The 57,671-nt window shown below is 65.8% G+C and carries 46 protein-coding genes (1 of these 46 running past the window's edge); 17 read left to right on the top strand and 29 right to left on the bottom strand.

Features of this window, described 5'->3' with window-relative positions; all coding sequences use genetic code 11:
* The first annotated feature begins 103 nt into the window (after positions 1-103).
* On the top strand, positions 104-1,411 hold the full coding sequence (locus ABV408_RS08485) for an NAD(P)/FAD-dependent oxidoreductase (RefSeq protein WP_405049941.1): 1,308 nt from the start codon (positions 104-106) through the stop codon (positions 1,409-1,411).
* Positions 1,412-1,716: 305 nt separating this feature from the next.
* On the opposite strand, the gene ABV408_RS08480 is transcribed toward ABV408_RS08485, so the two are convergent.
* From ABV408_RS08480 to ABV408_RS08470, 3 genes are all read right to left on the bottom strand, one after another.
* Positions 1,717-3,465 carry a methyl-accepting chemotaxis protein gene (locus ABV408_RS08480; protein WP_353981966.1) on the bottom strand — a complete coding sequence of 583 codons (1,749 nt, stop codon included), beginning with the start codon at positions 3,463-3,465 and terminating at the stop codon, positions 1,717-1,719.
* 299 nt (positions 3,466-3,764) lie between these two features.
* Positions 3,765-4,466 (bottom strand): DnaA regulatory inactivator Hda, encoded by a 702-nt coding sequence (gene hda / locus ABV408_RS08475; RefSeq protein WP_353981965.1) that lies wholly within the window; start codon positions 4,464-4,466, stop codon positions 3,765-3,767.
* Positions 4,466-5,560, bottom strand: coding sequence for an AI-2E family transporter (locus ABV408_RS08470; RefSeq protein WP_353981964.1), 1,095 nt, complete (start codon positions 5,558-5,560; stop codon positions 4,466-4,468). The genes hda and ABV408_RS08470 overlap by 1 nt, the downstream gene beginning before the upstream one ends.
* Positions 5,561-5,697: 137 nt before the next feature.
* On the opposite strand from ABV408_RS08470, the gene purM reads away from it, so the two are divergent.
* The 5 genes from purM to ABV408_RS08445 all read left to right on the top strand — a co-directional run bounded on the left by purM (position 5,698) and on the right by ABV408_RS08445 (position 11,955).
* Positions 5,698-6,792, top strand: coding sequence for a phosphoribosylformylglycinamidine cyclo-ligase (gene purM, locus ABV408_RS08465; protein WP_353981963.1), 1,095 nt, complete (start codon positions 5,698-5,700; stop codon positions 6,790-6,792).
* Positions 6,789-7,535: a phosphoribosylglycinamide formyltransferase gene (purN, locus tag ABV408_RS08460; protein ID WP_353981962.1), complete on the top strand. Its 747-nt coding sequence runs from the start codon at positions 6,789-6,791 to the stop codon at positions 7,533-7,535. Before purM ends, purN begins: the two co-directional genes overlap by 4 nt.
* A gap of 231 nt (positions 7,536-7,766) precedes the next feature.
* Positions 7,767-8,549, top strand: a complete 783-nt coding sequence (locus ABV408_RS08455) for an efflux RND transporter periplasmic adaptor subunit (RefSeq protein WP_353981961.1) — start codon at positions 7,767-7,769, stop codon at positions 8,547-8,549.
* Positions 8,546-9,862 (top strand): HlyD family efflux transporter periplasmic adaptor subunit, encoded by a 1,317-nt coding sequence (locus tag ABV408_RS08450; protein WP_353981960.1) that lies wholly within the window; start codon positions 8,546-8,548, stop codon positions 9,860-9,862. Before ABV408_RS08455 ends, ABV408_RS08450 begins: the two co-directional genes overlap by 4 nt.
* Entirely contained in the window at positions 9,862-11,955 is a 2,094-nt protein-coding gene (locus ABV408_RS08445; protein ID WP_353981959.1) for a biotin/lipoyl-binding protein, read from the top strand. Before ABV408_RS08450 ends, ABV408_RS08445 begins: the two co-directional genes overlap by 1 nt.
* A gap of 7 nt (positions 11,956-11,962) precedes the next feature.
* Here the strand turns inward: ABV408_RS08445 and ABV408_RS08440 are convergent, their stop codons facing one another.
* Positions 11,963-12,454 (bottom strand): GNAT family N-acetyltransferase, encoded by a 492-nt coding sequence (locus ABV408_RS08440; protein WP_353981958.1) that lies wholly within the window; start codon positions 12,452-12,454, stop codon positions 11,963-11,965.
* Positions 12,455-12,523: 69 nt separating this feature from the next.
* Here ABV408_RS08440 and ABV408_RS08435 point away from each other — a divergent pair, with 69 nt between their 5' ends.
* Positions 12,524-12,826, top strand: coding sequence for a DUF6916 family protein (locus tag ABV408_RS08435; protein WP_353981957.1), 303 nt, complete (start codon positions 12,524-12,526; stop codon positions 12,824-12,826).
* A gap of 19 nt (positions 12,827-12,845) precedes the next feature.
* On the opposite strand, the gene ABV408_RS08430 is transcribed toward ABV408_RS08435, so the two are convergent.
* Together ABV408_RS08430 and ABV408_RS08425 are read right to left on the bottom strand one after the other, a co-directional pair.
* Entirely contained in the window at positions 12,846-13,415 is a 570-nt protein-coding gene (locus ABV408_RS08430) for a tail fiber protein (protein ID WP_353981956.1), read from the bottom strand.
* A 19-nt stretch (positions 13,416-13,434) separates the two neighbouring features.
* Positions 13,435-14,028, bottom strand: a complete 594-nt coding sequence (locus tag ABV408_RS08425) for a tail fiber protein (RefSeq protein ID WP_353981955.1) — start codon at positions 14,026-14,028, stop codon at positions 13,435-13,437.
* 282 nt (positions 14,029-14,310) lie between these two features.
* Here ABV408_RS08425 and ABV408_RS08420 point away from each other — a divergent pair, with 282 nt between their 5' ends.
* The 3 genes from ABV408_RS08420 to ABV408_RS08410 all read left to right on the top strand — a co-directional run bounded on the left by ABV408_RS08420 (position 14,311) and on the right by ABV408_RS08410 (position 26,177).
* Positions 14,311-23,382, top strand: coding sequence for an Ig-like domain-containing protein (locus ABV408_RS08420; protein WP_353981954.1), 9,072 nt, complete (start codon positions 14,311-14,313; stop codon positions 23,380-23,382).
* Positions 23,383-23,433: 51 nt separating this feature from the next.
* Entirely contained in the window at positions 23,434-24,918 is a 1,485-nt protein-coding gene (locus ABV408_RS08415; protein WP_353981953.1) for a TolC family protein, read from the top strand.
* A gap of 161 nt (positions 24,919-25,079) precedes the next feature.
* On the top strand, positions 25,080-26,177 hold the full coding sequence (locus tag ABV408_RS08410) for an aldo/keto reductase (protein WP_353981952.1): 1,098 nt from the start codon (positions 25,080-25,082) through the stop codon (positions 26,175-26,177).
* A 121-nt stretch (positions 26,178-26,298) separates the two neighbouring features.
* Here the strand turns inward: ABV408_RS08410 and dcd are convergent, their stop codons facing one another.
* From dcd to ABV408_RS08355, 11 genes are all read right to left on the bottom strand, one after another.
* Positions 26,299-26,865, bottom strand: a complete 567-nt coding sequence (gene dcd, locus ABV408_RS08405; RefSeq protein WP_353981951.1) for a dCTP deaminase — start codon at positions 26,863-26,865, stop codon at positions 26,299-26,301.
* Between the two features lie 158 nt (positions 26,866-27,023).
* The gene (gene apbC, locus ABV408_RS08400; RefSeq protein ID WP_207034589.1) at positions 27,024-27,827 is read right to left on the bottom strand and encodes an iron-sulfur cluster carrier protein ApbC; all 804 of its coding nucleotides are present in this window, start codon (positions 27,825-27,827) and stop codon (positions 27,024-27,026) included.
* A 138-nt stretch (positions 27,828-27,965) separates the two neighbouring features.
* The gene (locus tag ABV408_RS08395; RefSeq protein WP_207034591.1) at positions 27,966-28,418 is read right to left on the bottom strand and encodes a TerB family tellurite resistance protein; all 453 of its coding nucleotides are present in this window, start codon (positions 28,416-28,418) and stop codon (positions 27,966-27,968) included.
* A gap of 263 nt (positions 28,419-28,681) precedes the next feature.
* Positions 28,682-29,197 (bottom strand): S-ribosylhomocysteine lyase, encoded by a 516-nt coding sequence (gene luxS, locus ABV408_RS08390; protein ID WP_353981950.1) that lies wholly within the window; start codon positions 29,195-29,197, stop codon positions 28,682-28,684.
* Between the two features lie 107 nt (positions 29,198-29,304).
* Positions 29,305-30,033 (bottom strand): glutathione S-transferase, encoded by a 729-nt coding sequence (locus tag ABV408_RS08385; protein WP_353981949.1) that lies wholly within the window; start codon positions 30,031-30,033, stop codon positions 29,305-29,307.
* Between the two features lie 201 nt (positions 30,034-30,234).
* Positions 30,235-30,504, bottom strand: coding sequence for a hypothetical protein (locus ABV408_RS08380; RefSeq protein ID WP_207034593.1), 270 nt, complete (start codon positions 30,502-30,504; stop codon positions 30,235-30,237).
* Between the two features lie 143 nt (positions 30,505-30,647).
* Complete coding sequence (locus ABV408_RS08375) at positions 30,648-31,469, bottom strand: arginase family protein (RefSeq protein WP_353981948.1); 822 nt, start codon at positions 31,467-31,469, stop codon at positions 30,648-30,650.
* 30 nt (positions 31,470-31,499) lie between these two features.
* A complete protein-coding gene (locus tag ABV408_RS08370; protein ID WP_353981947.1) occupies positions 31,500-33,884 on the bottom strand; it encodes a DNA polymerase II in 2,385 nt (794 codons plus the stop codon).
* Positions 33,885-33,897: 13 nt separating this feature from the next.
* Entirely contained in the window at positions 33,898-34,827 is a 930-nt protein-coding gene (locus ABV408_RS08365; protein ID WP_353981946.1) for an AEC family transporter, read from the bottom strand.
* A gap of 81 nt (positions 34,828-34,908) precedes the next feature.
* Complete coding sequence (locus tag ABV408_RS08360) at positions 34,909-35,967, bottom strand: glycosyltransferase family 2 protein (protein ID WP_353981945.1); 1,059 nt, start codon at positions 35,965-35,967, stop codon at positions 34,909-34,911.
* Between the two features lie 157 nt (positions 35,968-36,124).
* Entirely contained in the window at positions 36,125-36,553 is a 429-nt protein-coding gene (locus ABV408_RS08355; RefSeq protein WP_353981944.1) for a DoxX family protein, read from the bottom strand.
* 215 nt (positions 36,554-36,768) lie between these two features.
* Between ABV408_RS08355 and metG the strand changes: the two genes are divergently transcribed.
* The 3 genes from metG (at position 36,769) to nth (ending at position 40,655) form a co-directional block, all read left to right on the top strand.
* Positions 36,769-38,844, top strand: a complete 2,076-nt coding sequence (gene metG, locus ABV408_RS08350) for a methionine--tRNA ligase (RefSeq protein WP_353981943.1) — start codon at positions 36,769-36,771, stop codon at positions 38,842-38,844.
* A 150-nt stretch (positions 38,845-38,994) separates the two neighbouring features.
* Positions 38,995-39,963, top strand: a complete 969-nt coding sequence (locus ABV408_RS08345; protein WP_353981942.1) for an RnfABCDGE type electron transport complex subunit B — start codon at positions 38,995-38,997, stop codon at positions 39,961-39,963.
* A 53-nt stretch (positions 39,964-40,016) separates the two neighbouring features.
* A complete protein-coding gene (nth, locus tag ABV408_RS08340) occupies positions 40,017-40,655 on the top strand; it encodes an endonuclease III (protein ID WP_285952287.1) in 639 nt (212 codons plus the stop codon).
* Positions 40,656-40,688: 33 nt separating this feature from the next.
* Here the strand turns inward: nth and ABV408_RS08335 are convergent, their stop codons facing one another.
* The 5 genes from ABV408_RS08335 to ABV408_RS08315 all read right to left on the bottom strand — a co-directional run bounded on the left by ABV408_RS08335 (position 40,689) and on the right by ABV408_RS08315 (position 45,123).
* Positions 40,689-41,393: a DUF1161 domain-containing protein gene (locus tag ABV408_RS08335; protein ID WP_353981941.1), complete on the bottom strand. Its 705-nt coding sequence runs from the start codon at positions 41,391-41,393 to the stop codon at positions 40,689-40,691.
* A gap of 109 nt (positions 41,394-41,502) precedes the next feature.
* The gene (locus ABV408_RS08330; protein WP_353981940.1) at positions 41,503-42,165 is read right to left on the bottom strand and encodes a glutathione S-transferase; all 663 of its coding nucleotides are present in this window, start codon (positions 42,163-42,165) and stop codon (positions 41,503-41,505) included.
* A 93-nt stretch (positions 42,166-42,258) separates the two neighbouring features.
* Positions 42,259-43,311 carry a DUF3524 domain-containing protein gene (locus ABV408_RS08325; protein ID WP_353981939.1) on the bottom strand — a complete coding sequence of 351 codons (1,053 nt, stop codon included), beginning with the start codon at positions 43,309-43,311 and terminating at the stop codon, positions 42,259-42,261.
* Between the two features lie 231 nt (positions 43,312-43,542).
* Positions 43,543-43,851: an HlyU family transcriptional regulator gene (locus ABV408_RS08320; RefSeq protein WP_285952284.1), complete on the bottom strand. Its 309-nt coding sequence runs from the start codon at positions 43,849-43,851 to the stop codon at positions 43,543-43,545.
* Between the two features lie 51 nt (positions 43,852-43,902).
* On the bottom strand, positions 43,903-45,123 hold the full coding sequence (locus ABV408_RS08315; RefSeq protein ID WP_353981938.1) for an argininosuccinate synthase: 1,221 nt from the start codon (positions 45,121-45,123) through the stop codon (positions 43,903-43,905).
* A gap of 317 nt (positions 45,124-45,440) precedes the next feature.
* Here ABV408_RS08315 and rnt point away from each other — a divergent pair, with 317 nt between their 5' ends.
* Positions 45,441-46,106, top strand: a complete 666-nt coding sequence (rnt, locus tag ABV408_RS08310; RefSeq protein ID WP_110676820.1) for a ribonuclease T — start codon at positions 45,441-45,443, stop codon at positions 46,104-46,106.
* Positions 46,107-46,243: 137 nt separating this feature from the next.
* Here the strand turns inward: rnt and grxD are convergent, their stop codons facing one another.
* Entirely contained in the window at positions 46,244-46,588 is a 345-nt protein-coding gene (grxD, locus tag ABV408_RS08305; protein WP_035471998.1) for a Grx4 family monothiol glutaredoxin, read from the bottom strand.
* Between the two features lie 216 nt (positions 46,589-46,804).
* Positions 46,805-47,143 carry a hypothetical protein gene (locus ABV408_RS08300; RefSeq protein WP_353981937.1) on the bottom strand — a complete coding sequence of 113 codons (339 nt, stop codon included), beginning with the start codon at positions 47,141-47,143 and terminating at the stop codon, positions 46,805-46,807.
* Positions 47,144-47,184: 41 nt separating this feature from the next.
* On the opposite strand from ABV408_RS08300, the gene argF reads away from it, so the two are divergent.
* Positions 47,185-48,102 carry an ornithine carbamoyltransferase gene (gene argF / locus ABV408_RS08295; RefSeq protein ID WP_285952281.1) on the top strand — a complete coding sequence of 306 codons (918 nt, stop codon included), beginning with the start codon at positions 47,185-47,187 and terminating at the stop codon, positions 48,100-48,102.
* A gap of 127 nt (positions 48,103-48,229) precedes the next feature.
* Here argF and ABV408_RS08290 read toward each other — a convergent pair whose 3' ends face one another.
* The 3 genes from ABV408_RS08290 to ABV408_RS08280 form a co-directional block, all read right to left on the bottom strand.
* On the bottom strand, positions 48,230-48,901 hold the full coding sequence (locus tag ABV408_RS08290) for a VTT domain-containing protein (RefSeq protein ID WP_353981936.1): 672 nt from the start codon (positions 48,899-48,901) through the stop codon (positions 48,230-48,232).
* A gap of 141 nt (positions 48,902-49,042) precedes the next feature.
* Entirely contained in the window at positions 49,043-50,539 is a 1,497-nt protein-coding gene (trpE, locus tag ABV408_RS08285) for an anthranilate synthase component I (protein ID WP_353982213.1), read from the bottom strand.
* 220 nt (positions 50,540-50,759) lie between these two features.
* Entirely contained in the window at positions 50,760-51,425 is a 666-nt protein-coding gene (locus tag ABV408_RS08280; protein WP_353981935.1) for a phosphoglycolate phosphatase, read from the bottom strand.
* A 286-nt stretch (positions 51,426-51,711) separates the two neighbouring features.
* Here ABV408_RS08280 and ABV408_RS08275 point away from each other — a divergent pair, with 286 nt between their 5' ends.
* Positions 51,712-53,010, top strand: coding sequence for an NAD(P)/FAD-dependent oxidoreductase (locus ABV408_RS08275; protein WP_353981934.1), 1,299 nt, complete (start codon positions 51,712-51,714; stop codon positions 53,008-53,010).
* A 28-nt stretch (positions 53,011-53,038) separates the two neighbouring features.
* Here ABV408_RS08275 and ABV408_RS08270 read toward each other — a convergent pair whose 3' ends face one another.
* Together ABV408_RS08270 and ABV408_RS08265 are read right to left on the bottom strand one after the other, a co-directional pair.
* Complete coding sequence (locus ABV408_RS08270) at positions 53,039-55,396, bottom strand: ATP-dependent DNA helicase (RefSeq protein ID WP_353981933.1); 2,358 nt, start codon at positions 55,394-55,396, stop codon at positions 53,039-53,041.
* Entirely contained in the window at positions 55,393-57,153 is a 1,761-nt protein-coding gene (locus tag ABV408_RS08265) for a VRR-NUC domain-containing protein (protein ID WP_353981932.1), read from the bottom strand. Before ABV408_RS08265 ends, ABV408_RS08270 begins: the two co-directional genes overlap by 4 nt.
* A 301-nt stretch (positions 57,154-57,454) precedes the next feature.
* Here ABV408_RS08265 and ABV408_RS08260 point away from each other — a divergent pair, with 301 nt between their 5' ends.
* Positions 57,455-57,671, top strand: partial view of a dihydroxyacetone kinase subunit DhaK gene (locus ABV408_RS08260; RefSeq protein WP_353981931.1) — the start only. Its footprint extends 1,427 nt past the window's final position; only the first 217 of its 1,644 coding nucleotides appear in the window; it begins with the start codon at positions 57,455-57,457; the stop codon falls past the right edge of the window.

Genomic DNA, 57,671 nt, shown 5'->3' with positions numbered 1-57,671 from the left:
TATGCCGGCGCGGTCGTGTTTGCGCCAGGTGCCGGTTGAGCCGCGTGACGGGACCGGCTACCCTCTTGGCATCCGTCGAATAAATTCAACACGCGAGCCCGCCATCGTGCCTCAAGCCTCTGCTGCGACCTTCCCCGAGCGTCACGTCGACTCCTACTACGCCGCCTCGGCCAACCCGGCACCGGAACGTCCGCCGCTGCGCGGCGAGGTCGACGCCGATGTGTGCGTGATCGGCGGCGGCTTCACCGGTATCTCCTCGGCGCTGCACCTGGCCGAGCGCGGACTGCGCGTGGTAGTACTGGAGGCGACGCGCATCGGCTTCGGCGCTTCGGGGCGCAACGGCGGGCAGATCGTCAACAGCTACAGCCGTGACATGGACGTGATCGAGGCCAAGTACGGCCAGACCACTGCCCAGGCGCTGGGCAGCATGGCGTTCGAGGGCAACAAGATCATCCGCTCGCGTATCGCCGACTACGCTATTCGCTGCGATCTCAAGGAGGGCAACCTGTTCGCCGCCTGCAGCGACAAGCAGATGCAGGGGCTGGTCGAGCACAAGGCGCTGTGGGAGCGCTACGGGCACCGCCAGCTCGAACTGCTCGATGCTCAGGGCTACCGTCGCGAGATCGGCTCCGAGCGCTACGTGGGCGCGCTCTTCGACCACTCCGGGGGGCACCTGCACCCGCTCAACCTGGTACTTGGCGAGGCGGCGGCGTTCGAATCGCTAAGCGGTGTGATATACGAGCATTCGCCGGTGATCGAGATCCGCCACGGCGATCCGGTGGTGATCCGCACCGCCCAGGGGCAGGTTCGCGCCGAACGCGTGATCGTCGCCGGTAACGCCTATCTCAATGGTCTACTGCCGGAGCTCGAGGGCAAGAGCATGCCCTGCGGCACCCAAGTGCTGGCCACCGCGCCGCTGGATGCCGACACCGCCCGCGAGCTACTGCCCAACGATGCCTGCGTCGAGGACTGCAACTATCTGCTCGACTACTACCGCCTCTCGGCCGACAACCGGCTCATCTACGGAGGTGGCGTGACCTACGGGGGCCACGATCCGGCGAGCATCGAAGCGGTCATTCGGCCCAATCTGGAGAAGACCTTTCCCCAGCTCAAGGGGGTGAAGGTCGATTACACCTGGAGCGGCAATTTCCTGCTGACGCTCAATCGCCTGCCGCAGTTCGGCCGCATCAACCACAACGTCTATTACGCTCAGGGCTACTCCGGGCACGGCGTGACCTGTACCCATCTGGCCGGGCGCCTGATGGCGGAGGCGCTGAGCGGCGAACTCGAGCGCTTCGACGCCTTCGCCGATCTGCCGCACACCCCCTTCCCCGGCGGTCGCCTCTTCCGCGTACCGCTGACCGCCCTCGGCGCCTGGTACTACCGGATGCGTGACCAGCTCGGCTGGTGAAACTCTCGACTCGGCAGTCATGCCGCCAGCGCCGTAGCGATCGATCGCGGGTCGACATGCCGGCCTGACTCGGCGCCGAGAGTCAGACCAGATTCACAGCCCCGGCAGGCACACGAAAGGGGCGGCCACTGGCCGCCCCTTGAGCTAGGTTTTGTGCGAAAACTACCTGCGCTCGGCAATACGGCGTTAAAAATCGGCTCAAAATGCTCATTTACACCCCGTAAACTCCGCGTTTTCGCCGATTTTTGCCTTGTCTTGCCTTCGCTCGCTGACTTTTCGTACAGAACCTAAGATCTACCCCCGGATCAGAATGTCTGCCACGCCTCTTCGTCTTGGGGAGTGCGCTTGGCCGTTAGCGCTGCCGGCTGCGCGCTAGCGGGTTTCGGCCTGGGATCGGGCGCCGAGGTCTTGCCCGTGTCGGCGTCTTCGCCGAGCACGAAGGTATCGACCAGACCGCGCAGGCGCTCGGCTTCCTGCTGCAGATCGGCCGCCGCAGTCGCCGACTGCTGCACCATCGCGGCGTTCTGCTGCGTCATCGCATCCATCTCCGCCACCGCCGTATTGATCTGGCCGATGCCACTGTTCTGCTCCTTGGCGCCGGCACTGATCTCACCGATCACGTCCGCGACGCGATTCACGCTGTCGACGATCTCGCGCATGGTGGTCCCGGCCCGGTTGACCAGCTCGCTGCCGCTGCGGGTATGCTCGGCGGACTGCGTGATCAACTCACGAATACTCTTCGACGCCTCCGCCGAGCGCCCCGCCAGTGAGCGTACCTCGCTGGCCACCACCGCGAAGCCGCGCCCGTGCTCGCCAGCGCGAGCGGCCTCCACGGAGGCATTCAGCGCCAGAATATTGGTCTGGAAGGCGATGGAATCGATCAGACCGATGATCTCTTCGATCTGCGCCGCCGACTGGGTGATTTCGGTCATCCGCGCCTCGACCTGGGCCATCGCTTTTTCGCCCTCCTGGGCCACATCGCTGGTCGACTGCACCAGCTGACTCGCCTGGGTGGCCGAGTCGGTGGCATGTGCCACCGTGGTGGTGATCTCCTCCATCGACGCGGAGGTCTGCTGCAGGCTGGCCGCCGACTGCTCGGTGCGCGATGCCAGCTCGCCGCTGGCATCGGCGATCTGGGACGACGTCGCGTGAACGCTACGGGTACTCGAACGCACGTCACGCAGTGTTTCCTGCATGCGCCCGACGAAAGCGTTGAACTGGGTCGCAAGTTGGCCCACCTCGTCGCGGCTGTCGACGGCCAAACGGCGGGTCAGATCGCCCTGGCCACTGGCGATATCCCCCATCGCCTCCGCGGTGCGCCGGATCGGGCCGAGCAGCCGCCGCACCAGCACGCTGGCGACCAGCGCCGCCAGCAGCATGCCCCCGCCACCCAGCAGCAGCGAGCGCCACAGCATGGCGTGGCGATTGCTCGCCGCCTTGGCCTCTGCCGCCGCCATCGCCTGATCGATGGAGGTGGCGTAGATGCCGGCACCGATCATCCAGTTCCAGCCGTCGATGCTCTCGGCGTAGGAGTACTTGCGCTCGACCTTACCGGTGCCGGGATTGGGCCACAGATAGCTGTAGCGGCCCCCGCCCTGCTGAGCGACCCGGATCAGGTCGGCGATGACATGGTTACCATCTGCGTCCGTCACCCCGAGCATATTGGTCCCCTCTTTCTTGGTGTCGGGGGCAAACACCAGATTGGTGCCATCGAAGGTGTAGGCAAAAATGTAGTTGGTGCCATCGAAGGAGAGCCCGCGCAGCAGATCGCGCGCCTTGGCCTGGGCGGCCTGAGGGTCGCTGCCGGCGTTCTCGACCAGCGGCGTGATGGCGGATTTGGCCAGATCGACGATGCCTTTGACCGCCTTGACCTGACTGTCGATCAACAATCGCCGCTGCTCGGCCAGCTCTCGACGACTCTCATTGAGGTTGGAAACGATATTGACGCTCACCAGCGCCACGATGATCACAAACAGCGGTATCAGCGTCAGCGCCACGATCTTGGTCTGCAGGCTGAGCGCGCGTCTGGCGCGCAAAACGGAGGGTGCCTTCATGCGTACGCTCTCGGTTGTTGGCGTTATCGAGTGAGATCCAGCGACGCGCAATCCTCCCGGCCAGAATCCGATACCTCGCCGCTAACCACACGCCAACACGATCCAGCCCGGCAGAATGACGCGCTCACCAAGACCGATATCGGTAGTGATTTGTTTAACTTGAGTCAACTTTGGTAGTGAAGCGAAGCATTATGTGCGGCGACACCCCGCGAGCCGGGCTGTCGGGAGAGCGTCCCGCAGACCGCCTCGGTGAGTGGCAGGCCATCAGCGCGGACGTATGTCTAACAAGCAGCCAGTCGCTACCACTCCAGCGCTTGCTTGACGAAGGGGATGGTGAGCTTGCGTTTGGCGGAGAGCGAGGCGCGATCCAGCCGCGCCAGAACCTCGGAGAGCTGATCGAGCTGGCGCGGGCCGCGATGCAGGATATAACGCGCGACCTCGTCGGGCAGCTGCATGCCGCGCACCCGCGCGCGCAGTTGCAGCGCCCCCAGCCGCTGGGCGTCATCCAGCGGCTGGACATGAAAGACCATGCCCCAGGTCATGCGCGAGGCCAGGTCCGGCAGCTTGATATCGAGCTGGCGCGGCGAGCGGTCGGCGGCGATCACCAGCCGCTTGCCGGCGTCGCGCAGGCGGTTGAAGCCATGGAACAGCGCCTCCTCCCAGCGCTTGCGTCCGACCACCAGCTGCAGGTCGTCTATCGCCAGCAGATCGAGCCGCTCGGGCTCTTCGAGAATATCCGGCGGGAAGTGTCCCAGAGCGTCCAGCGGCAGGTAGAGCGCGCGCTGGCCGCGGGCATCGGCAGCATGGCAGGCCGCCTGCAGCAGATGGCTACAGCCCACGCCGCTGCCGCCCCACAGATAGAGGAAGGGCTCGCCGGCGCTCTCCAACTGCGAGGCCAGATGTGCCACCAGCGGGGCGTTGTCCCCGGGGAAGTAGTTGGCGAAGGTAGCGTCATCGCGCAGCCCCACCCCCAGCGGCAACTGTGATGGACCCGGGCGCATCAGCTGTCGCTCTCCCCGTCCCAGCCCGCTGTCAGCGTCTCGGCGCGCGCTCGATCGTAGAGGCGACTATGGCGATAACGGTGATAGGCGTAGCGCAGCAGGACCATGATCACCGCGGCCACCGGCAGCGCCAGCAGGATACCGGTGAAGCCGAACAGCTGCCCGCCGGCGAGTACGGCAAAGATCACCGCCACCGGGTGCAGACCGATCTTGTCACCCAGCAGCAGCGGCTGCAGCAGCGTGCTCTCGGCCACCTGGCCGATGCCGAACACCACCAGCACCCCCACCAGCGGCAGCCACTCACCGAACTGGAAGAACGCCACCACGCCGGCGGTGAGCACGCCGACAATGACCCCGAGATAGGGCACGATGCTCGCCAACCCCGCCATCAGGCCGATCAGCAGTCCGAACTTGAGCCCCACCACGCTCAGGCCGACGGCGTAGATCACGCCCAGGCTCAGCATCACCAGCAGCTGGCCGCGCAGGAAGGCGGAAAGCACTTCGTCGCACTCCACCGCCAGCGCCGTGATCCGAGGTTCGACATGCCGCGGCAGCAGCTCGCGCACATAGCCCTTGAGCCGATCCCAGTCGAGCAGCAGATAGAAGGTGACCACCGGAATCAGCGCCAGATTGCCGAGCCAGATCGCCAGCGCCAGCCCCGAGCGCGAGGCCTGGGCGAGAAAGGCCGCGGCGTAGGTGCCGGTCTCGCGCCAGTTGCTCATCAGGGCGTTGCGCAACTGATCGAAGTCGGCGCTGAAGTCGATTCCGGTGAGTTCGCGCACCTCCGGCAACACCGTCGTCTGAACCCAGTTGAGCACCTCCGGCAGCGCCGCGATCAGTTGCCCCAGCTGGCGCCCCAGCATCGGCAGCAGCACCAACAGCCCGCCGACCATCACCAGCGCCAGCAGCAGAAACACCAGGCTCACCGAGAGTCGCCGCGATAACCCACGCGCCTCCAGCCAGTCGGTCACCGGATCCCCCAGATAGGCCAGGATCAGGCTGACGAAGAACGGCATCAAGATCGGCTCGAGCAGCACCAGCAGCCAGAGCCCCAGCGCGGCACCGATCAACCCGCCTATCTGTAGTTTACTCATCGCGCTCTCGCCGTTCCCTGACTGCCCGCTAGGATGTAGGCAATGCTACAATGCGCCCCGCTGAACATCACCCCCATTCATTGGCGGGACGCTGGGTCACCCGCAGCGTCTCCCCGGCTCCGCGAGAAAGGTCCACTATGACGCGCTCCTCTCCCGATTCTTCGAACGCGCCCCGTTCGTCCAGCTCCCCCTCCCTGACCTACCGGGACGCGGGTGTCGACATCGATGCCGGCAACGCGCTGGTCGAGCGGATCAAGGGCGTGGCCAAGCGCACCTCGCGTCCGGAAGTGATGGGCGGCCTGGGCGGCTTCGGCGCGCTGTGCCAACTGCCCAGCGGCTACCGCGAGCCGGTGCTGGTCTCCGGCACCGACGGAGTCGGCACCAAACTGCGCCTGGCGATGGATCTGGGCAAGCACGACACCATCGGCATCGATCTGGTCGCCATGTGCGTCAACGATCTGGTGGTCGCCGGGGCGGAGCCGCTGCTGTTTCTCGACTACTACGCCACCGGCAAGCTCGATGTCGATATCGCCGCCGACGTGGTGACCGGCATCGGTGAGGGCTGCAGCCAGGCCGGCTGCGCCCTGGTGGGGGGCGAAACCGCCGAGATGCCGGGCATGTACGAGGGCAGCGACTACGATCTGGCCGGGTTCTGTGTCGGCGTGGTGGAGAAGTCCGAGATTCTGGACGGCAGCCGGGTCGCCGCCGGCGACGTGCTGCTGGGCCTGGCCTCCTCCGGGCCGCACTCCAACGGCTACTCGCTGATCCGCAAGATTCTCGAAGTCGGCGGCGGCCAGCTCGACGAGACCCTCGACGGCCAGCCGCTCGCCGACCTGCTGATGGCGCCGACCCGCATCTACGTCAAGCCGCTGCTCTCGCTGATTCGCGACAGCGACGTGGCCGTGCACGCGCTTTCGCACATCACCGGCGGCGGCCTGCTCGAGAACGTGCCGCGGGTACTGCCGGAGAACCTCGCCGCGCGGGTCGATGTCACCACCTGGCAGCGCCCGGCGGTGTTCGACTGGCTGCAGCAGCAGGGCAACGTGGCCGAGCGCGAGATGTACCGCGTGCTCAACTGCGGCATCGGCATGGTGGTAGTGGTACCGGCGGCACAGGCCGACGCCGCCATCGCCCACCTGCAGGACGCCGGCGAGCAGGTCCATCGTCTGGGTGAGATCGTCACCCGCGGCGAGGGTGACGAAGCCGTGCAGCTGGAGAACCTGCCGGCATGAGCGCAGAGCACTCTTCTCCGCATCAGGATACGCTGAACGACTTCGAGGCCGCGGCCGCCGAGAAGCCGCGCGTGGTCGTGCTGATCTCCGGCAACGGCAGCAATCTTCAGGCGCTGCTCGATGCCCAGGCCCACGACGAACTGGGCGGCGAGATCGTCGCGGTGGTCTCCAACAAGGCCGACGCGTTCGGGCTCAAGCGAGCCAAGGATGCCGGCGTCGATGCCGTGGCGCTGCCGCATCGCGAGTACGACTCCCGCGAGGCCTTCGATGCCGCGCTGATCAAGGTGATCGACCGCCATGACCCCGACCTGGTGGTGCTGGCCGGCTTCATGCGCATCCTCACGCCCATGTTCGTCGACCGCTACCGCGGGCGGATGCTCAATATCCATCCGTCTCTGCTGCCCGCGTATCAGGGCCTCAACACCCATCAACGCGCGCTGGACGACGGCGTCGCCGAGCATGGTGTCAGCGTGCACTTCGTCACCGAAGAGCTCGATGGCGGGCCGGTAGTGATCCAGGCCGCGGTCAAGGTCGAGCCCGAGCAGGATCTCGACGCCCTGATCGCCAAGGTCCACGCCCGCGAGCACCTGATCTATCCGATCGCGGTGCGCTGGTTCCTCGAAGGCCGAATCAAGCTCGACGCCGAGGGCAAGGTGACACTGGACAACATGCCGCTGCCGCCGCACGGCCTGCGCATGTCCCACGAGGACGCCGCCGAGGAGCTCGACGAGGACCTGGAGTGAGCCCCAAGGCATTCACCCCAGCCGTCCGATCTCCGCGCTAGCCCCCGAAGTTGCGCTAGCCCTCGAAGTTGCGCCGGGCGCCCGAGATCGGGCGCTTGGCGCCGCGCCAGACAGTAGGCTCTACCCTCTCAAGAACGCGACGAATAACCCCCTTTTTTGTCGCCTTTAGATGAATTTGCCACACCTCTGCCCTGCCATAGACTACGCATCTACCAGGCAAGGATGTGTGACATGCTGCTTCGCTCTGCCCGCTGGATGACTCTCGGTCTTGCCGCGCTCTTCTTGAGCCCCGCACTCTGGGCCGAGGATTCGCTGCTTGCCCCCATCGACGCCCCATCCAGCAGTGACGGCGAGCGCCAGGTACGCGGCGTGTTGCGCGCCCATAACCATGCGGTGATCAGCAGCGAACTGGCCGGGCGTATCGTCGAGATGCCCTACAGCGATGGCCAGAGTTTCGCCAAGGGTGATCTGCTCGCGCGCTTCGACTGCAGCGCCTATCAGGCCCAGCTCAATGCCGCGCAGGCCGCCGCGCGCGCCACCCGTGAAGAGCTGAGTCACAACAAGCAACTGGCCGCCCTCAACTCGGTCGGCCGCTTCGAGGTGGCGCTGGCCGAGGCCCGGCAGGCCCAAGCCCAGGCCGAAACCCAGGTGTATCAGGTGCAGGTCAAGCGCTGCCGCGTCACTGCGCCCTTCTCCGGCAACGTGGTGCTGCGCCGCGCCCAGCCCCACGAGAGCGTCGCCAGCGGCACGCCGCTGCTGGAGGTGGTGGATAACACCACCCTGGAAATCTACCTGCTGGTGCCCTCCAGTTGGCTCAGCCGTCTGCAGCCGGGGCAGACCTTCGACTTCATCCCCGACGAGACCGGCAAACCGCTGAAGGCAAGTGTCAAACGCCTGGGCGCGCGTATCGATGAAGGCAGCCAGACCCTCCTGCTGATCGGCAGCCTGCCCGAGGATGTCAAGGGCCTGCTGGCCGGCATGAGCGGCACGGCGCGCTTTCAGGCGGTGCCGTGAGCGCCACCTCTGCCAAGCCCGAGACTCTCTTCGCACGGTTTCTGGGCCTTGAACAGCAGGCGCGCAAGGCGACCTCTACCGAACAGCTGGCCTTTGCCATGGTCAATGACGGCCAGGCGCTGTTCGGCTTTCGTCACGCCGCGCTGCTGATCGCCGGCAAGGTGCGGGCGCTGACAGGTGTCAGCGTGGTGGAACCACACGCCCCCTTCGTCGCCTTCGTCGAGCGCGCGGCCGGGGCCCTGCGCAAGCAGAACCGGCTGGACGAGAGCCACAACGTCGACCCCGCGCAGCTGGACGAGCAGACGCGCCTGGACATGCACAGCCTGTCCGCCCCCCACGCCTACTGGCTAGCGCTGAAGAATCGCAGCGGCGAAACCTTCGGCGGCCTGTGGCTGGCGCGCGAGCAGCCCTTCAACGACGCCGAGCAAGCCCTGCTGACCCAGCTGGCCGACGCCTACGCCCACGCCTGGCTGGCCCTGCAGCCGCGCAGGCCATGGCGCCTGCGCTGGCCGCGCAAGAAGCTGCTAGCCGTGGTGGCGGCACTCTGCCTGCTACTGCTGATCCCGGTACGCCAGTCGGTCCTGGCCCCCGCCGAAGTGGTGCCGCTGGGGGGCCGCGTGGTGTCGGCGCCGCTCGATGGCGTGATCGCCGAATTCCTGGTCAAACCCAATCAGCAGGTGGCCGCCGGTGACGTCCTGGTGCGCTTCGATGCCACCAGCCTCAAGGCGCAGGCCGATGTCGCCGAACGCACACTGGACGTGGCCGAGGCCGAACTCAAGGCCAGCAGCCAGCGGGCCTTCGTCGATGCCGAGTCCAGCGCTCGCCTGGATCTGCTCGCCGCGCGCGTCGAGCAGAAGCGCGCCGAGCGAGACTATGCCCGGCAGTTGCTGGCGCGCAGCGAGGTACGCGCCGAGCGTGCGGGCATCGCGGTGTTCGCCGATGCCGAGCGCCTGACCGGCAAACCGGTGCAGACCGGCGAGCGGCTGATGCAGATTGCCGATCCCAATCAGGCCGAACTACGTATCGAGCTGCCGGTGGGTGACGCCATCGCCCTGCAGCCCGGCGCCGAAGTTGCCCTGTTTCTCGACAGCGATCCACTGCACCGTCATACCGCCCGTCTGGAGCGCGCCGCCTACGAGGCGCAAAGCACCGCCGCCGGCCAGTTGGCCTATCGCCTCGATGCCGCCTTCATCGCAGCATCGCCACGTATCGGCCTGCGCGGCACCGCCAAGCTGTTTGGTGACCGCGCGCCGTTGGCCTACTACCTGCTGCGCCGGCCTTTGGCTGCCGCACGCCAGAGCCTGGGCCTGTGATGCTGCCCGCGCTGCGCCCCGACCTGCAGCTCTCGTCCGCCGCCCCGGGCCTCGATGGCGCGCCGCAGTGGACGCTGGCCGACCCGCTGCGCGGGCGCTACTTCAAGCTCGGCGCCGCTGCCGTGCGTCTGCTGCGTCACTGGACGCTGGGCGAGCCCGAACGCGTGCTGGCGGCGGCCAACGGCGAGCCGGGCCTGCCTCTGGGCCAGGCCGAACTGGAAGAGATGCTGAGCTTTCTCAGCCAGCACGATCTGGTGACCGCCCTGGACGACAGACAGCGCGCCAGCTACGCCATGAAAGCCGCCGCCCGGCGCCAGAGCCCATGGAAGCGAGTGCTGCATCAATACCTGTTCTTCCGCATCCCGCTGTGGCGCCCGGACCCCTTTCTCAATCGCGCCTGGCCGGTGCTGGAGCGTCACGGCGCCTGGCTGCTGCGCTGGGGGCTGCCGCTGGTCTTGGTGCTCGGTCTATTCCTGGTGATCCGCGACTGGCAGCGTTTTCTCACCACCTTCCCCCATCTGTTCAGCCTGGGCGGCGCGTTGGCCTTCGGCGTGGCGCTGACCTTCGCCAAACTGTGTCACGAGTTCGGCCATGCCTTCATGGCCAAACGTGCCGGCTGCCGGGTGCAGAGCATGGGCCTGGCGTTCATGGTGCTGCTGCCGATGTTCTACACCGATGTCAGCGACGCCTGGCGGGTGCGAGAGCGCCGCTCCAGGCTGCTGATCGGCGCCGGCGGCGTGCTCGCCGAGCTGCTGCTGGCGGTGCTGGCGCTGCTGGCCTGGTCGCTGCTGCCGGATGGCCCGGCGCGAACCGCGGCCTTCATGCTGGCCAGCGCCACCTGGATTACTACCCTGGTGATCAACCTCAACCCCTTCATGCGCTTCGATGGCTATTTCCTGATCAGCGACCTGTGGGGCGTGGACAACCTGCAGCAGCGCGCCTTCGCCCTGTGTCGCTGGCGCCTGCGTGAAGCGCTGTTCGGTTATGACGAACCGGCGCCCGAACCCTGGTCGCCGGCCATGCGCAAACGCCTGCTGATCTGGGGCTATGGCGCGTGGGTCTGGCGCGCGATCCTGTTCCTCGGCATCGCCCTGGCGGTCTATCACCTGTTCTTCAAGTTACTGGGCATCTTCCTGATGCTGGTGGAACTGCTCTGGTTCATCGGCCTGCCGATCTGGCGTGAACTGGGCGAATGGTGGCAACGCCGCGAGCAGGCCGACCCACGCAAGGCTCTGCTCACCGGCCTGGGACTGGGCGCAATACTGCTGGTGCTGGTCGTGCCCTGGCGCAGCTCGGTGGAGATACCGGCCCTGCTCGAAGCCTCCCGCACCCACGCCCTGCACGCTCCGGTGGCCGCGCGCCTGAAAGCGGTGCACGTACAAGATGGGCAGAGCGTGGCGGCCGGCGACCTGATCATGGAACTGGACTCCCCCGACCTGGACTCGCGTCAAGCCATCGTCCGCCGGGAGATAGAGATCCTGCAGCTGCAGCTACGTCGTCTGTCGGCGCGCAGCGAGACGGCGGCCGATGCAGGCGTTCTCGAACAGCGCCTGGCCGAGGCCGTGGCCGAATACCGTGGCCACGCCGCGCAACGTGAGCGCCTGCAACTGCGGGCGCCACAGGCCGGCATGGTGCGTGACCTGCAACGCGACCTGAGACCGGGCCGCTGGCTGCATCCTGCCGAGCCGCTGGCGCGCATCGTCGCCCCCGGGCTGCGTCTGCGTGGCTACCTGGCAGAAGAGAACCTCTGGCGGGTCGAGGCCGGCAGCAAAGGCCGCTTCATCGCCGATGACCCGATGCGCCCTGCCATCCCGGTACGCCTGGACGACGTGGATGCCACCGGCGCCGCTTACCTGGAACAGGAGGCGCTCAGCTCGGACCACGGCGGCCCTATCGCCGTGCGCCGCGACGCCCAGCAGCGCGCCGAGCCCGTACAGGCGCAGTATGGCGTACGCCTGTCGCTACTCGATGACGACATCCATCCCGATCATCCCCTGCGCGGCGTGGTGCTGCTCGAGGGTGAAAGCCAATCGCTGCTGGGCGCGGCCTGGCGGCGGATCGCGGCGCTCGGTGTGCGTGAAAGCGGCTTTTGAGGCGAAATCAGCCTAGGCGCTGCGGCTCGCGGCGCATCTGTAGCTGAACCTCATCCTGCGCGCCGGATTGCACGTGAAACCCCAAGCGCAAGTAAAGGCGCAGCGCGGGATTGTGGCGCATCACCGCCAGCTCGAGCGCCTTGCCCTGCAGGTCGGCCTGGCCGATCAGCTCTTTCAGCAATCGCTCGCCCAGCCCCTGCCCGCGGTGCTGGGCTTCAAGGCCAATATCCAACAGGCGAATGGATGTCGCCCCCGCGTGCCAGGTGAGCGCGCCGACCGGCTCAGCGTCGATCAGCACGATCTCGGTAAGTGCCCTCGGATAATGGCTGGTCAAGACCCGGCGCTGCAGTTGCCACTGTTGCTCCAATAGTTCAGGGCAAGTGGCCTGCAAGTCCGGAGATAACCCTCGCAACTGAGCGAAGAGCTGACGCAGCCAGGGGGTATCGGTCTCATTGGCAATACGGCGCCGGAAGTTCGCGATCGTCTTTATCTCGGCCATGGGCTGATATACTTTGTTGTCACGGCTAAGGCCTCTATCCCACCATGTAATACATAAAAGAGTGACTGCATGCTCATCGACACTCAAGGCCTGACAGCCCAGGCATTCAATGCGGAAATCGGCCAGGTGTTCACAGCAGAAACCGTGCCCGAACCGGTGCAACTGACACTTCACAGACTGATAGAAGGCACGGGCACGAATGGTGGCCATCGCCAACCTTTCGCGCTGATATTCACCACCCCCATGAGCGTCATGCTGCTGGAGGCCCAGTACCGTCTCAAGAGCGCCAGCGGTCAGGAATACCTGCTCTACCTGAGCCCGATCGTCTCTCCCGGCGACGGCCTGCGCCACTATCAGGCCCAGTTCAACTAGGCCTGATAGTGGCGAGCGATCACGACCTAGGAGGATAGATTCCCTCGATACAGATGCACTGCGTCAAGCCCAATACCGGCTGCCGGATGTCCACGGGCTGGTTTTGACCACTGACAGCCAGTTGCGCACCCACTTGCAGTTGCGCAGGCAGCTCTACCGTGCCTGACGCCGGGGCGTAGATCTGCACTGTTACCGGCTCGCGACCAGAAGCCCCCACGCTCTCCGCGAGCGTGGCGGCCCCCCAGACTTGGCTAGCATCGGCTGGCATCGCTGTTGCCTGCCACGTAACGTCCGCATGAGCCGCCCCGGCGTGCTTGTGAACAGGCAGAACATAAGGTTGCAGCGTGACTCTCTCCGTCCCGCCCATAGAGCCATCCCGATATTGACCTCCGCCCATGGCCACTCGACCGTTGAGGTTGGGCAAACCAAAGGTGGTGCGGCCCTCCCCGCCATAGGTCGTGCCCAACAGCGAATACAGCGCGGTGTACTGGGCGATCGACAAGAGCTGCCCGTTACAGATCATCCAGCCGCGCGGCGCGAAGTTGCCGGCAAAGGGGGCGATAACCCCCATATAGCTGTCGATATCCATTGCAATACTCCTCGAGCCATCAGCCGCGTGGGGGGAAGATCCCTTGGAGGCAGATGATGTAGTTGATGACGGTAAAGGGCTGGAGAATGGAAAATGACCCACTGCCGCCAGCGTTATCCACGGTCACGCTGGCCGTCGCGCTCAGGGGCAAAATGACGGAGCTACTAGTAGAGGCCGGCGCGTAGATCTTCACATCGACGGACTCTCGACCCAAGGCGCCGTTGGCACTGGCCAACACGGTGTCGGCTGTCGGCGTGGCCGTCGTGGCCGGCTCATCGCTGGCCGGCAGGTGAGCCGTGGCCGTGACCGTTGCCCTATGGCTATGAGCGGGCATCTGCTGCTCGGTCAGGGTTACGGTTTCCTGGCCTGCCCTCTGACCGAGTTTATACGCCGAACCGCCTGGCAACTGCCCCTCCCCGATGGGTACACGGCCTTGCAGGTCGGGCAGGGCGAAGTTGGTCTGACCATCTCCCCCATAGATCGTGCCGATGATGGAAAAGAGTGCCTGATACTGATTGATGGGCAGTAACTGCCCCTGGCAAAAGGCCCAGTTGCGCGGCGCGAAGTAGGGTGCCCAACCACTGATCGCACCGATGTAGGACTGATCGCTCATGACTATTCCCTTGATTTTTTAGCCACATGGCCACGGAGTCATCCACACCGCCCCCATCCTGCTTGCGGTTCATTGTCATTAATGACTCATCATGTCTATTAGTGCGAGCGAATATTTATTTCGTCTGCCATCTCCCATTCTTCGATATGAACCCAGTAGACTGCGTTTACTGGCCGTTAAATCCAACGACGTGCTGTTACTTTGGCATACCCGTTCACTACTCCACGCGCGGCCCGGCGCCCGAAGAGTGCGGGCACGCTGAATCCGAGTGAGGAGTGTCTAGTGTTACGGAAACTGCTGAAAGTCTCGACGAGCGCCAAGACCCATACCGGCCCGTCGCATGCCCCCCTGGCCATCAGCCTCGAAGCGCGCATGATGTTCGATGGCGCCGTGGCCGCTACCGTCGCCGATACGGCTGACAGCCAGCCCGCCGACACCCCGGATGCGGCAAGCACCAGTGACGCCTCGCATGACACACTGGCCGCAGCGCCGGAGAGTGCCACATCCGACCAGCGTCAGGATCTGGTGTTCATCGATGGCCAGGTGGCCGACAAGGAACAACTGATCGCTTCGCTACGCCCCGGAGTCGAGGTGGTGGTACTCGACGGCAGTGGCGATGGCCTGCAACAGATCACCGAGTACCTGCAAGGCCGGCAGGATATCGATGCCATTCATATTCTCAGCCATGGCGACGAAGGCTTGCTGAAACTGGGCACGACCACGCTGGACAGCCAGAACGTCGCCAGCCACTCGGCCGAGCTGGCCGCAATCGGCGCGAGCCTCAGCAGCGACGGTGACATTCTGCTCTATGGCTGCGACATCGGCCGCAGCGACAGCGGCGCCGCCCTGGTGGAACAGCTGGCAACGCTGACCCGGGCGGACATAGCGGCCTCCTCCGACCGGACCGGTGCGTCCGCCATGGGCGGGGACTGGGAGCTGGAGCGGCAGAGTGGCGAGATCGCCGCTCATGACGTGCTGGACATGGCGCAACTGGCGCACTACGACAATCTGCTGGCGCTGCCCTCGGCCAACCAGTCGTTCGGCGATACTTACTGGAACAACAATACCGGCGGCAACACCGTCGACGGTTTCACCATCACCGAATCGACCGGAGCGGAGCGGGCCAGCTCGCCAAACTCCATCTATTTCAATACCAGCACGCAGAAGGATGGCGCCAACAACTATTACTACGAGTTGACCTGGACCGCGGACGATGTCGACCTGGGTACATTCGACCTCGACGGCATGGTCATCGAGAGCTTCGGCGGCAACTACCGGCTCGATTTCAGCGCCACCTCGGGCGGCATCGCTGTCAATGACTCATTTACCTACAGCGGTGCCCAGGGGCCGCTGACCGTCGACCTGGACCCCTCCAAGTACAATGACATCTCGTCCTTCACCCTGCGCGTGACCAACACCAACGGCGCCTCATCGCTAGCCAACATGGATCTGCAGCAACTGAACCTGGTCGACCTGAAAAGCGGCAACAACGCGCCGGTGATCGGCAACCTGAACGGCGACAGCGTCGCCTGGAACGGCGTCGGCAATACCGTGCGCCTCGACCTGGGCAGCAACGCCAGCCTGACCGACAGCGAGCTGGGCGCACTGAACGGTGGTAACGGCAACTGGTCCGGCGCCAGCCTGGTGATCCAGCGCAGCGGCACGGCAGTGAGCAGCGATATCCTGGGCTTCGACACCACCAGCGCTGGGGCTCTGTTCAGCGTCAGCGGCAGCAACCTGCAGGCGAACGGGCAGACCTTCGCCACCTTCACCAATAGCAATGGCGTGCTGACCATCAACTTCACCAGCAGCGCCACCAACGCCACCACCACGCTGATCAACGACGTGGCACAGCGCATCACCTACCGCAGCGATACCCCTGCTGGTGATGCCAGCATTCGCTTCACCCTCAATGACGACGCTGGGGCCAGCACCAGCGCCACGACCACGGTCACCAGCGATTTCGTCTACGTGACCAACAACACCGACACGGCCACCATCAACGTCAGCAATGGTGTGAGCTTCAGCGAGGCCGTGGCTATCGCAGCCGCTGACAATACCGGCAGCCAGACCCTTGTCTTCGATGCCTCCCTGGCCGGCCAGACGCTCAACCTCAATGCCGTGTCGCTCAACGAGAACCTGACCTTCGATCTCGACGCGGCGAGCGGCCTGACGCTAACCGGCGGCACCGTCACCCTGGCCGGGGGCACCACCCAGACCTTCAGCAACGGTTCGGGTGATAGCGCGTCCATCGTCAGCGTGGTCGCCGGCAGCGGCGCATTGACCAAGGCCGGGGCCGGCAATCTGACCCTCTCCGGCAGTGGCAACAGCTTCTCTGGCGCCACCACCCTCTCCGCCGGCACGCTCACTGTCGCCGGAGGTAGTGCCCTTTCCGACAGCAGCAGCGTGTCGATCGCCGCAGGCGCCACCCTGGCGCTATCGAGCAGCGAAACCACCGGCAACCTGTCCGGTGCGGGTGCGATCAACCTGGGCAGCAGTACCCTGACGACGACCCAGACCGCAGACACCACCTTCTCCGGCGATATCAGTGGCAGCGGCGGTCTGTCTACCAACCAGACAAGCTCGGCCAGCCATGCACTGACCCTCTCCGGCAACAACAGCTATACCGGCAGCACCACGCTGCTCAATTACGGCTGGCTGAAGCTCGATGGCGACGCCTCGGTGTCCAGCGGCAGTGCGGTGCGGGTCAACGGCAACAGCGTGCTGACCCTGCTCTCGGATCAGACCATCGGCAGCCTGGCGAGCAACAACGCCAACGCCAGCATTCAACTGGGCAGCCACACCCTGACCTCCGGCGGCGACAATACCAACACCTCGGTTCTTGGGGTGATTTCCGGCAGCGGCTCGCTGGTCAAGCAGGGCAGCGGCACCCTGACCCTGGGCGGCAGCAACAGCTACAGCGGCACCACCACCGTCTCCGCCGGCACGCTGTCGATCGCGGGTGACGGCAACCTGGGCACGGGCGGCCTGACCCTGGCTGGCAGCACACTCGCCATCACCGGCGCCACGACCATCGACAATGCCATCGCCCTCACCGGCAACAGCACCATCGACAACGGCGACGCCGCTACTCTCAGTGGCGCCATCAGCGGCGCTTACGACCTGACGAAAAGCGGCGCAGGTAACCTGACGCTTTCTGGCAGCAACAGCTACGCCGCCACCTATCTCAATGCCGGCACCCTGAGCGTAAGCAGCGACGGCAACCTAGGCGCAGGCGCAGTCAACCTGGCCGCGGGCACCACGCTCGCGCTTACTGGCGCGGCCACCATCGACAATGCCATCGTCCTCGGCGGCAACGCCACGGTCACGGCAGCAGCCGATGCTACCCTGTCCGGCGCGGTCAGCGGTGCCTATACCCTGAACAAGGCGGGCGCCTCGACCCTGACCCTGTCCGGCAGCAACAGCTACGGTGAGACCACCGTCAGCGCCGGCACCCTGAGCGTCGCCAGCGATGCCAATCTGGGCAGCGACACGCTGACTCTGGCAGCTGGCAGCACCCTGGCCGTCACTGGTGCTACCACCATCGACAACGCCATTGCCCTGGACGGTAACGCCACGGTCAATACTGGCGCAGACACCACACTCTCCGGCGTGATCAGCGGCAGCAACAACCTGACCAAAACCGGCGCCGCAACGCTGACCCTGAGCGGGAGCAACAGCTACAACGGCAGCACCAACGTCAATGCCGGCACCTTGAGCGTCGCCGGTGACGGCAACCTCGGCGCTGGCGGCCTCAACCTGGCCAACGGCACCACCCTGCAGATCACCGGCAACACCACCATCGACAATGCCCTGGCCTTGACCGGCGTGGCCACCCTCAATGCCGGCGCCACCGCGACGCTCTCCGGGGTGATCAGCGGTAGCGGCGGCCTGACCAAGACGGGCAGCGGCAGCCTGACGCTCTCGGCCAGCAATACCAACACCGGCAGCACCACCGTTTCCGCCGGTACTCTGCGGGTCGACGGCAGCACCAATAGCGCCACCACCGTGGCCAATGGCGCCACCCTGGCCGGTGGCGGCACCCTGGGTGGCAACGTCAGCGTGCAGAACGGCGGCACCCTCTCCCCAGGCAACGGCGCTGCCGGCACCCTGAGCGTGAATGGCAACCTGACCCTGGATGCAGGCAGCACCCTGGCACTGGATATCAATGGCACCAGTGCGGGCACCGGCTATGATCAGGTCGTGGTCAATGGTAACGTCGACGTTTCCGGCGCGACCCTGGCGGTCAACCATGGTTATGCGGCCGGCAATGGCGAGAACTACACGGTCATCCTCAATGATGCCGCCGATGCCATCACCGGCAACTTCAGCGGCCTCAGCGAGGGCAGCACATTCAACGCAGCCGGCAATGGCACCCAGTTGACCACCAGCTATGCGGGCGGCACCGGCAATGACCTGACCCTGACCGCCCCCACCACACCGACGATCACCAGCGTCTCGTCCAGCGCGGCCAACGGCACCTACAAGATCGGCGACACCATCGTCGTCACCGTCCAGTTCAGCAGCGCCGTGAACGTCAGCGGCAGCCCGACCCTGGCCCTGGAAACCGGTACCACTGATCGCGTACTCAGCTATCTCTCCGGCTCGGGCAGCGACACCCTGAGTTTCAGCTACACCGTACAGGCCGGTGACAGCTCCGCCGACCTCGACTACGCCTCCACGTCGGCCCTGAGCCTCAACGGCGGCAGCATTCAGGACGGCACCAGCCAGGCCGCCCTCCTGATCCTGCCGATGCCTGGGGCCGCCGGCTCCCTCGGCGCCAACAAGGCCCTGGTGGTAGACGGCGTGCGCCCGGCTGCCAGCAGCATCACCCTCAGCGATACGGCCCTGCGCATCGGCGAGAGCGCCACCGTCACCGTGGCCTTCAACGAAGCCGTACAGGGCCTGGACATCGCCGACTTCAGCGTGGCTAATGGCAGCCTCAGCGGCCTCAGCAGCAGCGATGGCGGCCTGACCTGGACGGCCACCTTCACGCCAGATGCCAGCATCAGCGATGCCAGCAACCTGATCACCCTGAACAACGCCGGCGTGACGGATCTGGCCGGCAACTTTGGCAGCGGCAGCACCAACTCGAACAACTACGCCATCGACACCCTGCGCCCGACCGCGGCCATCCAGTTGAGCGACACCGCGCTGGCTGCCGGTGAGACGGCGACCGTGACCATCACCTTCAGCGAGGCGGTGACCGGCCTGACCACGGGTGACTTCAGCGTGGCCAACGGCGCCTTGAGTGGCCTCGGCTCCAGCGATGGCGGCGTCACCTGGACCGCCACCCTGACGCCCAGCGCCACCGTTACCGACGCCAGCAATCTGATCACCCTGGACAACACCGGCTATACCGATGCCGTCGGCAACACCGGCACAGGCAGCACCGACTCCAACAACTATGCCATCGACACCCAGCGCCCGAGCGCCAGCATCGTAGTTGCCGATACCACCTTGAAAGCAGGCCAGAGCACCACGGTCACCGTTACCTTCAGTGAGGCCGTGACCGGCCTGACCACGGATGACTTCAGCGTGGCCAACGGCGCACTCGGCAATCTCAGCTCAAGCGACGGCGGCATCACCTGGACCGCGACCCTGACGCCGAACGCCAACGTCACCGACTCGACCAACCTGATCAGCCTTAACAACACCGGCTACACCGATGCCGCCGGCAATACTGGCACCGGCACCACCGACTCCAACAACTACGCCATCGACACGCAACGGCCGACGGCCACCATCGTGGTCAACGACACCGCCCTGTCCATCGGTGAAACCACCGCTGTGACCATCACCTTCAACGAAGCGGTGAGCGGGCTGAGCCTGGCCGACTTCAGCGTGACCAACGGTGCCCTGAGCAATCTGAGCACCTCGGACAACATCACCTACACGGCAATTCTGACGCCCAATGGCAACATTGCCGACACCAGCAATGTCATTACCCTGAACAACACCGGGGTACAGGATGCTGTGGGCAACCTTGGCAGCGGTAGCACCGATTCGAACAACTACGCCATCGACACTCTACGCCCAACCGCGACCATCCAGTTGAGCGACACCGCGCTGGCTGCCGGTGAGACGGCGACAGTGACCATCACCTTCAGTGAAGCGGTCACCGGGCTGACCACGGGTGACTTCAGCGTGGCCAACGGTGCGCTCAGCAATCTGTCCACCTCGGACAACATCACCTACACCGCTACCCTGACGCCCAGTGCCAATGTCACCGACGCCAGCAACCTGATCACCCTGGACAACACCGGCTATACCGATGCCGTCGGCAACACCGGCACCGGCAGCACTGATTCGGGCAACTATGCCATCGACACCCAACGCCCGAGCGCCAGCATTGTGGTTGCCGATACCACCTTGAAAGCAGGCCAGACCACCACGGTCACCGTTACCTTCAGCGAGGCCGTGACCGGCCTGACCACGGATGACTTCAGCGTGGCCAACGGCGCACTCGGCAACCTAAGCTCCGGCGATGGCGGCGTCACCTGGACCGCCACTCTGACGCCCAGCGCCAACTTCACCGATGCCAGCAACCTGATCACCCTGGACAACACCGGCTACACCGATGCCGCCGGCAATATCGGCACCGGCACCACCGACTCCAACAACTATGTCATCGATAGCCAACGGCCGACGGCTACCATCGTGGTGACTGATACCGCCCTGGCCATCGGTGAAACCACCGCTGTGACCATCACCTTCAATGAAGCGGTGAGCGGGCTGAGCCTAGCCGACTTCAGCGTGACCAACGGTGCCCTGAGTAATCTGAGCACCTCGGACAACATCACCTACACGGCAATTCTGACGCCCAATGGCAACATTGCCGACAGCAGCAATGTCATTACCCTGAACAACACCGGGGTACAGGATGCTGCGGGCAACCTCGGCAGCGGCAGCACCAACTCGAACAACTACGCCATCGACACCCTGCGCCCGACCGCGGCCATCCAGTTGAGCAACACCGCGCTGGCCGCCGGTGAGACGGCGACCGTGACCATCACCTTCAGCGAGGCGGTGACCGGCCTGACCACGGGTGACTTCAGCGTGGCCAACGGCGCCTTGAGCGGCCTCGGCTCCAGCGATGGCGGCATTACCTGGACTGCCACCCTGACGCCCAGCGCCACCGTTACCGACGCCAGCAATCTGATCACCCTGGACAATACCGGCTACGCCGATGCCGTTGGCAACACCGGCACCGGCAGCACCGACTCCAACAACTATGCCATCGACACCCAGCGCCCGAGTGCCAGCATTGTGGTTGCCGATACCACTTTGAAAGCAGGCCAGACCACCACGGTCACCGTTACCTTCAGCGAGGCCGTGACCGGCCTGACCACGGATGACTTCAGCGTGGCCAACGGCGCACTCGGCAACCTAAGCTCCGGCGATGGCGGCGTCACCTGGACCGCCACTCTGACGCCCAGCGCCAACGTCACCGATGCCAGCAACCTGATCACCCTGGACAACACCGGCTACACCGATGCCGCCGGCAATATCGGCACCGGCACCACCGACTCCAACAACTATGTCATCGATAGCCAACGGCCGACGGCCACCATCGTGGTGACCGATACCGCCCTGTCCATCGGTGAAACCACCGCTGTGACCATCACCTTCAACGAAGCGGTGAGCGGGCTGAGCCTGGCCGACTTCAGCGTGACCAACGGTGCCCTGAGCAATCTGAGCACCTCGGACAACATCACCTACACGGCAATTCTGACGCCCAATGGCAACATTGCCGACACCAGCAATGTCATTACCCTGAACAACACCGGGGTACAGGATGCTGCGGGCAACCTCGGCAGCGGCAGCACCAACTCGAACAACTACGCCATCGACACCCTGCGCCCGACCGCGGCCATCCAGTTGAGCGACACCGCGCTGGCCGCCGGTGAGACGGCGACCGTGACCATCACCTTCAGCGAGGCGGTGACCGGCCTGACCACGGGTGACTTCAGCGTGGCCAACGGCGCCTTGAGTGGCCTCGGCTCCAGCGATGGCGGCGTCACCTGGACCGCCACCCTGACGCCCAGCGCCACCGTTACCGACGCCAGCAATCTGATCACCCTGAACAATCCAGGCGTGCAGGACGCAGCCGGTAATACCGGTATTGGCGGCACCCTATCGGGCAACTATGCCGTCGATACCGTGATTCCGACTATCGCCAGTGTCGACGTGCCAGCCGGCGTCCAGTACAACGCGGGCGATACCCTGACATTCGTGGTCAACGCCAACGAAGCCGTTGTGGTCAGTGGCACGCCAAGGCTGGCATTGGATATCGGCGGCAGCACGGTCTTCGCCGACTACGTGGCAGGCTCTGGCACCACTACGCTGGTCTTCCAGTACAGCCTGCAACCCGGTCTCAACGATGCGGACGGCATCACCGTATCGGGCCTGCAGACAAATGATGGCAGCGTGCGCGATGCGGCCGGCAATGCCATGAACCTGACCCTGAACAATGTCGGAGAGACTTCCGGCGTGCGCATCGATACCACCGTGCCTAGCGCGACCATCGTGCTGGATACCACCGCCAGCGCCGACGGCAACGTGCGCTATACGCTGACCTTCAGCGAGGACGTGAGCGGTGTCGATCTGTCGGACTTCACGCTGATCAGCACGGGCAGCGCCCAGGGTAATCTGACCAGCCTGGTGCAGATCGATGCGCGCACCTACCAGATCACTATTGGCAATGTCGTCGGCAGCGGCAGCCTGGCACTGGCACTCAACGACATCGCTACCGGCATCAACGACGCCGCCGGCAATGCGCTGCCGGGTGGCCTGGTCGGCCAGCCCTACACCCAGTCCCAGATTCAGGGGGATCCGGAGTTCCGCATTAATCCGTCGATCCCGCTGACGCAGCCTGGCGTAGGCGCGACAGTCGAGCCGATACAGACATCGGCGGCGCCCTCTCTGTTTACCTCGCCCCTACGCCCCACCCCGCTATTCGAGGTGCCCAACCTGGGCAGCGGCATACCGCCCGTGGGCAATATCTTCATGCGCAATGGCGCCCTGGCCCCCAGTTATATCGCCCAGGTCTTCGCCAGCAGCGCTGCGAATCTGAGTATCGGCGCAGCGACTGAAGCGAGCGCCATCGGCGGTAGCGAGAACACCTTCGGCAGCAGCAGTTTCTCGGCGCTGTTCGATGGCATCTCCCCGCCTGCACTGGGCGACATTCAACTCCGCCCGGACTCAGCCATCGGTGATACAGGCCAGCGTGCGCTTCAGGGCGCCCCCACCCTGGCTCAGCAGTTGCAGGAGATACGTGAAGACGAGTGGCGCCAGGTCAGCAGGCTGACCCTGGCATTCGAGCAGATGGCCGAGCCGACATCCAAGGTCTAGCAAAAGGCCGAACAATAATTGATAGATGCCGTACCAAGGGGAAGTTCGAGGATGAGTCGTCAAAAGCAAATTTTCGCAGTCAGCCTGTTGGCTCTGGCCATCAGTGGCTGCGCCGTCACCAGCCAGCCCATCGATCACAGCGTCAGCGAACAGCGCGCGCAGCAGGATCTGCGTACGATGTTCAAGGACCAGGAGCCGCTCAGCGGCCCACTCACGCTGCACGAAGCCATGGCGCGCGCCGTAAAGTACAACCTCGAGGGGCGCTTGAAGATCATGGAAGAGGCCATGGCCCAGCGCCAGGTCGATCTGGCCACCTTCGACATGCTGCCGCGCATGGCGCTGTCCGCCGGCTACGCCGGGCGCAGCAACGTCAGCGCTTCCAGCAGCGAGAGCATTCGTACCGGCACACAGTCGCTCGAACCTTCGACCTCACTGGATCGCGACCGCCGCGTCGCTGACCTGACCACGGTGTGGAACGTACTCGACTTCGGCGTCGGTTATGTCAATGCCAAGCAGCAGAGCGATCGACGCCTGATCGTGCAGGAGCGCCGACGCAAGGTGGTCCACACCATCATTCAGGACGTGCGTTCGGCCTATTGGCGGGCCGTAGCGGCCGACCGCCTGCTGGGGCAGATCGACAGTCTGATGGCACGAGTCGATCAGGCGAGTGAGAACAGCCGCCGCCTCAGCGATCAGCGTATCGGCGACATCATCCAGACGCTGAGCTACCAGCGCGCCCTGATCGAAGCCACGCGTCAGCTCGAGGAGCAGCGCCGCGCGCTGTCGCTGGCCAAGACCGAGCTCGCGACGCTGATCAATATGCCCCTGGGCACCGAGATCGAGCTGGCGCCCGAGACGGGCTATCAGGTGCCTCAGCTCACGATCGATCTCGACCAGCTCGAACAGGCGGCCCTGACACAGCGCCCCGAACTGCGCGAACAGGACTACGAAACCCGCATCAGCGCCGCCGAGACCCGCAAGGCCATGCTGCGCCTGCTGCCCGGCCTGGAGTTCTCCGCTGGCGCCCACTACGACAGCAACTCCTTCCTGGTCAATCAGAGCTGGGCCGATTACGGCGTGAAGGTCACCTGGAACCTGTTCAACGTGCTCTCCGGGCCCGCCGCCATCGACGCAGCCAAAGCCGGCCAGGCAGTCGTGGAAGCACGCCGCCAGGCCATGTCGATGGCAATTCTGGCCCAACTGCATGTCGCCAATGCCAACTTCCGCGAAGCACAACGTCAGTTCGAGACCAGCCAGCAATTGGTCAGCCTGGATGGCCAGATCGTCGAGCAGTTACGCAATCGCTATCAGGCACAGAGCATCGGCGAACTGGAGCTGATCCAGGGCGAACTGAATACGCTGCAGGCGGATCTGCGCCGCGACCTGGCCTACGCCGATCTGCGCAGCAGCTATGGCCAGCTCGCCGCCAGCGTCGGCTTCGATCCCTTGCCCGAGAGCCTCGCCTCCAACAGCATCGACGGCATCGCCGACGCGCTCGCCAGCCGCGAAGCACAGTGGCAATCGGGCCAGCTGTAGCCCCACGAGGGCATGTGTTGGCTCATCAGCGCCGCCCAGAGCGGCGCTTCTCCAGGTATTTCTCCAGGCGCTGAGACTTGCTCCCGAGCCGATCTTTGCCAGACTGACAGAGCCCCGCCCGCCTCGCGGCGGGGCTCGATTCAGCCAGGCAAGGAGGCCATATGAGCATGCAATATCGTCCGCTGGGCAACTCGGGGCTGATGGTCTCGAGCTTGACCCTGGGCACGGTGCCGTTCGGCGGCAGCCACGGTTTCGAAAAAGCAGCGAGCGTCGACGTCAAGGGCGCTCGGCGCCTGCTCGACATCGCCTTCGAAGCCGGTGTCAATCTGGTCGACACCGCCGATCTCTACTCCCACGGCCAGGCCGAGGAGATCACCGCCAAGGCGCTGGGCGACAAACGCCAGGACATCATCCTCGCCACCAAGGGCCGCAGCCCCCTGGGCGATGACCCCAATGCCAGCGGCGCGTCGCGCTACCATCTGATCCGCGCGGTGGAAGCCAGCCTCAAACGCCTGGGCACCGACCACATCGATCTCTACCAGATCCACAACTGGGACGGTGTCACCCCGGTCGAGGAGACGCTGGAGGCGCTGCACCATCTGGTCACCAGCGGCAAGGTGCGCTACTGGGGCACCTCCAACTACACCGGCTGGCAAATGATGAAGACCCTGGGCAAGGCAGAGCTCCACGGCCTGACCAAGCCGATCAGCCAGCAGATCTACTACACCCCGGAGTCGCGTGAAGCGGAGTACGAGCTGATGCCGCTGGCACTGGACCAGAACCTCGGCTCGCTGATCTGGGGGCCGCTGGGCGAAGGCTTCCTGACCGGCAAGGTGCGCCGCGGCCAGCCTACGCCGCCGGACACCCGCCAGGGCAACGGCTGGCCCGAGCCCTATGTCCACGACATGGAGCGCGCCTACGATATTATCGAGGCGCTGATCGCCATCGGCGAAGCCCACGACTGCTCGCCGGCGCGCGTGTGCCTGGCGTGGCTCAAGGATCGCCCAGGTGTCACCTCGCTGATTGTCGGCGCGCGTAGTGAAGCGCATCTGCAGGACAACCTCGCCGCCGTCGAGCTGACGCTGAGCGAGGCCGAGCAGCGCCAACTAGAGCAGCTGACACGCCCCGCCCCGCTTTACCCCTACTGGCACCGGGTCGTGGCCGGCATGGATCGCCTCGACCCGGCAGAGAAGCCGTTTCTGGATGGCTACGCCGAGACCATCAAGCACCGCAGCGACGATCGCGCGGCGGATGTCTGACCCGGCACGGCTTGAGCAAAGCCCTGAGCAGCTCGGGGCAAATGCAAAGACGGGGCGCCTCCCTGGCGGAGGCGCCCCGTCTTTCATCACACGACCGGCCCTGGGGCCAAAGCCTGCGTGATCAGGTGCGCGGCAGGGTCACCCCGCGCTGTCCCATGTACTTGCCACCGCGATCCTTGTATGAGGTCGCGCAGACCTCATCGGATTCGAGGAACAGCATCTGCGCCACACCTTCGTTGGCGTAGATACGCGCCGGCAGGTTGGTGGTATTGGAGAACTCCAGCGTCACATGACCTTCCCACTCGGGCTCCAGCGGCGTGACGTTGACGATGATACCGCAGCGCGCATAGGTGGACTTGCCCAGGCAGATCGTCAGCACGCTGCGCGGGATGCGGAAATACTCCACCGTGCGCGCCAGGGCGAAGGAGTTGGGCGGGATCACGCAGGCGTCGCCCTTGACGTCGACGAAGCTCTTGTCATCGAACGCCTTGGGATCGACCACCGCCGAGTGGATATTGGTGAACACCTTGAACTCGTCGGCACAGCGCACGTCATAGCCGTAGCTGGAAGTGCCGTAGGAGATCACGCGCTGGTCGTTGGCGTAGCGGACCTGGTCCGCCTCGAAGGGCTCGATCATGCCCTCCTGCTCCGCCATCCGGCGAATCCACTTGTCGGATTTGATGCTCATGCAGGTGTCCTTGGAGCGGCGTCACGGAGAGTCTTTGCTCCCCCGCGCCGGGTCGAGAAATGGGTAAGGCTGAATCGGCTCGCCATCATAGCGGCCCGCCCACACGAAGGGAACGCCAGGCGCCGCCAGCAAGGCCGCGCCTGGTCATGCACCGGAAACTAGTCGCTGAACGAGATACTCGGCCCGGTACCGCCGCTCTCGGCGACACCGCTGGCCACCGCGCGGGCGATGTGCCGGAAGGTCTGTGCCACCTCGCCATCGGGCTCGGCGACCACGCTGGGCTGGCCGCCATCGGCCTGCTCGCGGATGGAGAGCGTCAGCGGCAGCTGGCCCAGCAGTTGGGTCGCGTACTGCTCGGCGATGCGCTCACCGCCGCCGCTGCCGAAGATCGGCTCGCTGTGACCGCACTGGGAGCAGACGTGCAGGCTCATGTTCTCGACCACACCCAGTACCGGCACGCTCACCTTGCGGAACATCTCGATGCCCTTGCGCGCATCCAGCAGCGCGATGTCCTGGGGCGTGGTGACGATCACCGCACCATCCACCGAAACCTTCTGCGCCAGCGTCAGCTGGATGTCACCGGTACCCGGCGGCATGTCGATGAACAGAAAGTCGAGATCGTCCCACAGCGTCTGATTGAGCAGCTGCTGGAAGGCGCCGGAGACCATCGGCCCGCGCCAGACCATGGGCTGATTGATATCCACCATGAACGCCATCGACATCGCCTGGATCCCGTGGGCGACGACCGGCTTCATGTTCTTCTCGTCGACCACCTCAGGGCGGGTATTCTCCGGCAGCCCCAGCATGCGCGCCTGGCTCGGGCCGTAGATGTCCGCATCCAGCAGCCCTACCCGATAGCCTTCGGCGGCCATGGCCAGCGCCAGATTGGCGGTCACGGTGGATTTGCCGACGCCGCCCTTGCCCGACGCCACGGCCACGATGTGCTTGATGCCCTCGGTCACGTTCCCTCCTTGACTCACTGTCGACGGCCACGGCCACCCGGACCGCGCTTTGACGGCAGTATAACGGTCACGCAGGGGGATACCCTAGGGCCGAGGTCGGAAATTCCGCGCCGCCGGCGACCGTCACGATACCGGTGCTCAGCCGCGCGCTTCGAGCACGGCGAGCTTGGTGCGAATGAAGTCGCTGTGACTGACATAGAGCAGGTCGGCCAGACGGCGGATGCGATGCTCCTCGAGGGCGGCGAGTTCGTCGTCGGCGTAGGCCAGGCGCCACATGGCGGCGACCAGCTCGACCCGCTGGGCGTAGCTGAAACGCTCGTTGAGCAGCGACACGTACTGGAAGTGGTCGACCGCATGTTCGACCTGCGCTTCGGCCTCCGCGATCAGCGCATCGGCCTGCTCTCCGCTCAGCGAGAACTGCCGCACCAGCATCTCGCGCAGGGTCGCTAGCTCCTGCGGGTCGACCTCGTAGTCGGCGCGCAGCACCTCGCTGAGCAGCGCCGCCACTGCCAGCTGCGGGGTGACCGCATCGTGATGATCGTGGGCAGGCGCAAGCACCCGCTGGAAGAACTGCTGAACCGTATCGAGCATGAGGGGTGTCCTGATGAAAAGACGATGCGTGACGGAAAATGACGAGCCGGGCCGAACGCCGATAACGCGTGGATGAGCACGCTCGACACCATCACACCTTGGACACCGCCCGCGCTGAAGGTTCGCCGCGCGGCCCGCCCCGGGCCAAGGAAAGCCGGATCCAGAAGCGACAGACCCAGAAACGACAAACCCAGAAACAAAAAGACCCGCGGCAGTCACGCCCCGGGCCTTGCACCATGCGCTCGAGCTTGCGGCGCCTCGACTCAGGCGCCGTGCGTCGCCAGGAACTCTTCGGTCAGCTTCAGCTCGCTGTTGGAGTTGACGCCGATGCCGCGGGTCGTGACATTGCGCGCGATCTGCTGGGCCTCGTCCAGCGAGTGCATCTCGGCGGTGCCGCACTGGTAGATGTTGAGCTCGGGGATCGACTTCTGATCCTCGAGCGCCAGCACGTCGCGCATCGAGGCTTCCCAGGCTGCACCCACGGTGGCCTCGTCGACCTGACCGATCAGGCTCATGTAGAAGCCCGTGCGGCAGCCCATCGGCGAGATATCGATGATCTCGACCCCATCACCGTTGAGATGCTGGCGCATGAAGCCCGCAAACAGATGCTCCAGCGTATGAATGCCACGCTCGGAGAGGATCTCCTCGTTGGGCACGCAGAAGCGCAGGTCGTAGACCGTGATGTCGTCGCCGTGGGGCGTGCGCATCTGCTTGGCCACACGTACCGCCGGAGCGTTCATCTTGGTGTGGTCGACCATGAAGCTATCGAGTAAGGGCATCGTTGCCTCCTTGTCCGTGAGTCGGAAGTGTCTCTACTGTAGCACGCCAGCCGCGCGAGTCAGAACGCCGTGGCCCTTCCCGGGCCGCACGCGGCGGCTACCCGAACTCAGCCATCCAGCTCGGGATAGTGGCGGAAGATCCCCGACTGGTTGAACGCCTGGCGCCGGTCGGAGGTCAGGTAGCTGGCCAGCCGCGGGCGCGACCCAACCCGGTCGACCAAGGCCATCAGGGCAGGCAGCTCCGGCTCCAGACGACCCATGGCGCGCGGGAACGCGTAGCGCAGTCCGGTCACCACCTGGAACAGCGACAGATCGACATAGCTATGCGCGCCGCCGACCAGGTAGGCCTCGCTGTCGGCGTTCACCGCCAGCACCCGCTCGAAGTAGTCGAGAAACTTGGGCAGCCGCTCCTGGACGAACAGCACGCCCCGACGCTGCGCCTCGTCGCGCTGATCCTCGTAGTAGAGCGATGTCCCGATCGGATGGTGGGTATCGTGAATCTCGGCGACGAAATCGCTGAGCGTGAGCTGCAAGCCATGAGCACGACGCTGCAGCACCGGATCGTCGGCGACCAGCGACAAGCGCGGGCCGAGAAACAGCAAAATGTTGGCAACGTGAGAGATCATCTCATCATCCGCCTTGAGCAGCGGCGGCGCGAAATGCGGCTGCCCCAGCCCCCCGGCATGCAGACACTCGCTGACCGCCCCTGCGCCACCGCCCTGCGCCGCCGGCAGGCGTGCGATATCGACATACTCGACGCCGACGTCCTCGAATGCCAGACGCACGAATTCGCCGCGTCCCTGGATACCCGGCCAGTAATAGAGTTCATAACGCATGGCGTTCACCTCCGAGAACGAGAGACATCGGTGACGGGGCTCGAAGACGCGGCCCGCGACGAGTCAGCGTAGCAGCTCTCACCCGCGCACGCGGCCAGCGCCCGCACCCACGAAAAAGCCGAACCCCGAAGGGTTCGGCTCTCACTCAAGCGTCAGCCTGCCCGCCACCGCGCGTAACGCTGTGCCTGCCGACCCACTCGCTCAGCGGCAGGCCACCGCCTGACGCAGCGTACTCTTGACCCACAGACGCTGGCCATCCGGCGTCTTGCCCTGGTCGTTCCACTGCTGGGTGGTCTGGACGCAGAACGAGCCCAGATTCTCGACCGCCGGCGCCGCCGCCTCCGGGCGCTCGCCGCCGATCCGCAGCACGTCTGTATTGTTGGACTGATAGTTGGGCGCAAAGGTGTTGGACGCACACCCGCCAACGGCCAGGGCCGTCACGGCGGCGAACAGGATGTGGCGCAATGCCATGGCGATGATTCCTCGGAAAGCGTGCGGCATGAGCCACCACGCAACACCGGCACGATTGCCGGCAGCGCGTATTTAGCACCGCCCCGTGGCACTGTCAATTGACTGCCCAAGCCCCTTAATCGAATGCTACCCGACATCGAAGATCAGCCTGGCAGATCAGTTCCCAGGCAGCGACGACAAAGCTCGACGATCTCGGCGTAACGCTCCCTGAATTCGCCTATAGGATCGTGATACTCGAACAGCCCCATGCCCACGACCGTGTGATGCAGGGCAAGCGAGCTCAGCCAGCGTCCCAAATCCGGGTAGCTCAACCCGTCAGGCGTCTTGAACAACGCCAGGCTCTCGTCATCGGGATCCAAGACATCCAGATCGAAGTGTATGTAGATTGGTTTTCCTGTCACGAAAGTCTCAATCTCCGCGCGAGCGCTGACTGAGAGGTCGAGCCAGTGACGAATCCGTCGCGAGGCAATGAAATCCTGCTCACCCGGGTCGCAGTCCCGCACGCCAACCAACCCAACCTGCTTTGGCGTCAAGTGGATAGATAGCAAGTCCAGAATCGGCTGCGGCCCTTCGCCCAGCAGTGTTCGAAGTGGCATACCGTGGAAGTCTCCACTAGGGCTGCTGGCGGGTGTATTGAGGTCGGCATGGGCATCGACCCACAAAATCCGCAGGTCAGCATGACGACGTGCAAAGTAGGCAATCGGCGCAATGTCTCCAGAGCACTCGCAGGAGAGCGTAAGCAGACGTGAAGGCGCCAACGCTTCCAGGTGCGTCATCTGAGCCGAGATGTTGGCCCGGATCTCATCCAAATGCTTGACACCTTGGCGCGTGTCGCCAGTTGCCGGATCGATGGGGGTTTCATCGATGGGGTAGACCGCTCCATCCAGGTAAGCACGCAAACTCTCCACCAGCTGATGTCGCTGACCGGCGCCCTGCCACTGAACGGATGCCATGACGGTCGTCATACGTAACTCCTTATCAAGGTCGACAGGTTCCTAGAACAGCCCCAGCTGCTGGTCGATCAAGCGCGTGAAGTCGTCATCGACGAACGGCAGGATGGCGTCGGCCACCGGCTGCAGCTGACGGCTCACATAGTGCTGATAGTCGATCGGCGAGCGCCGCGCTTCCAGCGGCTCGGGCCCGTTGACGGTGATCACGTAGCGGATCCAGCCACCGTTCTGGTACTGCAGGGGGCGCTGGAGCTGGCGGTTGAACTCGTCGGCCAGACGCGCGGCGCGCACATGCGGCGGGACATTGCGCTGGTAATCATCGAGCCGGCGCCGCAGCCGCTTGCGATAGACCAGATCGTCGTCATGCTCGCCCGCCAGGGTCTCGCGCACCAGCCGCCGGACATAGTCGCGATAGCCTTCACCGACGAAGATGCGCCGGTAGAGCTCGCGCTGGAACTGCTGCGCCAGCGGCGACCAGTCGGCGCGCACCGACTCCAGCCCCTTGAACACAAGGTGCTCGCTACCCTCGGCATCGGCCACCAGGCCGGCATAGCGCTTCTTGCTGCCCTCTTCGGCGCCGCGAATGGTGGGCATCAGAAAGCGCCGATAGTGGGTCTCGTACTGCAGCTCCAGCGCGCTGTCGAGGGCGTAGCGCTCACGCAGGTGCTCGCGCCACCAGGCGTTGACCCGGGCGACCAGCCGCTGGCCGATCGCCGCCGCGACCTCCTCCGCCTGCGCTTCACCCAGCCAGACGAAGGTGGAGTCGGTATCGCCGTAGATGACCGTATAGCCCTCGGCCTCGATCAGTTCACGAGTACGGCGCATGATCGCGTGACCGCGCATGGTGATCGAAGAGGCCAGCCGCGGGTCGAAGAAGCGGCAGCCACGTGAGCCGAGCACGCCGTAGAAGGCGTTCATGATAATTTTGAGCGCCTGGGCGAGCGGCGCGTTGCCCTCACGTTTGGCCGCCTCGCGCCCTTCCCACACCTGCGCCACGATCGCCGGCAGCGCATGCCGGGTGCGCGAGAAGTGCGCGCCCACAAAGCCGGGCACGGCCTGCTCGGGATCGGCAAGACCCTCGATCAGCCCCACCGGGTCGATCAGGAAGGAGCGGATGATCGACGGATACAGGCTCTTGAAGTCGAGCACCAGTACCGAGTCGTAGAGCCCCGGGCGCGAATCCATGACATAGCCGCCGGGGCTGTCCTCGCCGGTTCGGCTGCCCAGATTGGGCGCCACGAACCCCAGCCGGTGCATGCGCGGCAGATAGAGATGTGAGAACGCCGCCACCGACCCACCGCTGCGATCCGCCGCCAGCCCGGTCACGCTGGCCCGCTCGAGCAGGAAGTCGACGATCCGGGTATGCGCGAAGATCCGCGTGACCAGCTCGCAATCCTTGAGGTTGTAGCGCGCCAGCGCCGGCTTGTCCTCGGCGAACATGCGATTGATGTCGGCCATGCGCTGGTAGGGATTGTCGATCGCCTTGCCCTCGCCCAGCAGGGTCTGGGCGACGTTCTCCAGGCTGAACGAGGGAAAGCTCCAGGTCGCCTGACGCAGCGCTTCGATGCCATCGATGACAAGGCGCCCGGGAATGGTCACGAAGTAGTGATTGGGCTGCTGACCATGGGCGCGCCACTCCAGCGGCGCGCCGCCACGGCCCAGGGTCAGCGGCACGTCGAGCCGCTCCGCGTGGCGCTGCAGCTGGCGCAGATCGAACTGGATCACGTTCCAGCCGATGATCGCATCAGGATCGAAACGCGCGACCCAGGCGTTGAGCGCCTGCAGCAAATCTGCCCGCGAGTCGCAGTAGACCAGCTCGAAGTCGCGCTCGCGGTCGGCCACACTGCCCGCCCCCGCCGCTGGCCCGAGCATGTAGACGATGCGCTGGCCGCAGCCGTGCAGGCCGATCGAGTAGAGCTCGCCGCGCTCGCTGGTCTCGATGTCGAGTGAACAGAGCGTAAGCGTGGGGCGATAGTCCGGCGCCGGACGTAACTGCGCCTGCTGCAGCGAACCTGCGTCGTCCGCCACGCCGCTGGCCAGCACCGGTGCGGTGATGAAGCGCTCCATCAGATAGCGCTCCGGCGGGCGCACGTCGGCCTCGAACAGCTCGATGCCCGCTTCGCCCAGGCGGCGCTCTAGCTGCATCAGCTGGCGATACGAGCGGCAGTAGAGTCCCAGCAGCGGCCGCCGCGCGAAGTCGCGCAGGTCGAGCTCGCGCAGCGTTATCTCCGCTTCGTCACGCAGCAACCGCTCGACCTCGGCCCGCGCCTCGCGCGCCACGAAGGCCACCGACACCTGCGGCGGCAGCTCGACCCGGCAGGGGCCGGCGTCCGTCGCCAGCCATAGCCAGACCCGCGTCCCGGCCGGTGAGTCCTGCCAGTGGCGGGTCAGTACGAAGCCCTCGGTCGCCCCGCGCTGTGCTGCCGTCATGCCGCGCCCCCCCCTACAGCCCGAGCACCCAGGGCAATACCAGCCCCAGGTAGAGCGGAATCAGCAGCGGCGCCGCCAGCGTGGTCAGCAGCACGGCGATAGCGCCTTTTTCGGGGCGGATATTCAGCTCCATCGCGATCACCACCACGTTGGCGGCCATCGGCACCGCCCCCACCAGCAGGAATGCCAGCACCAGCGAGTCGGAGGCGTCGCCCAGCAGACGCAGCGCTACCGCCAGTGCCAGGGTTGCCAGCGGCCAGACCACGAAGCGGGTCACCACGCAGCCGACGACGAAGGCGCCATCCACCGCGCGCCAGCTGATGCGGCCCAGCGTCATGCCGATGATCATCATGCCGAGCACGGTAAAGCAGTACTTGAAGTAGCCCAGCCCTTCACTGACCGGCTGCGGTACCTGCCAGCCCAGAGCACTGATCAGCATACCGCCGGCAAAGGCGTAGATCAGCGGCAGCCGAGCCAGTCGCGACAGGCTCTCGCGCACCGAGAACTGGCCCCGCGCGCTGATATAGAAACCGACCGTGAACTCGTAGAGCGAGACACCCAGCATGCAGAACAGGTACTGGGTCACGCCCTCCGGTGGCAGCAGCACCAGCGCAATGGGGAAACCGAAGTAGCCGGTGTTGCCGGTGCCTGCGGAGAAGGCCAGCAGCGCCCGCTCCTGCTCGGCGTAGAAGCGCCCCGCCACGGCGTTGACCGCGAGACACAAAACCGACGAGAGCAGCACCACGCTGAAGGTGAGCGCCAGCTTGTCGACGCTGGGTTGCCCCTGGGTCAGCGCGTTGAAGAAGGTCAGCGGCGAGATCAGGTAGATCAGCAGTGTAGCGATGGGCCGTGGATCGAGCTGCAGGCGTCGCGCCGCCACCCAGCCCAGGCCGACGAAGGCCAGCAGCATCCACAGCGATTGAGAGAGATCGACATCGGGCATCAAGGGCGTTCCAGGCAGTCAGCGGCGAGACACTTCGGCCGCTAACTGTAACATCCGCCCTGCGACGTCGCGCGCCCCCGCTCAGCCCGAGGCCGCGCTGCGCCCGAGTTCTTCCGCACCGCCGTGGGCGGCGAGACGCGCAGCCAGCGCCGCTTCGTGGCGGGTGCCGCGCAGGAAGCGGGTGGCGCCATCCGGGTCGCCCTGCTCGACCAGCGCCAGCAGCATGGATACCGCCCGCGCGGCGCGCTGGCGGATCGCCTCACGATCGCGCTCGGTCAGCTCACCGAGCTGCAACTGCTGCATGAAGTCACGCTTGGCGCTGTCATAGGCGGCGAAGACCTCCCCCGGCCACACCATTCGGCGCCCCACCTTGACGTTACGGTGCGAGCGGTAGCCCGGGCGGTTGGTCTTGAGCTGCTGCTTGCCCGAGGGGCGCCCGCGCAGCAGCAGCGCCAGGTACTCCTCCTCGGAGCGGTACATGCGGTGAATCACGTAAGCCTGGCGCGGGACGATCGCGGTGTTGTCGGCCAGCTCCGGCTGGGTCTCGCTGTAGACCATCGGATTGCCGTCGGCGTCGATCGGCACGACGTCGCGACCGAAGATCGGATGGTGCACGCGCACGTGCTGGATCTCGATACCCTGGATCGGGAACAGCGTCTTCAGGTGCGACGAGAGTTCGTAGCCGGCGCCGTTCTGCAGTGGGCAGAACGCCTGCGCCTGGCCCAGCTCGCAGTGCCACAGGAAGCTGATCGGGCGCGGTGTGTCACCACACAGTCGCGCGATCAGTTGATCCACGCGGGTGGTGAGGTCCTGCGCCGTCCAGAACTCGTCGATATCCAGGAACATCAGCCAGTCGACACCCGCCGCGCGAGCATCTGCCAGCGCCTTGGCGTAAGCGATGGTCTGCAGCTTGCGCCCCACGCTGGGATCGCACAGGTCGACCCAGTCGATGAACTCGAAGGTGACCTGGGGATAAGCCTGCCCGATACGCCCGAGCACCGCCGCCGAGGTGTCCGAGGTGCGATTGAGCAGGACGTGGATCTGATCGAACCCGACGTGCAGATGATGAAAGACCCACTCGGCCAGATAAGGCCCTTCATCCTTGGCCACGGCGCACAGCCGTATACGCGGTTTGTTCAATGACCCATCCTCGACGATTGGTGAAGCGCGCTTGCCTGCCACTATGCACCGAGGATGAGATACCCACTTCACCTTCTCAAGATGGTTTACGTCACACTCGCGATAGCAGAGGTTCTGACCCGCCGCGCCTTGACGCCTATCCCTGCCATCTCCCCATTCACGCCTGACGATCGCGACGAGGCCACAACCCTGACCCGACGACGATGGCGAACAGAATCCAGAGCTGGAACGGCAGGCGCCACAGCAGCAGCCACCCCGGCACGGCGGGGAAGGCATCGGAGTGCAGCCACATGTAGACGTTGGCCGGGGTCACGCAGAGCGTCAGCAGCACCAGTCCCCACCCGGCCAGACGGCGCCAGCGCGGCAGCAAAAGCCCCACCACGCCGAGCAGTTCGAAGACACCGCTCACCCATACCGCCAGGCGCGGCCATGGCAGCCCCGGCGGAATGATCGTGACCATGACATCGGCATAGAGGAAGTGCGCGATACCGCCGAGGGTGAACCACAGCAGCACGAAACCCAGGCACACCCGGCGCCACCACGGCATCGCTGAGCGTGCCGCGCGGCGGCTTGCCTCTGTCTGCATGCAGGGTTCTCCTCTTGTCTCGATGACAGGCGCTTCAGGGCTATCTCTGCGCATTCGCATGATGCCAGATCGCCGGGCCTCGCCGCCCGCGGCATGGGCAGCGCGCATCGTCGCCAGCGATGCTACAATCGTCGCCCAAGTCTACAGCCTATTCATCCCCGCGGCGTCGTCAGCCGGCCCCGCGGAGATTTCGTCACGGGAATCGTCTAGTCACCATGTCGAACAACGCTTCGCTCTCGCGCCAGATCCTGGTCACCAGTGCCCTGCCCTACGCCAACGGCTCGATCCACCTGGGCCACCTGCTCGAGTACATCCAGACCGATATCTGGGTGCGCTTCCAGAAGAGCCGCGGCCACGAATGCCACTATGTCTGCGCCGACGACGCCCACGGCACTGCGATCATGCTGCGCGCCGAGCAGGAGGGCCTCACCCCGGAGCAGCTGATCCAGAAGGTGAGCGACGAGCACCAGGCGGACTTCGCCCGTTTCGGGGTCGCCTTCGACAATTATCACTCGACCCACTCGGAAGAGAACCGCGCCCACAGCGAGCGTATCTACCGCGCCCTGCACGACGCCGGTCACATCAGCACCCGCGATATCGAGCAGATGTACGACCCGGTCAAGGGCATGTTTCTGGCCGACCGCTTCATCAAGGGCACCTGTCCCAAGTGCGGCACCGCGGACCAGTACGGTGACAACTGCGAAGCCTGCGGCGCCACCTACACGCCGGCGGAGCTGATCAACCCGGTGTCGGCGATCAGCGGCGCCACGCCGGAAGTGCGCACCTCGACCCACTACTTCTTCAAGCTGCCGGATTTCGAAGACTTCCTGAAGCGCTGGACACGCTCCGGCCGGGTCCAGCCGCAGATCGCCAACAAGCTGCAGGAGTGGTTCGACGCCGGGCTCAACGAGTGGGACATCTCCCGCGATGCGCCCTACTTCGGCTTCGAGATTCCCGACGCCCCGGGCAAGTACTTCTACGTCTGGCTCGATGCGCCGATCGGCTACCTGGCCAGCTTCCAGAACCTGTGCGAGCGTGAAGGCCTCGATTTCGACAGTTACTGGAAGGCCGACTCCGAGGCCGAGGTCTACCACTTCATCGGCAAGGACATCGTCTACTTCCACGCCCTGTTCTGGCCGGCAATGCTCGAAGGTGCCGGCATGCGCACGCCGAGCGGCATCAACTGCCACGGCTTCGTGACCGTCAACGGCGCCAAGATGTCCAAGTCCCGGGGCACCTTCATCAAGGCGCAGACCTACGCCGAGCACCTCAATCCGGAGTATCTGCGCTACTACTTCGCGGCCAAGCTGAGCTCCCGCGTCGACGACCTCGATCTCAACCTCGAGGACTTCGCCGCCCGCGTCAACGCCGACCTGGTGGGCAAGGTGGTCAATATCGCCAGCCGCTGTGCCGGCTTCATCAACAAGCTCGCCGGCGGCCAGCTCTCCGCCCAATGCGCCGAACCGGAACTCGTGGCCCGCTTCATCGCCGCGGGTGACGAGATCGCCGCCGACTTCGAGGCCCGCGAATTCGGCCGCGCCATGCGCCGGATCATGGAGCTCGCCGACGAAGCCAACACCTATATCGCCGACAAGGCGCCCTGGGTGCTGGCCAAGGAGGGAGGACGCGAGCAGGAGGTGATCGACATCTGCTCGGTGGGCATCAATCTGTTCCGCACGCTGATGGTCTACCTGCAGCCGGTGGTACCGGCGATGGCCGAGCAGGCGCGTCACTTCCTGCAGCTCGACTCGCTCGACTGGGCCAGCCGCCAGCAGGTGCTCGAGGATCACGCCATCGGCAAGTTCAAGCCGCTGATGACCCGGGTCGAAAGCGACAAGATCGCTGCGATGATCGAAGCCTCCAAAGAGGTGCTCGCCGAGGAGAAGAAGCTGACCGACGGCGGCGATGCGCGTCCGGCAGGACCTTCGCCGCTCACGGAGACGCCGATCGCCGACGAAATCGCCTTCGATGACTTCATCAAGGTCGATCTGCGGGTCGCCGAAATCCAGCGCGCCGAATATGTCGAAGGCTCCAACAAGCTGCTCAAGCTGACCCTCGACCTGGGCGGCGAGACGCGCACGGTCTTCTCCGGCATCCGCAAGGTCTACGCCCCCGAGGCGCTCGAAGGCCGGTTGACGGTGATGGTCGCCAACCTGGCGCCGCGCAAGATGCGCTTCGGCGTCTCCGAAGGGATGGTGCTGGCGGCGGGCGATGCCCCTGACCAGAAAGACGCCGGCATCTACCTGCTGTCACCGGATAGCGGCGCCAAACCGGGGCAGCGTGTGACCTGAGCCTCGCCCTGCCAGCGCACTGCTCCCCCACGCGCGGCCTCATGGCCGCGCTTTCGTTGCGGGCCGGCGCCCGGTGCGCCTCGAAGCGCCAGCGGCAAGGGGCTATAATGGAGCGCTTTTCCCCCGCCATTACGACCCCGGAGCCTGCGCTTGTCCCTTGCCGAGATCAGCGTCGAACGTATCGACGCCGAACTGCCCCAGACCCAGTGCGGCAAGTGTGGCCACCCGGGCTGCCGTCCCTATGCCGAGGCGATCGTCGCCGGTGAAGCCGTCAACCGCTGCCCTCCCGGCGGCGAGGCGACCCGCGATCGCCTGGCAGCGCTCACCGGGCGGCCTGCGCTGGCGCTGATCGAACCCGCCCAGACACCGCTGCTGGCGGTGATCCGCGAGGCCGAGTGTATCGGCTGCACCAAGTGCATACAGGCCTGCCCGGTGGATGCGATCCTCGGTGCGGCCAAGCAGATGCACAGCGTGATCGAATCCGAGTGCACCGGCTGCGAGCTTTGCGTGGCGCCCTGCCCGGTGGACTGCATCGATCTCGTCACGCATCCGCAGTGGCACAGCGCCGCCGATACGACCGAGCGTCAGCGCTATCTCGACCGGCGCGCCGCTAACGGGCGCCGGCGCTTCGAGGCGCGCAATCGCCGCCTGGCGCACAAGGCCGAGGAGAAGCGGCGCAAGCGTGAGCGTCGCCTGGCGGCCAGCCGCGTCCCAGCCGAGACGACAGCTCCCAGCGCCAGTGTGGACACCACCGCGCTCAGGGCCCAGCGCGCCACCCTCAGCGCCAAGGCCCGACGTCTCACGCGCCAGCGCGATCAAGCCAGCGGCGAGGCGCGCGCCGCCCTCGAACAGCGCCTGGCAACGCTGGAGACCCAGCAGACAGAGATCGAGCGTCAGCTGGAAGGCGCCCCGCCGGCATCGACCGCCCCGGCAGTACCGCACATCGCGGTGGCCGCCGCCGAGCAGGCGCTGCGTAAGGCGCAACAGACCGCGGCCCGGCTCGAACGCGAGGGCAAGCACGCCGAGGCCGAGCAAGCCCGTGAACACATCATCGAAGCCGAGAGCCATCTGCGTCGAGCCCGCGAGGCCGCGTCGACATCAGGCGGAGCGGGCATTTGACCCTGACCGAGTGACGCAAGCCCAGTCCGAGACAGCCACAGCGAGATAGCCGCATGAACGCGAGCAAGCGTGAACAGATCTTCGCCCGTCTGAAGGCGCACAACCCCAACCCGACCACCGAGTTGAACTGGAGCACGCCGTTCGAGCTGCTGGCGGCGGTCCTGCTCTCGGCCCAGGCCACCGATGTCGGCGTCAACAAGGCCACTGCCAGGCTGTTCCCAGTGGCCAATACCCCTCAGGCGATCATCGATCTCGGACTCGACGGGCTGAAGGCGCATATCAAGACCATCGGTCTCTATAACACCAAGGCCGAGAACCTGATGAAGACCTGCCATATCCTGGTCGAGCGCTACGCGGGAGACATCCCGCGCACCCGCGCCGAACTGGAAGCGCTGCCCGGCGTGGGGCGCAAGACCGCCAATGTGATTCTGAACACCGCCTTCGGCGAACTGACGATGGCGGTCGACACGCATATCTTTCGCGTCGCCAACCGCACCCGCATCGCCAAGGGCAAGAACGTACTGGAGGTCGAGCAGAAGCTGCTGCGCCATGTTCCCAAAGGGTATCTCAAGGATGCGCACCACTGGCTGATCCTGCACGGCCGCTACACCTGTCTGGCGCGCAAGCCCCGCTGCGGCAGCTGCGTGATCGAGGATCTGTGCGAGTATCCCGACAAGGTCGAGATCGCCTGAGCGCGGTGATGCCGGCGCATCACCGCGCCGGATTCAAGGTGAGGTGGCCGGCTTCAGCGTATCGCGCACTCGCCCGTCTTCGCCCTGGCGGCCCAGATCATCAGTCGGCCCGTTTTCCGCCGCTGGTGTGCTATCCGACGTAGCGCCTTCTGACTGAGCACTTTCTGACGTAGCACCTTCTGACTGAGCACTGTCAGACGTCGTGCTACTCGACGCATCGCTCATCTCGTCTGCCGGCGCCTCGGGCTGAGAGCCCGCGCTACCGGTCGCCTCGGCGGTAGACGTCTCGCCGGCAGTATCCCCCGTGGTCGCGCTGGAGGGCTCGGCCTGGGACGGCTCGGCGCCGGCCGCGCCAGAGCCAGCGTCATCCGGGGCTTCCGGCGTCGAGGCGGCGGCTGGTGCGCTGCTCTCGGTCGCACCGTGGCGGCTATAGACGATCTTGCGCGTTCCCCCGTCGCAGCTGCCAACCACTTCGGCACCGGCATGCGGCTCGTCGGCCCGCACCACACCACCCTCGACCTGGTCGTTATCGACGATCTCCAGCAGAAAGTGGCGCGCGCCATTGGCGCGAATCGTCTGCTCGATCTGCGTCTGCAGCTTGCTGCACGCCAGGCGAGCCTCCGGCTGCTGATCGAACGGCGAATCGCCCTGCTGCGCCTGGGCCCAGACGAGCGACGATATCAGACTGGCACTACTCAACCCCGCCACGACGGCGAACTTCCGGGTAAAAACACGCATAGACACTCCTTGATCCATGGCAATGCACGCAGGGCTGACGACACCACCCACCCGTACAGGAACTACCGAGCCGATCACCCCGTCTCTCCCAACCGGGATACACAAGATCTCACAACCGCAACTCACCGCCTCTCTCGATCGCCCTTTGATAGGCCGGACGGTCGCGCATATTCTGCAACACTTTTCTGATATGAGGACGCTCGGAGAGGTCGGCACGACTTTCAGCCGCCAGCAACGGGAAGCTCATCTGAATATCGGCCGCGCTGAATGCCTCTCCTGCGAACCAAGCGTGCTGGCTCAGTTCACGCTCCCAGTAATCGAGATGCATCTCGAGTTGGGGGTCGAGGAACTTCTGCCGGACGCCATTGGCCAGCAGTTTGCCGATGGGCCGGATGACCGCAGGTACGGGCGGTTTGCCCAACTTCGAAAATACCAGTCTCATCACCAGCAACGGCATGGCCGAGCCTTCGGCGTAATGCATCCAGTAGGTATAACGCAGCCGCTCCGGCGTCCCGGTCTCCGGCACCAGAGCTTCGCCACCATAGCGGGTGACGAGATATTCGATGATCGCGCCGGATTCCGCCACCATATGAGTATCGTCGGTGATGACCGGCGACTTGCCGAGCGGATGGATCCGTTTCAGCGCCGCGGGTGCCAGCATGGTCTTGGGATCACGGCGGTAGATCTCGATCTCGTAATCGAGTTCCAGCTCTTCGAGCATCCAGAGGATGCGCTGGGAGCGGGAGTTTTCCAGGTGATGGACGACGATCATGAGCGGAGCATCCTTGGCTAGAGATCAAACTTGGCTTAACGATAGGGGGTTATCGGTGTCGCCGCCAGCCCCGAGCGTCGACGTTCGAGCGCGCTACTCAACCCCCAGCACGGCAGCATAGGCGTCGCGCCAGCGTGGCCACTGCCAGGCGCGGGCATCGGGTAGCGCCGGGCGCTGCTCGGGATGACGCAGCCACTGCCCCAGGCGCGCGGCCAGCGCCTCGGCGCCACCGCGATAGCGGTAGACGTCGTCGTAGTAGTCAGGGAAGCAGAGCCGGTCGGGCACCAGCGGCACACAGCCGCGGGTCACCGCCTCCATGATCGCCAAACCCTGGAATTCGTGATCGGTGGTGGAGACCACGATGGCGCCCGAGTCGAGCATCTGGTGATAGACCTCGCCGGGCTGTTCGCCCCAGCACACCACGCGCTCACCCAGCCAGTCACGGGCCTGATCGAAGATCGCCGGGCGGGCGCGGAACTGCTGGCCCATGACGGCGACCTCGAACGCCACCTCCTCCTCGATCAGCTGCCCCAGGGCGGCGAAGAACGCCTCCGGATTCTTGTCATACTCCCAGCGGTGGTTCCACACGATCCGGTTGCCGCCGTTGGCCTGGCGCGGCGCCGACTCGGGCAGCGGCACCGGCAGCACCCGGGCGCGCTCGGCCAGGCTCTCGAGCCAGGCCTGAGGACGCGGCCGGCCCGGCATGCGGCCGAGAAAGTCACGCACGCCGTCACAGAAGCTGTCGCGGTTGTAGCGGCTGTTGAACACCACGCTATCCGCCGCCATGGCCGCGTAGAGATTGACCATCATCGGCTCGGGGCGCGGGGTCTGCTGGGCGGAGGCGGGAAAGGCGAACTGGTTCTCGTGGAAGTAGACCACCTTGTGCGCCCGAGCCAGCGCCGGGCAGAGCCCGACCAGGGTGGCCAGATCCACCATCGAAGTCGCCACCACCAGATCGTATGTCTGCGCCAGCGCCGCCTCCTGGGTGACCTGCCAGATCAGCGGGTTGGCGCGGATCGACCAGGCGAAGTGGCGCGGCGGCAGTTCCAGGCGCGTCCAGGCGATCTCGGGGAAGGCAGCCACCAGGCCATCGGCCCAGACCCGATGGCTCACCGCGGCGTAGGCGGACAGCAGTAGCGCTTTCATGGGGCTATCTCACATGGGCTATTTCGCATGGGGCCATGTCGAGTAGTACTATCTCGAGTAGGGCTATCTCAACTCGGGCTGTCTCGAGCAAGGGCTTTTTCCAGTCAGCAGCATCTGCGGACGAGGGAGAGGTGCGCAGCGCGAACGAGGGCGGTACAAAAAAATAGGAGAGCACAAAAGACGACGGCGCCCAGGGGCGCCGTCATCGTTTGACCAGGGGAATGGCCGGGCTCAGTGCGCCTGCTCGAACATCGCCTCACCGATATCATCGATATAGCGCTGGCTCTTGCTCACCGTCAGCGCCACGCAGGCATCTTCGCCAGGCACCACGTCGGAGCGCTCGAAGCGCCGCTCGCGCATCTGGCCATCGTCGCCGGGCTTGCGAATCCAGCCGCTGACCCGGTACTGACCGTTGGCCGCCTGCGGCGCCGGCACGATCAGAAACCCCTTGTACTCGATCGCCTCGCGCTCCTTCTGCGGCTTGGCCGCATCCGCTTCGCGCCCGCCACCCAGCAGGCCGGAGAACAGTTTCTTGAGCATGGCACCCTCCCCTCGTGCGATGACCGGCGCGGCACCGCGCCGGTTTCGGCCTCAGCTGGCGGAACGGCCCTTGCCGGCGGCGATGCGCAGGCGCAGGGCGTTGAGCTTGATGAAGCCCTCGGCATCTTTCTGGTCGTAGGCACCGGCGTCATCCTCGAAAGTCGCGATCGACTCGTCGAACAGCGACTGCTCGGACTTGCGCCCCACCACCGTGGCGCTGCCCTTGTAGAGCTTGACCCGCACCGTGCCGTTGACGAACTCCTGGGTCTCGTCGATCGCCGCCTGCAACATGCGCCGCTCCGGGCTCCACCAGTAGCCGTTGTAGATGGTCTTGGCGTACTTCGGCATCAGCTCGTCTTTCAGGTGGGCCGCTTCACGGTCCAGGGTGATCGATTCGATGGCGCGATGGGCACGCAGCAGGATGGTGCCTCCCGGGGTCTCGTAGCAGCCACGCGATTTCATGCCGACATAGCGGTTCTCGACGATATCGAGGCGCCCGACGCCGTTGTCGCCACCCAGCTTGTTGAGCTTGGCCAGGACTTCGTGCGGCTTCAGACGCTCGCCGTCGATCGCCACCACGTCGCCCTTCTCGAAGGTGAGCTCGATATAGGTCGGGGTGTCCGGCGCCGCCTCGGGCGACACGCTCCAGCGCCACATGTCCTCTTCGGCCTCGGCCCACGGATCCTCGAGAATGCCGCCCTCGTAGGAGATGTGCAGCAGGTTGGCATCCATCGAGTAGGGCGACTTCTTCTTGCTCTTGGAGAAGTCCACCGGAATCTGGTGCTCTTCGCAGTAGTTCATCAACTTCTCGCGCGAAGTCAGATCCCACTCGCGCCACGGCGCGATCACCTTGACTCCCGGCTTGAGCGCGTAGGCGCCCAGCTCGAAACGCACCTGGTCGTTGCCCTTGCCGGTGGCGCCGTGGGAGATGGCGTCGGCGCCGGTCTCGTTGGCGATCTCGATCAGGCGCTTGGCGATCAGCGGGCGCGCAATGGAGGTGCCCAGCAGGTACTCGCCTTCGTAGATGGTGTTGGCGCGGAACATCGGGTAGACGTAGTCGCGCACGAACTCCTCGCGCAGGTCCTCGATGTAGATCTCTTTGACCCCGAGCGCCTGTGCCTTGGCACGCGCGGGCTCGACCTCTTCGCCCTGGCCGATATCGGCGGTGAAGGTGACCACTTCACAGGCATAGGTCTCCTGCAGCCACTTCACGATCACGGAAGTATCAAGGCCGCCAGAATAGGCGAGGACGACCTTCTTGATATCGGACATGCGGCAACTCCTTGGGTGTGACGTCTCGAGGCACGAAGGCCAAGAGCGCTCGAACGGCTGGCGTCGAGCGTGGCTGATGGTGGCACAGCCGCCCGCGGCGGGCGGCACGGGCGGCTGTGCGCGCGAATCGATCCCGGATTATAACGCCCTCGCCCCCGCACGAATACCGAGCGGCAGGACGCCGAGGCCCGAAACTGCTAGACTTTTCGCCATTCAACACAAGCGCCACGGCGGCCGTCTCGCGAGGACGTGCCACGCGGCGCTGCTTCGATTCGGGCGGTGCCATCGCCGCCAACCCAGGCAACGGGAGTACTTGCATGTCGGACGCCAGCACGAGAGAGCTGATGGCGCAGCGTTTTCGTGGATATCTCCCGGTGGTGGTCGATATCGAGACCGGCGGCTTCAACGCCGCCACCGATGCCCTGCTCGAGGTCGCGGCAGTGCCGCTGACGATGGACGAACAGGGCAACCTGCTGCCACTGGAGACGCTCTCCTTCCATGTGGTGCCGTTCGCGGGGGCCAATGTCGAACAGTCGGCGCTGGACTTCACCGGCATCGATCTCGACAGCCCCTTCCGCCAGCAGATCGCGGTGAGCGAGAAAGAGGCGCTGGACGGTCTGTTCAAGCCGATCCGCAAGACGATCAAGTCCCACGGCTGCACGCGGGCCATTCTGGTCGGACACAACGCCGCCTTCGATCACGGCTTCTTGAACGCCGCGATCCAGCGCTGCGGCATCAAGCGCAACCCGTTTCACCCCTTCTCGAGTTTCGATACCGCCACCCTGTCGGCGCTGGCCTACGGCCAGACCGTACTCGCCCGCGCCTGTCAGGCCGCCGGTATCGAGTTCGACAACGCCGAGGCGCACTCGGCCAGCTACGACACCGAACGCACCGCCGCGCTGTTCTGCGCCATCGTCAACCGCTTCAAGGATCTCGGCGGCTGGCACCTGGCGATGCGCGAGCAGGGCTTCGAGGATATTTGAGCCCTGCGTCGAGTGCACCCGTCTGCACAAGACCCGCTGAAAACGCCTCTCTAAAAACGCCAACGCCGCCCCGAATTCGGGGCGGCGTTGGCGTTTCTAGTCTCGCGACCTATGGCCGCGATAAAGGAAACGTCTGCTCAGCTGTCGCTGGAAGCTTCCGCCGACTTCGCCGCCGCTTCCTTGACCATCGGCTCGAGCTCACCGCTCTGGTACATCTCGACGATGATATCGCAGCCGCCGACCAGCTCACCATTGATCCACAGCTGCGGAAAGGTCGGCCAGCTGGCGTACTTGGGCAGCTCGGCGCGAATGTCCGGGTTGTCCAGGATGTTGACGAAGGCGAAACGCTCGCCGCAAGCCATCAGCGCCTGCACCGCCTGGGCGGAGAAGCCGCACTGCGGCAGCTGCGGAGTGCCTTTCATGTAGAGCAGGATCGCGTTGTCGCCGATCTGCTGCTTGATGGTATCGAGGGTATCGCTCATGGGACGTCCTTTGACGGGACGGGCGCGATCACGGCGCCCGTCGCGTGGCTGCATGAAGTTTGACCGTGGTACTCATTCTACTGATGACGTGGCACGAAAACACCCCTGCCCCGGCGATCGCCAACCTACTCTGGCCAGCCGTCGCCACTGCGGGCCATTGCGCGGCTGCAGGGGGCTGGTTAGGATGAACGACTCTCGCACGAACCGGCATGCAGCTCAGCCGGTGACGGCGCCGTTCAGCGATCCGTTCAGACGGCTTTTCGCTCGCGGCGCTTTTTTTCTTTGCAGGCCCTCCCCGCGCGGCCTTGACCGCGTGATGTCGAGGCCGCCCTGCAGCGAACCGGCCGCCGCCACTCGGCGACCGATATTCGAGTTTGCCGCGCGGCGCGAGGGGCGCTGCCGCAGAATTAGGGAAACGCTGAATAAATCGCCGAACAAGATGAAGGGCAAGGCGCCCGGAACGCAGAAAGCGAGACATAACATGGGGTTAGGCGAGCTTTCGACCGAGCTGGCGTTCCAGTACCGCGTAACGCAGCCATTCGCTTGTGCAGGCATTTATGCAGTGATTCCTTGGCCAAAACGAACGGGAACTGCCCATGAGCGCACGCCACTTTCTGACCCTGCTGGATCTCTCCCGCGACGAGCTCGCCTATCTGATTCAGCGCGCGATCAAGATCAAGCACGAACTGAAGACCCAGGGGCCGACCTACACCCCTTTCAGCAATCGTACCCTGGCGATGATCTTCGAGAAGTCCTCGACCCGCACCCGGGTCTCGTTCGAGACCGCAATGGCTCAGTTCGGCGGGCATGCGCTGTTCCTGTCGCCGCGCGATACCCAGCTCGGCCGCGGCGAACCGATCGGCGACACCGCCCGGGTGCTCTCGGAGATGGTCGATGCGGTGATGATCCGTACCTTCTCCCACGACGGTCTCGAGACGTTCGCCGCCAGCAGCACGGTGCCGGTGATCAACGCCCTCACCGATGACTACCATCCGTGCCAGCTGCTCGCCGACGTCATGACCTGGACCGAGTGCCGCGGCGCGGTCACGGGCAAGACCGCCGTCTGGATCGGCGATGGCAACAACATGTGCCACTCCTGGATCAACGCCGCCCGGCAGTTCGACTTCCAGCTGCGCATCTGCTGCCCGCAGGGCTACGAGCCACGTCAGGACATTCTCGATGCCGCCGGTGACCACGCGCTGATCGTGCGCGACCCCAGCGTGGCCGTGCGCGGTGCCGATCTGGTGACCACCGACGTGTGGGCCTCTATGGGCCAGGAGGAGGAGCAGGCCAAGCGCGAGCGCGATTTCGACGGCTTCCAGGTCACCGAAGCGCTGCTCGACCAGGCCGCCGCCGACGCCATCTTCCTGCACTGCCTGCCGGCGCATCGCGGCGAAGAGATCAGCACCACCCTGCTCGACGACCCGCGCGCGGTGGTGTGGCAGGAGGCCGGCAACCGCCTCCACGCGCAGAAGGCGCTGATCGAGTTCCTGCTGCTGGGCCAGGTCGACTGAACCAGGCCGACTGAGCCAACGCAACGCGCTACCCCCCCCCCATCGCCGCCGGCCCTGACGCGGGCGGCGGTGCCGGCGGCGCGGCGAGCCTGCTCGGCGTCGTCTGGCTGCCTCGTCTATTCGCCCTCTATCCGCCTTTCACTCGCCCTGCGTCACTCTTGATTGCCCGCTGTGCCAGCCGACGCCGGCGCGCCTGACGCCAGGCCAGCAGCGACACTGCAATCAGCGCCAGTGCCGCCAGCGCGCCCAGCGCCTGCCCTAGATCCCCACTCAGGGCGGACTCTCCCAGAACCACGAAGGCCACCCCATAAGGGCCCGTGGTCAGCAGCGCCACCGTGAGATAGATCGAGCGCGGCACACCGGCCACACCGAGGGCGTAGTGCTTGACGAACATCGGCACGCCCGGCACCAGCTTGATCAGGAAGGTCACTCGCCAGGCGCTGCGGCGATCCACGTCGAGCGCCGCCAGCGCCGGGAAACGCCGCTGAAGCAACTGACGCAGACGCGGACGCAGGCGAGAGTGGGCGATGGCATAGCAGAGCAGCAGATTGCATAGCGTCGCCAGTGCGGCCACGGCAAGACCGCCGGCCACGCCGAAGCGCAGCCCGGCGATGATGAAGAAGGGAGTCATGGGTACGCCCAGCGCCGGCAGTACGATCATGGCGAGGGTGAAAGGCAGCAGCTGGAGCTCTTCGAGCCAGCCACGGGGCACGCCGCCGTGCGCCGCGAACAGCACACACAGGGCGACGCCGAGCCCCGCCACCAAGGCCACCCGCCACCAGCGCCAGGCGCGTGTCATGACGTGACGCCGCGGTGGCAGGGTCCGCTGGCGCGCGGCGGCGACAGCGGGTCGGAGATCATCGCGAGAAGCGGAATTGGCATGGGTCATGCCTCCCGATGGAAAGCGACAAGCATGACACCAGAATGACAGCCGACGACGTCAGTCGAGGTTGTCGAGCCCTTTCTCCGCCATCGCCACCGCGCGGAACAGCGCGCGGCGCTTGTTGAGCGTCTCCTGCCACTCGTCGTCGGGATCGGAGTCGGCGACGATGCCCCCGCCCGCCTGCACGTGCAGCTCGCCATCCTTGAGCACAGCGGTGCGGATGGCGATCGCCATGTCCATGTTGCCGTGCCAGGAGAGATAGCCCACCGCGCCGGAATAGATGCCGCGCTTGACCGGTTCGAGCTCGTCGATCACCTCCAGGGCGCGAATCTTGGGCGCCCCGGAGAGCGTCCCCGCAGGGAAGGTGGCGCGCAGCACATCCATCGCCGACATGCCGCCGCGCAGCTTGCCGGTGACGTTGGAAACGATGTGCATGACGTGGGAGTAGCGCTCGATCGCCATGCGATCGGTCACCTCCACCGTCCCGGTCTGGCTGATGCGGCCGATGTCGTTGCGTCCCAGGTCGATCAGCATCAGGTGCTCGGCGATCTCCTTGGGATCGGCCAGCAGCTCCTCCTCCAGCGCCTTGTCCTCGGCCGGCGTGGCGCCACGCGGACGCGTACCGGCGATCGGCCGCACCGTGACCTCGTCACCCTCCAGCCGGGTCAGGATCTCCGGCGAGGCACCGACCACGTGGTGATCGTCCAGATTGAGGAAGAACATGTAGGGCGACGGGTTGAGACTGCGCAGGGCGCGGTAGAGATCCAGCGGCGGCGCCTGATACGGGATCGACATGCGCTGGGAGGGGACGCACTGCATCAGATCGCCGGCCAGCACGTACTCCTTGATACGCGCCACCGCCTCCTTGTAGCCCTGCTCGCTGAAGCTGGCGTGGAAGTCCTGTTCGGCCACGTCGTTGCGCCCGGTACCCGGGCTCAGGGTGTTGAAGGTCGCGCTACGCAGCTTGAGTTCGAGCGCCTCGAGCCGCTCCCAGGCCGAGGCCAGCGCATCCGTCTCCTGCGGGTCGGCGTGGGTCCACAGCTGCAGCCGGCCAGAGAGATTGTCGAACACCACCAGGTCGTCGCACACCATCAGCAGAATGTCCGGCACCCCGATCGGGTCGGGCTTCTCGGCGGCGCGCTCGCTGCGCAGCCGCGGTTCGATGTAGCGGATGGTGTCGTAACCGAAATAGCCCACCAGGCCGCCGTCGAAGCGCGGCTGATCATCCAGGTGCGGCACCTTGAAGCGCGCCTGGAACTGCTCGATCCAGGCCAGCGGGTCGGCTACCTCGGCGACCCCGTGCTGCTCGCCGTCGATCAAATGGCGTACGGTGAAGCCACGCACCTCGATGCGCTCGCGGCTGGGCAGACCGATGATCGAGTAGCGCCCCCACTTCTCGCCGCCCTGTACCGATTCGAGCAGGAAGGTCCAGGGGGCATCGGCCAGCTTGAGATAGGTCGACAGCGGCGTATCCAGATCGGCGAGCACGTCGCGGGTCACGGGAATACGGTTGTAGCCGGCTTGCGCCAGCTCGGCAAAACGCTCAGGGGTCATCGTCATGAGACCGGGCTCCAACAGTGAAAATCAGCGACAGGCAGATAAGGCAATCGGGCTGACGGTCACCATCGCCAACGCTTGACGTGGCGCATCAGGGCGCTGGAACACACGGGGCGTCGGCTATCCGGTTGCATGTGGGGCTCGGTCCAGAGAAAAGGGGCGTGAAATGACGGCTCGCAGCCGGCGCCAGCCAGGGCGCGGCGCCGCTCGAAAAACCCTAAACGAGTTCCTGAAGCGATTCAACCAAACCGTCGGGGGCGCTCGCCGCCACCGGCTCACCGTGGTTGTAGCCGTAGGGCACCGCCAGGGTACGAAAGCCGGCGCGCTTGCCTGCCTCGATGTCGTGGCGCGAGTCGCCGACCATCAGGCAGTGCTGCGGGGCGATGTCGAAGTGCGCGGCCAGGTGCAACAGCGGCGCCGGGTGCGGCTTCTTCTCGGGCAGCGAGTCGCCGCCCAGGGTCAATTGGAAATAGTCGCGCAGCGCCAGTGCCTCGAGGATCGGGTCGATGAAGGCCGCCGGCTTGTTGGTGATCAGCGCCAGCACCAGGCCGCGGGCAGAGAGCCCTTCCAGCGCCTCGCGCACGCCGGGGAAAACCCGGGTGCGCACGCAGGGCGCGGTACGATAGTGCGCGAGGAAATGTGCGTGCGCGCGTGAAAGCGTCGCCGCATCCGGCTCATTGCCACGGGCGTCCGCCAGCGCCCGGGATACCAGCAGCTGCGAACCGTTGCCGACCCAGTCGCGCACCTTGGTCTCGCCCGCAGGCGGGCACGCCATGTCCTCCAGCATCGCGTCCACCGCCGCGGCGAGATCGGGTACGGAGTCGATCAAGGTACCGTCGAGATCGAAGGCGATGAGGCGAATATCGTCGAGCAGGGGCAGCATCGTGCGCAGTCTCCAATGGCAGCGCCGGAGCACCTTTCGCGGGTGCCAAGCGGCAGCGATGGGCGTATCCTACCGGCTATACTTTCGTCGAGTCGACCGGCCTTTTCGTGACTGTGATCCCTGCTGCAACCCTTCGCGTCATCTCCTCGGCCACGGATCGCGTCATCCTGCTTCATCCCGCGCTCGCACACCGTCTCGGCCCCGGCCGCCCGGCAGCGACGTCGCTCGACACCAGCGCAGCCCCTTTTCCCTTCGTTTTCATCGTATCCGCAAGGAGTCTTCTGTCATGACCACACCGCGTATCGTGGTGGTCGGTGGCGGTGCCGGCGGCCTCGAGCTCGCGACCCGCCTGGGCCGCAAGCTGGGCAAACGCCAGCGCGCCGACATCGTACTCGTCGACCGCAACCCCACCCATATCTGGAAACCGCTGTTGCACGAGGTCGCCACCGGCACCCTCGACTCGGGTCTCGACGAGGTCTCCTATCAGGGCCACTCTAAGCACAACGGCTACCGCTTTCAGCGCGGCACCCTGAGCGGCATCGACCGCGACGCCCGCACCATCACCCTCGAACCGATTCATGACGCCGACGACGTCGTGGTGCTGCCGGCACGCAAGCTCACCTACGACTACCTGGTCCTGTCGGTGGGCAGCGTCTCCAACGACTTCGGCACCCCCGGCGTGGCCGAGCACTGCCACTTCATCGACAGTCCGCAGCAGGCGGAGAACTTCCGCCGCCACATGCTCAACACCTTCCTGCGCTACAGCGATCCGGAGCGGCGCACCCATCCCAAGCTGACCGTCGGCCTGGTCGGCGCCGGGGCCACCGGGGTCGAACTCGCGGCGGAGCTGTTCGGCGCCTCGAAGATGCTGCACAGCTACGGCTTCACCGCCCTCGACAGCGGCAAGCTCGAGGTGCACCTGATCGAAGCCGCACCGCGGGTGCTGCCGGCGCTGCCCGAGCGCATCAGCCGCGCGGTGCACGGCGAGCTCGAGCGCCTGGGGGTCAAGATCCATGTCGACACGCGGGTCACCGAGGCCAACGATCACGGCTTCATCACCGCCGATGGCGAACCGCTTGCGACCGATCTGAGCGTGTGGGCCGCGGGTATCCGCGCCCCGGCCTTCCTCTCCGAGCTGGGCCTCGCCACCGAGCGCAATCACCAGGTCAAGGTGCATCAGACCTTGCAGAGTCTCGACGACGAGCGCATCTTCGCCTTCGGCGACTGCGCCGCCTGCCCCCAGGCCGACGACAAACGGGTGCCGCCGCGGGCCCAGGCGGCTCATCAGCAGGCGACCCACTGCTACCACAACCTGCGCGCGGCGATGGCCGGCAAGCCGCTCAAGCCGTTCGTCTACCACGACCGCGGCTCGCTGATCTCGCTGGCCCACTTCGAGGCGGTCGGCAGTCTGATGCGCGGCACCTCGGCGCGCAGTCTGTTCATCGAGGGCCGGCTGGCGAAGCTGTTCTACGCGTCGCTCTACCGCATGCACCAGATGGCGATCCACGGCCTGTTCAAGACCGGTATGACGGTGGTGGTGGATGGGCTCAACCGCTACCTGCGGCCCAAGATGAAACTGCACTGAGAGGGTGGAGGGTGTGCCCCGCGCTCATTCAGTCGAGCCGGGGCTCGGGCCACCAGGCCGGTAGCAGTGCCCGCGCCCGCGGCTGGGCGAAACGGTCGTCGAGCAGCTCGATGACGCCACGGTCGCTGGCGGTGCGGATCACCCGCCCGGCGGCCTGCACCACCTTCTGCATGCCGGGATAGAAGTAGGCGTAGTCGTAGCCGTTGCCGAGCAGCGCCTGCAGCCGTTCGCGCATCTGCTCGTTGACCGGATTGACCTGGGGCAACCCCAGCGTCGCGACGAAGGCCCCGATCAGCCGTTCGCCGGGCAGATCGATGCCCTCGCCGAAGATCCCACCGAGCACGGCAAAGCCGACCCCTGCCCCATCGCTTTCGAAACGCGCCAGAAAGCTGGCCCGGGCAGCGTCATCCATGCGCGCCGCCTGGCGCCACTGCACCACCTCTGGATGACGCTCGGCCAGGCGCTCGGCGACCTGCTCCAGATAGGCGAAGCTCGAGAAGAAGGCGAGATAGTTGCCGCGCCGCTGATGGAAACGCGCGGCAATGCGCGCTACCAGCGGATCGAGCGACGCCTCACGATGGGCGTAGCGGGTCGATAGTCGGGTGGCGATGCTGACCTCGAGCTGGCCGGCGGCGAACGGCGAGCCCAGCGCCAGCCAGGGTGCGGTGTCGGGCACCCCGAGCAGGTCGCGGAAATAGCTCTGGGGCGAGAGCGTGGCGGAGAACAGCGTGCCGCCATGGGCGGCGGCGAAGCGCGCGGCCAGAAACGGCGCCGGCACCACGTTGCGCAGGGTCAGCGTCGCCCCGGCGCGGCGCTGGCGTCCGCGCGCCGGCTGCCGGGTCAGGTCGCACAGCGAGTGGCTACCGAACGTCTCGGCCACGCGGCACAGATGCTGGGCCTCGAAGGAGAAGCGTTGCAGCTCGCCGTCCAGCGCGATCGGCTGCTCGCTCTGATACTCGACGATTCGCGACACCGCCTGCTGCAGCGCCGCGACCAGCTTGCCCGGCAGGCTCTCGAGCACGCGGTAATCGCGATCGCCGTGGGCGTCGTCCAGCTGCTCCGCCAATGCCTGCCAGGCCGTGGCGACCCGCGCCAGCGGCCGCTTGAGCGGCGCCGGCAGCTGCGGCCCCAGGCGCCGGAAGGCGGCGTGATCGAGCGTCGCGGTATACATGCCGCGACCGCGCTCGACCAGGTTGTGCGCCTCGTCCACCAGAATGCCCACCTGCCACTGCTGCTGCAGCGTCAGCGCGTAGAGCTGGGCGTGCAGATCGAAGTAGTAATTGACGTCGGCGACCACCACATCGGTCCAGCGCGACATCTCCTGGCCCAAGTAGTAGGGGCAGACCTGATGCTCGAGGGCCACCGTGCGCAGGCCGGCGCGGTCGAGCCAGCCGCGCTCGGCAGCCGCCGAGCGTGCCGCCGGCAGGCGGTCGTAGAAGCCCGCGGCGAGCGGACACGCCTCACCGTGGCACGCCTTGTCGGGGTGCTCGCAGGCCTTCTCCCGCGCGGTCAGCGTGAGCACCCGCAGCGGTAGCGCCGCGGCGGCGTCACCCGAGGGCGGCTCGGCAGGGACCGGCGCCAACGCCTGGGTGTCGGCGGCGGATTCGGCAGGCGGGCGGGCGCCGAGCTGCGCGAGGGCTTCCAGCGCCAGCTGCTGGCCGGTATTGCGCGCGGTGAGGAAGAAGACCCGGTCGAGCGGTTCGCCGGGCATCGCCTTGAGCATCGGGAACAGCGTCCCCAGCGTCTTGCCGATGCCGGTGGGCGCCTGCAGCAGCAGCCAGCGCCGGGTATGGGTGGCCTTGTAGACCGCCTCCGCCAGCTCGCGCTGGCCGGCGCGGAAGTCGGCGAACGGGAAGTTCAGCGCCATCAGCGCCGCGTCTCGCCGCCGCCGATGCGCCAGTTCCTGCTGGGCCCAGGCCAGAAAGCGCTGACAGTGGGTCTCGAACACCTCGCGCAGCTCATACGCGCTGCAATGCTGGCTGAGCGGCGTCTCGCGCTGGCTGGCGATATCGAAATAGACCAGGGTCACGGTGAGCTGGTCGAGCCCACGCGCCAGGCACAGCAGATGGCCGTAGACCTGCGCCTGGGCCCAGTGCAGGGCGCGCTGGTTGGCCGGCTGGCGCGCCAGATCGCCGCGGTGGGTCTTGATCTCCTCGAGCCGGTTGGCGTCGGGGTCATAGCCGTCGGCGCGCCCGCGCACCTCGAGATGCGCATAGTGCCCGGCGAGCGCCACCTCGCGCTCGTAGCGCTCGCCGCGGCGCTCGCTCACCACCCGGTGGCCGGCAATGCCCTCCTGGGCCGAGGGCGATGGCGTGAAGCGCAGATCGAGATCGCCCGCCTTGGCCGAGAACTCACACAGCGCGCGCACCGCGATCCGGTAGCTCACGCCGGGTTCCCGCCCGCCGCGCTATTCGGCGGCGCTCCGGCATCCTCTATCACCGCCCCCTGCGGTTGCCCCTCGTCGCCCTGCGCGTCCTGGCGCTCCCGCTCATCTCCGCCCTCGTCCCAACTGACGTAGCAGACGCTGACCGGCATGGCGTGCTCGGCGCAGAAGGCGAGCCAGCGCTTCTGGTTGTCCTGCAGGCGATCCCCTGGGCCCTTCACCTCGATCATGCGGTAGCGTGCTTCGTCCGGCCAGAACTGGATCAGGTCCGGCATACCGGCACGATTGGCACGAATATCGCCAAGCAGACGCTCGAACCACAGCCGCAGGTGGCGCGCGGGGATGCACGTCAACGCCAACGCCAGGGTGCGCTCGTCGAGCGCGCCCCAGGCGACGAACGGTGACTGGATGCCGTGCTTGTCGCGAAAACGCCGGCGCACGATGTCGGCGTAGTCGCCACGCTCCAGCGCAGCCAAGCAGGCCGCGAACAGCGCCTGGCGCCGGGCGTGGAAGTCCTCGTCGAAGAGATCCGCCGGCCCACTGTGGAACGGGTGGAAGAAGGCGCCGGGCAGCGGCGCGAAGATCGCCTCCCAGCAGAGCAGCCCGAAGAGCGCGTTGATCAGGGTGTTCTCGACATAGATCACCGGCGCCTGGTCACGACTCAGGTGTGCCGCCACTGCGCCCTCGACCCAGCCACTGCGCGGCAGCGTCAGCATGATGCGCTCGGGCTCGGCCGGCGCCGCGGCGGCGCCCCGCGGCAGCCCCAGCTTGCGCCGCAGACGCGGCACGATGCGCCCCAGCGCCTGGGTCTCGGCGGCACTCACCGGGGCGTTCTCGGCGCACCGGGCCAGCGCCCAGGCCTCGTCGAAGCGTGCCAGGCGTTCGAGCACCCGAATGCGGCGCAGGCGCGCTTCCGGCGCCGCGCTGTCATGGTAGAGCGCCAGCGCCTGGCGCAGCTCGCCCTGGCGCTCGCTGCGATAGGCGAACTTGTAGAGCAGCCGGCCACGGCGCCGCTCCAGCCAGGGGTTGTCGAAGGGCTCACGCGGGATCTCGGCGAGCAGGTCAGCCAGCGGCTCGTCGGCGTCGAAGCGCTCGCGGCAGCGATGCAGATGGTGGTAGGCCTCCAGCTCGTCGCGGCGCGAGAAGGCCCGAGACGATGCCGCCAGGGAGACGGACTCGAAACGGTAGATGCCCAGATCGGCGAGCACGAACTCCGACCACTGCTGGCGCAGGTTACCGAAGAACATCAGCCGGAAGCGCTCGCCGAGGGCATCGACGGTCAGGCGATAGTGCGTGTCGTCGAGGCTCGGTAGCCACGCCGGCAGCGCTCGCGGCGCCGGCGACTCGGCCGCCAGGGCCGCGCACCAGGCGGCCTTGCCCGCGCTGCGCGAAAGCCCCAGCTCGGCCAGCCACGGCGCCAGGTCGGCGGCAAGCTCGCCCTTGGTCGCCAGTGTGAAGAGTGCCGCCAGCTCCAGCTCGGCATCGGTCTCGACCCAGCCGGCGGCGATCAGCGGCGCCGCCGCCGCCCGGGTATCGCCGATCTCGGCGTAGCGCAGCCGGCTGGCACGAAAGTCGACGCCCTTGCGCATCACCATACGCACCAGCAGCGCCCGCGATGCGCGCGGCAGCGCTTCGAAGGCGGCGATGAAGTCGCGCTCCTCGGCCGACAGCAGATCGGCGTAACGCGACCCGAGCCAGTCGAGCACGGTGTGGAAATTGGCCAGGTAGTAGAACGGGTCGTCGAGCGTGGGCAACGCCATAGAGAAGTATCGCGTAATGAGGGTGGCCAGTAGCGAGTGATGCGTAGCGCGTAATCTGTAGCGAGTGGTGAATAGCCAATGGACTGGCTAAGCATACAGGTTTCGGTCTCGCCATCGAAGTCGCCCGTGCGCATTCCGATTCGGCGGCGGGTGCTCGAAGCACATGGCTATCTGGGCTAACCTCGGGGTCTGAGCGGGCGACCCCGCCACCCAGCCAGCGCGATAGCGGTTGGCGGCACCCCGCTTCCTTCACTGTTCATCTCGGCCATCGTCACCGGGCCAGCCACCGCCGGAGTGCCTCATGCAGCATTTCTACAACGCCGCCGACACCCTGATCGATGACGTCCTTGCCGGCGTCAGTGCACTGACGGATGTGCGTATCGCCGAGCCCAGCCAGCATCTGCGCATTCTGGTCCGCGCCGACTGGGATCGCGAGCACCACGGGCGTGACCAGGTCGCCCTGCTCTCCGGCGGTGGCGGCGGCCACGAACCGGCACATGCCGGCTTCATCGGCGAGG

Source organism: Salinicola endophyticus, assembly GCF_040536835.1.
In the GTDB taxonomy this organism is placed as follows: Bacteria; Pseudomonadota; Gammaproteobacteria; order Pseudomonadales; family Halomonadaceae; genus Salinicola; species Salinicola endophyticus_A.
Note: the sequence above shows the minus strand (reverse complement) of the source record. Positions and strands in the feature narration are given on the sequence as shown.

What these genes read in the sequence shown, in the direction of transcription:
- ABV408_RS08480 (WP_353981966.1), bottom strand. Translation starts at nt 3,465, where the DNA reads ATGAAGGCACCCTCCGTTTTGCGCGCCAGACGCGCGCTCAGCCTGCAG.
- hda (WP_353981965.1), bottom strand. Translation starts at nt 4,466, where the DNA reads ATGCGCCCGGGTCCATCACAGTTGCCGCTGGGGGTGGGGCTGCGCGAT.
- ABV408_RS08470 (WP_353981964.1), bottom strand. Translation starts at nt 5,560, where the DNA reads ATGAGTAAACTACAGATAGGCGGGTTGATCGGTGCCGCGCTGGGGCTC.
- purM (WP_353981963.1), top strand. Translation starts at nt 5,698, where the DNA reads ATGACGCGCTCCTCTCCCGATTCTTCGAACGCGCCCCGTTCGTCCAGC.
- purN (WP_353981962.1), top strand. Translation starts at nt 6,789, where the DNA reads ATGAGCGCAGAGCACTCTTCTCCGCATCAGGATACGCTGAACGACTTC.
- ABV408_RS08455 (WP_353981961.1), top strand. Translation starts at nt 7,767, where the DNA reads ATGCTGCTTCGCTCTGCCCGCTGGATGACTCTCGGTCTTGCCGCGCTC.
- ABV408_RS08445 (WP_353981959.1), top strand. Translation starts at nt 9,862, where the DNA reads ATGCTGCCCGCGCTGCGCCCCGACCTGCAGCTCTCGTCCGCCGCCCCG.
- ABV408_RS08440 (WP_353981958.1), bottom strand. Translation starts at nt 12,454, where the DNA reads ATGGCCGAGATAAAGACGATCGCGAACTTCCGGCGCCGTATTGCCAAT.
- ABV408_RS08435 (WP_353981957.1), top strand. Translation starts at nt 12,524, where the DNA reads ATGCTCATCGACACTCAAGGCCTGACAGCCCAGGCATTCAATGCGGAA.
- ABV408_RS08430 (WP_353981956.1), bottom strand. Translation starts at nt 13,415, where the DNA reads ATGGATATCGACAGCTATATGGGGGTTATCGCCCCCTTTGCCGGCAAC.
- ABV408_RS08425 (WP_353981955.1), bottom strand. Translation starts at nt 14,028, where the DNA reads ATGAGCGATCAGTCCTACATCGGTGCGATCAGTGGTTGGGCACCCTAC.
- ABV408_RS08415 (WP_353981953.1), top strand. Translation starts at nt 23,434, where the DNA reads ATGAGTCGTCAAAAGCAAATTTTCGCAGTCAGCCTGTTGGCTCTGGCC.
- ABV408_RS08410 (WP_353981952.1), top strand. Translation starts at nt 25,080, where the DNA reads ATGAGCATGCAATATCGTCCGCTGGGCAACTCGGGGCTGATGGTCTCG.
- dcd (WP_353981951.1), bottom strand. Translation starts at nt 26,865, where the DNA reads ATGAGCATCAAATCCGACAAGTGGATTCGCCGGATGGCGGAGCAGGAG.
- ABV408_RS08395 (WP_207034591.1), bottom strand. Translation starts at nt 28,418, where the DNA reads ATGCTCGATACGGTTCAGCAGTTCTTCCAGCGGGTGCTTGCGCCTGCC.
- luxS (WP_353981950.1), bottom strand. Translation starts at nt 29,197, where the DNA reads ATGCCCTTACTCGATAGCTTCATGGTCGACCACACCAAGATGAACGCT.
- ABV408_RS08385 (WP_353981949.1), bottom strand. Translation starts at nt 30,033, where the DNA reads ATGCGTTATGAACTCTATTACTGGCCGGGTATCCAGGGACGCGGCGAA.
- ABV408_RS08380 (WP_207034593.1), bottom strand. Translation starts at nt 30,504, where the DNA reads ATGGCATTGCGCCACATCCTGTTCGCCGCCGTGACGGCCCTGGCCGTT.
- ABV408_RS08375 (WP_353981948.1), bottom strand. Translation starts at nt 31,469, where the DNA reads ATGACGACCGTCATGGCATCCGTTCAGTGGCAGGGCGCCGGTCAGCGA.
- ABV408_RS08370 (WP_353981947.1), bottom strand. Translation starts at nt 33,884, where the DNA reads ATGACGGCAGCACAGCGCGGGGCGACCGAGGGCTTCGTACTGACCCGC.
- ABV408_RS08365 (WP_353981946.1), bottom strand. Translation starts at nt 34,827, where the DNA reads ATGCCCGATGTCGATCTCTCTCAATCGCTGTGGATGCTGCTGGCCTTC.
- ABV408_RS08355 (WP_353981944.1), bottom strand. Translation starts at nt 36,553, where the DNA reads ATGCAGACAGAGGCAAGCCGCCGCGCGGCACGCTCAGCGATGCCGTGG.
- metG (WP_353981943.1), top strand. Translation starts at nt 36,769, where the DNA reads ATGTCGAACAACGCTTCGCTCTCGCGCCAGATCCTGGTCACCAGTGCC.
- nth (WP_285952287.1), top strand. Translation starts at nt 40,017, where the DNA reads ATGAACGCGAGCAAGCGTGAACAGATCTTCGCCCGTCTGAAGGCGCAC.
- ABV408_RS08335 (WP_353981941.1), bottom strand. Translation starts at nt 41,393, where the DNA reads ATGCGTGTTTTTACCCGGAAGTTCGCCGTCGTGGCGGGGTTGAGTAGT.
- ABV408_RS08330 (WP_353981940.1), bottom strand. Translation starts at nt 42,165, where the DNA reads ATGATCGTCGTCCATCACCTGGAAAACTCCCGCTCCCAGCGCATCCTC.
- ABV408_RS08325 (WP_353981939.1), bottom strand. Translation starts at nt 43,311, where the DNA reads ATGAAAGCGCTACTGCTGTCCGCCTACGCCGCGGTGAGCCATCGGGTC.
- ABV408_RS08320 (WP_285952284.1), bottom strand. Translation starts at nt 43,851, where the DNA reads ATGCTCAAGAAACTGTTCTCCGGCCTGCTGGGTGGCGGGCGCGAAGCG.
- ABV408_RS08315 (WP_353981938.1), bottom strand. Translation starts at nt 45,123, where the DNA reads ATGTCCGATATCAAGAAGGTCGTCCTCGCCTATTCTGGCGGCCTTGAT.
- rnt (WP_110676820.1), top strand. Translation starts at nt 45,441, where the DNA reads ATGTCGGACGCCAGCACGAGAGAGCTGATGGCGCAGCGTTTTCGTGGA.
- grxD (WP_035471998.1), bottom strand. Translation starts at nt 46,588, where the DNA reads ATGAGCGATACCCTCGATACCATCAAGCAGCAGATCGGCGACAACGCG.
- ABV408_RS08300 (WP_353981937.1), bottom strand. Translation starts at nt 47,143, where the DNA reads ATGCCTGCACAAGCGAATGGCTGCGTTACGCGGTACTGGAACGCCAGC.
- argF (WP_285952281.1), top strand. Translation starts at nt 47,185, where the DNA reads ATGAGCGCACGCCACTTTCTGACCCTGCTGGATCTCTCCCGCGACGAG.
- ABV408_RS08290 (WP_353981936.1), bottom strand. Translation starts at nt 48,901, where the DNA reads ATGACACGCGCCTGGCGCTGGTGGCGGGTGGCCTTGGTGGCGGGGCTC.
- trpE (WP_353982213.1), bottom strand. Translation starts at nt 50,539, where the DNA reads ATGACCCCTGAGCGTTTTGCCGAGCTGGCGCAAGCCGGCTACAACCGT.
- ABV408_RS08280 (WP_353981935.1), bottom strand. Translation starts at nt 51,425, where the DNA reads ATGCTGCCCCTGCTCGACGATATTCGCCTCATCGCCTTCGATCTCGAC.
- ABV408_RS08275 (WP_353981934.1), top strand. Translation starts at nt 51,712, where the DNA reads ATGACCACACCGCGTATCGTGGTGGTCGGTGGCGGTGCCGGCGGCCTC.
- ABV408_RS08265 (WP_353981932.1), bottom strand. Translation starts at nt 57,153, where the DNA reads ATGGCGTTGCCCACGCTCGACGACCCGTTCTACTACCTGGCCAATTTC.